A 53,092-nucleotide genomic window follows, 5' to 3' on the forward strand; every position below is an offset into this window, starting at 1 on the left:
GCGCGCCGGTGGCCCAGCCGATCCGTTCGCCGGCAAGGCCGAAGATCTTGGAGAATGTGCGGGTGACCAGCACGTTCTGATGCGCCTCGGCCAGCGCCAGCGCGCCGTCGCTGTCTTCGGGGGCGACATATTCGCCGTAAGCCTGGTCGATCACCAGCACCACATCGGCAGGCAGGGCGGCGTGAAGCCGCGCGATCTCGCCGCCGGGCAGGTAGGAGCCGGTCGGGTTGTTGGGGTTGGCCACGAAGATCACGCGGGTGCGCGGCGTCACCAGCGCCAGCAGCGCGTCGACGTCGGTGCCGTAATCGGCATCGGGCGCCACTACTGGCGTAGCGCCGCAGCGGCGGGCCGCGATGTCGTAGACCGCGAAGCCGTAGCGCACGTAGATCACTTCATCGCCAAGCCCGGCATAGCCCTGCGCAATGAGGTTGAGCAGTTCGTCCGAGCCGGTGCCCATCACCACGCGGGCCGCGTCGATCCCGTGCGCCGCGCCGATCGCGGTGCGCAGCGCGGTGCTGTCGGGGTCGGGATAGAGCGCGGGGGCCTGCGCCTTGGCGGCAAGCGCGGCGGGGCTGGTGCCCAGCGGATTTTCGTTGGCGGACAGCTTGATAAGCGGCCGCCCGTCCTTGCCCTTGGACTTACCGGGGACATAGGCGTGAATCGCCTCGATCCAGGGCTTGGGTTGCGGGGCTTTCGCCAGGGTCGGGGCGGAGGTTTCGGTTTCGCTCATGACGGGCGGCCCCATACCCCAGCGCGGCGGCTAATGACAGGGGGCGATTGACACTCTAAAGCCGGCCCCCCACTTGGCGAACGCATCATGTCCACGGCCTCTTCCCTCAATATCGAACGCAAGGTTCTCGAACTTGGCACCCCGCTGCTGCTCGACGGGGGGCAGAGCCTGCCGGAAATGCGCGTGGCCTATGAAACCTGCGGTACGCTGAATGCGGCGAAGGACAACGCGATCCTGATCTGCCACGCGCTGACGGGCGATCACCACGTCGTCTCGGACCATCCCAAGACGGGCAAGCCCGGCTGGTGGGTGCGCATGGTGGGACCGGGCAAGCCGATCGATACCGACCGCTATTTCATCATCTGCGCGAATGTAATCGGCTCGTGCATGGGCTCCACCGGCCCGGCCAGCCTTGCGCCCGATGGCGAGCCCTGGGCCAAGCGTTTCCCCGTCATCACCATCCGCGACATGGTGAAGGGCCATATCGCCGTACTCGACGCGCTGGGAATCGATGCGCTTCATGCCGTGGTCGGCGGATCTATGGGCGGGATGCAGGCGCTCAGCCTTGCCTCCAACTTCGCGCAGCGCACCCGCGCCGCGCTGGTGATCGCCTCCACCGCGCGCCATTCCGCGCAGAACATCGCGTTCCATGAAGTGGGCCGTCAGGCGATCATGGCCGACCCGGAATGGCGCGAGGGCAATTATTATGCGCACGGCAAAGGCCCGGAAAAGGGCCTGTCGGTGGCGCGCATGGCTGCGCACATCACGTACCTTTCGGAAGCGGGCCTGACCGACAAGTTCGGTCGCCGCCTGCAGAACCGCGAGGAAAAGACCTTCGGGTTCGACGCCGATTTCCAGATCGAATCGTACCTGCGCTATCAGGGCCTGTCCTTCACCGACCGGTTCGACGCCAATTCGTACCTCTATATCACCCGCGCCATGGATTACTTCGATCTGGCCGAGGAGCATGGCGGCATGCTGGCCAATGCCTTTGCAGGCTCGAAGGCGCGGTTCTGCCTCGTCAGCTTCGATACCGACTGGCTTTATCCCACGGCCGAATCGCGCAATGTCACCCACGCGCTGAACGCGGCGGGCCTGCCGGTGAGCTTCGTGGAACTGTCCGCACCTTACGGGCACGACAGCTTCCTGCTCGACGTGCCGGCGCTGGACCGCGTGGTGGAGGGGTTCCTGGGATGATCGAACTTTCGGACGACCCCGCACGCCTCGACGTGGCGCGCATCCACGGTTGGCTGGAGTCGAGCTACTGGACGCCGGGTATCGCCCGCGCGGCTGTCGAGCGGCAGATCGCCGGCTCGCACTGCCTCGGCGCCTATCACCCGGAGCAGGGCCAGGTCGGTTTCGCCCGCGTGATCTCCGACCGCGCCAGCTTTGCTTGGGTGGCGGACGTGTGGGTGGATGAGGCATCGCGCGGGCAGGGCCTTGGCCGCCGCATGGTGAACTGGTTCGTGGAGCATCCCGAGTACACCGCCGTGCGCCGTTTCGCGCTGACGACCGCCGATGCGCACGGCGTCTATGCCGCGCTGGGCTTCACCCAGCTGCTGCGGCCGGAGCGGCTGATGGAACGCCTTTCGCCGGAATTCACCGCCATGCTGAAGGCTGCGCCATGAACGCTGCGATGAAGGCAGGCCTGCGCCCCGACCTTGCGGTGATCGCGGACAATGTGGCGAACGGCGCCAGCGTGCTCGATGTCGGCTGCGGCGACGGCACCTTGATGGCGGCCCTGCGCGACGGGCAGGGCTGCGCCACGCGCGGGATGGAGATCGACGCCGCCAACGTAGGCCGCTGCGTGGGCCGCGGCCTTTCGGTCATTCAGGGCGATGCCGACAAGGATCTGGCCTTCTATCCCGACAAGTCGGTCGACTACGCGATCCTCAGCCAGACGCTGCAGACCACGATGCGCCCCGACATGGTGCTGGAGGAACTGCTGCGCATCGGCCGCCGCGCCTTCGTCAGCTTTCCCAACTTCGCGCACTGGCGGGTACGGGCCTCGCTGCTGTGGAACGGGCGCATGCCGGTGACGCGGCTCCTGCCGGTCGCCTGGTATGAGACTCCCAACATTCACCACCTCACCGTCAACGATTTCCGTTCGCTCGTGAAGGAGCGCGGCATCACCGTGGAGGGGCAGTGGTTCCTCTCCGGCGACCAGCGCTGCAGCGCGGCGGCGGCGAATTTCCGAGCCGAACATGCGGTGTTCCTGCTCTCACGCGGGGGGTGAGGGCGCGCGGCGCTGCCGTCAGGGCAGCGCGATCCGCTTACTGAGCGCGTGCGCCGGTGCTTCGACCAGACGGTAGGCCGCCCAGGCGACTACGACATTGACAGCAAGCACGGCAACGATCGCGGCGAGGTCCGGCAGCTTCAAGATGCCGGCCACGAAGAAGCCCGCGCCGGTGACGGGGTTGTGGAACAGGTACAGGCTGTAGCTGATCGTGCCCAGGAACAGCAGAGGCGGGCTGCGCAGGCCGTCCTTCACGAATCCGGTGGCAAGGCTGACCGCCAGAACCGCGGCGGTGATGAAGGCTACCCAGCCGAACGGCGACTGGCTGAGCGCAACCGGCACGAAAAGCGCGATCATCTGCGCGGCGGCGCTGCGTGAATGCGGCGCGCGGTAGGCCAACACCCCCAGATAGAAGGCGAACCACAAGTCCACGAACAGACCTTCGAGCGGGCTGGGAAAATACCCCGCCGCCCAGATCGCCGCTATGCCGAAGTGGACCAGCGTTACGGCCGCCCGGCCTTTCGTTCCCAGTCTGTGGGTGATCAGCAGGGAAATCACGAAGAAGATGTAGAACTGCACTTCGTAGCACAGCGTCCAGAACACGATATTGATGTTCTGGAACCCCAGCAGGCTCTGCGCATAGAACAGGTGCGCTGCCAGTTGGGGACCGGTGACATCAGGCGCAGGTGCGTGGCCGATGCGGTATTCGATGAAGCCGAGGCAGAGCACCGTCAGGATAGCCGCCCAGTAAGGCGGGTCCAGCCGGATCGCCCGCCGCAGGACGAAGCGCGAAAGCAGGCCGAGCGAAGGCGTGGCATCGCGCAGGCTATGGGCGATGACGAAGCCGCTGAGCGCGAAGAACACCGCGACGCCGCTTTCGCCGTGCGCGAATATCCAGACGACCGCGCGCGGGGCCTGGGCGAAGAGCCCCGACACGTGGCCGCCGGAATGAAGGTGGAAAAGGACCACCCACAGCGCCGCCAGTCCCCTGAGCACCTGGGGAAGTGCGAAATGGCGCGCAGGGGCGATAGCGCGGGCCGCATCCCACGTGTTCGGGGCTTCGGTAGCGACATTTACATCCGCAGTGCGCGCGATCGCATCCATGCAGTACTCCCCGGTTGCCTCGGCGGGAGTGTAAGGCAGGCGCAGGGATCGGGGCGCTCCCCATAATACCTAGGGCAATCACCGGGCCGGGGGATCGGCTGCGACAGGTCCAGACCGTGCATGGCTGTGCAGCAAGACGCCCGCGATGCGGGCGCTTCCACCTGCCCGCGGCGACAGGCTACCATTGGCGTTAGCATGCGCCGCCACGAAGTGTTCCGCCGCCGGCGGTTTTACCCCATCGAGAGCCCGAAGTAGGCCCCCAGCTTGTTGCCGTCCGGGTCGCGCAAATAGGCACCAAAGGCCCCGCGGGCCTGGGGCCTGGCCTCGGGCGCGCCTTCGTCGGTGCCGCCGTTGGCAAGGCCAGCCGCGTGCCAGGCCTTCACCGAGTCCTCGTCCGGTGCCTCCAGGATGATGGTGCCGCCGTTGGCATGGGTGCACGGATCGCCGTCGCGGGCCGGGCCGAGGAGGAACTTCACGCCGCCCAGGTCCCACATCACGATCGGGTACGCATCGGGCGTAGAGCAGGGCGCGAGGCCGAGCGTGCCGAACGTGGCATCGTAGAAAGCGCGGGTTTTCGCCAGGTCGTTGGAGCCGAGGCGGATGGACTTGAGCAGCATGAAATTCCTCTCCCTTTTTGTTTTTGGTATTCCGTCAGCAGATCCGATCAGGCGGGCACGGCGTGCAGCGCGCAGAGCTTGTTGCCATCGGGGTCGCGCAGGTAGGCGAGGTAGAGCTTGCCGAACGGGAATTCGCGCACGCCCGGCGCGTCCTCGCACGAGGCGCCGCCCGCTTCGCAGCCGGCCTTGTGCCAGGCGTCGACCTGTTCGGTGCTGTCGCACGCGAAGCCCACGGTGCCGCCATTGGCGAAGCAGGCGGCCTCGCCGTTGATCGGCGTGCAGATCATGAAGTTCGCGCCGTTATGGGCATAGGCGATTCGGCCGGCGGCCGGGTCAGCCATGATCGGCGCGGCGCCGAGCACGCCGAACACGGCGTTGTAGAAGGACTGCGATGCGGCAAGATCGTTGCTGCCCACGGCGATATGGCTGAACATGATGGCTCTCCGGGTGAAGTCGTCGGGATTTTGCGTGCGAGGGTGTCGCGCACCTGCCGAAAGGTCAATCGGCGCACGGTGCGTAGCGGCGATATGTGACGAGGGTACGCGGGCTGTCGCAGATGCGGACTTATCCACGCGTTTAGCCACCATGCAAAATCCTCATCGGGTGGACGCTTCCCCCGTGCTTTGGCATCGCCGTAAGCCATGTGGCACATCTATCAGTTTCCGCTCTGCCCCTTCAGCCGCAAGGTCCGGCTGCTCATGGCCGAGAAAAGCATCGCCTACGAACTCCAGACCGCCAAGCCGTGGGAAGGCGAGGACCGGCTGTTCGCGATGAACCCGGCGGGGCGCACCCCGGTGATCCGCGAAACCGAGAAGGGCATCGTCCTGTCCGACAGCCGCGCGATCTGCGAGTATTTCGAGGAAACCGTCGACCGTAACCCGCTGATCAGCGGCACTGCCCAGCAGCGCGCCGAGATTCGCCGCCTGATCGCGATGTTCGACGAGAATTTCTACAACGACGTCTCCGGTCCGCTGCTGCTGGAGCGCATGAAGAAGCGTCTCGTCCTGCGCCAGTCGCCCGATGCCAAGGCGCTGCGCGAATCGATGAAGCTGGCGCACGACTACCTCGATTACATCGACTACCTGATCGACAACCGCCCCTGGCTGGCGGGTGCGACGATGACGCTGGCCGATCTTGCCGCCGCCGCGCAGATATCGGTGGCCGATTACCTCGGCGGGCTGGACTGGTCGACGCATGAGCAGTCGCGCGCATGGTATCTGGTGATGAAGTCGCGGCCCTCGTTCCGTCCGCTGCTTTCCGAGCGGATGGAAGTGATCCAGCCTCCCAGCCACTACGCCGAAGTGGACGGCTGAGCCTGTCGAAGCCCCACGCGATGCAAGCTGCTTCTCATGCACGCTCGCATGGTATCGGGGACACAACCCGTTGTGGTAAAACAATTCACTTGCCCCTACATCTACCTGTGCAAAGATTGATTCGGCGCATGGATTTGGCAGCGATCTTGCCTATCTCTGACGTCTCCGCCTGAGCGCGCCAGTGATGGAGGCTTCAGGTGAATCCCATATCAGCCGACCCACCGGAGCCCGCCCCATGCCTCTTCTAGAAGCCCGCAAGACGTACAAGCCCTTTGAATACCCGTGGGCCTACGACTTCTGGAAGATCCAGCAGCAGGTCCACTGGCTGCCCGAGGAAGTGCCGCTGGGCGAGGACTGCCGCGACTGGGCGCAGAACATTTCCGAGCATGAGCGCAACCTGCTGACGCAGATCTTCCGCTTCTTCACCCAGGCCGACGTCGAGGTGCAGGACTGCTACCACGAGAAATATTCGCGGGTCTTCAAGCCGACCGAGATCAAGATGATGCTGGCCGCCTTCTCCAACATGGAGACGGTGCACATCGCCGCCTACTCGCACCTGCTCGACACCATCGGCATGCCCGAGAGCACCTACGGGGCCTTCCTCGAATACTCCGAGCTGAAGGACAAGCACGACTACCTGCAGAAGTTCGGCGTCGACAACGACGAGGACATCGCGCGCACCCTGGCCATGTTCGGCGGCTTCACTGAGGGCGTGCAGCTGTTCGCCAGCTTCGCGATGCTGATGAACTTCCCGCGCTTCAACAAGATGAAGGGCATGGGCCAGATCGTCTCGTGGTCGGTGCGCGACGAATCGCTGCACTGCGAAGGCATCATCCAGCTGTTCCACACCTTCTGCGCCGAGCGCGGCTGCCTGACCAAGGCGGTGAAGGACGACATCGCCGATCAGTGCCAGACCACCATCCGCCTGGAAGACAACTTCATCGACCTCGCGTTCGAGATGGGTCCGGTGCAGGGCATGACCGCCAAGGACATCAAGCGTTACATCCGCTTCATCGCCGACTGGCGCATGACGCAGCTGGGCCTGAAGCCGATCTACATGATCGAGGATCACCCGCTGCCCTGGCTGCAGCCGCTGCTCAATGGTGTGGAACATGCCAACTTCTTCGAAACCCGCGCGACCGAGTATTCGAAGGGCGCGACTCGCGGCGACTGGAACACCGTGTGGTCGAACTTCGATTCGCGCCGCAAGGCAACGACCAACGACGACATCCTGCTGGTCGACGACGGTTCGGAGCCGGGCCTCTTCGGCGAAGGCGTCGCGGCAGAGTGACGCAATATACCGGGCGTTCCTGCATTGCAGGATGCCCGGGCCGCCATACATGACAGGCGCCCACCGCTCGCGGGGGCGCCTGTTGCGTGTCCGCTCTGTTCAGTAGGGAATGGGCGCGGCGGTGAATGCGGGAACCTGCTGGCCCTGCACCATGACCGCGGAGCGGCCGCTGATCACGATCGAGCCCAGAAGCGCGCCCACGGTGTTGCCGCGTCCTTCCTGGCGGTGCTTGCCGCTCAGCGGCATTTCGTGTCCGTTGACCAGGACGCTCCTGAATTCGACCTCGAACTTGCCCGACTTGCCGCCGATGGCGCGCCCGGTCTTCCATGAGATCACGCCGGTTACCGGCGATCCGCGCGGGATTACGACGAAGCCATTCTCGGTAACGTCGCCCACCGTCGCGAAGCGGAAGGCCTGCCCGACTTCCACATACTTGCTGCTGATTTCCTGAAGCGGGGTGATGTTCATCAGGGTGTTTGCGGGCATCAGTTTGCCCTGCATCACCTGCCCGGCCATGTTGACCCGCTGCGGCGCTTCAATGCCGCCCTGTAGCGGCTGCGCGAAAGCCGGCACTGCGCAAAGACACGCGGCAAGTGCAAGTGTAATGTACTTCATGAAAACCCCCGTTTGATTGACCATGGGCCAATACGGCGGATATCCTTACTTAGCCGTCAACGCCGGGGAGAAAGGCGATGACAAAATTGTAAGGCCAAGGGGCGTGTTTGGTCGAAGGTATCGGGCCTTACGGAATTAAACCTATACCCTAAGGGGCGTAATACTGTTGTGAAGGTACTGCGTCTGCGCTGCCTGATTGTCTGGACCTTGGCAGAAATCGCAATGCGCGTGGTGCCGGCTACAGGAGTCGAACCCGTGACCCCCTGATTACAAATCAGGTGCTCTACCAACTGAGCTAAGCCGGCCCTGCGTTCCGCTTTAAGCGGGGCAAGTCCGGCGCCCTTACCGCGAGCGGGGGGCACCGGTCCAGTCAGAAAACAGCTTTGGTCAGAAAACCGCGTGCGGCGCGTCTTCTTTCATCATTACCTGGCGAACCAGCGGGATGGGCGGGCCGCCGTGGCTGAGGAAATCGTCGTGGAAGGATTTCCACGCGGTGCGGCCGCCGCGCGTCGCGGTCCAGTCCTCGCGCAGCTTTCGGATCATCAGCTTGCCCAGCGTGTAGTTGAGGTAGGCCGGATCATAAGTGCCGCGCGCGGCCTGCTGTTCGGCAGTGCCTTCGTCCTGGTAGCATTCCTTCATGAACAGCGACTTGGACTGCGCCTGCGTCATCCCGCGCGCATGCAGGCCGATGGCGGAGAGGTAGCGGCAGTTGCGCAGCAGGGCGTTGGAGATCTGGCCCACCTGCACGCCGGGGTCGCCATCGCCCAGACCCGCTTCCAGCATCATTTCCTCGGCATAGTGCGCCCAGCCCTCGGCGAAGGCGTAGCCGACGAACAGTTTACCCACCATCGAGGGCGCGGCGTTCGAATGGAGGAACTGCAGGTAGTGGCCGGGCATCACCTCGTGGACGGTGGTGAACAGCAGGTCGGACTTGCCGGGGATATAGTCCATCTGCATCTGCTTCGACCAGGTCGGGTCTGGCGGCGAGATGTAGTAGATCGACGAGCCGCCGTTCTCCAGCGGCCCCGGCGGATCGATATAGGCCGAGTTTGCGCGGTTGTAGGGCGGGCTTTCCTCCACCTGCGCCATCTTGGTGCCGGGGATCGTCAGGATGTCGTGGGTGCGCACGAACTGCGCCAGCTCGGGGATTTCGCGGCGGGCTTCGGCGACGGGGCCATCGGCGGGCTTGTCGGCGCGCATCTTGTCGAAGCACTGGGGGATCGTCTTGCCCGGCGCGAACTTCACGCAGGCCGCCTTCAGGGCCTGCTGGTTGCGCACGAGATCGGCGCGGCCGACCGCTTCCAGCCGGTCCAGCGGCGCATCGACAGACTCGGTGGCCGCGACCATGCGCGAGAACTTCTCCGCACCCATCGCGAAGCCTTGCGTCGGCGTGGCCTTGGCAACCTGCTCGGACACGGCCTTCATGGCGGTGGCGGCCGCTTCGGAAGATGCCTTGAAATCGGCCTGGAGCGCGGGGTCGGCCACGTCCGCGAAAGCGGCGCGGGCATCGCCGCGATAATAGTCAGCAAAGCCGCCGAAGCCGTCCTTGCCGACCTTGATGAAGCTGGCGGGCATCGCGGCGGGCAGGTTGGCGCGGATCTGCGCGGCGGCTGCGGGCACGGCTTTGAAGAAGGCGATCATTGCCTTCATCCGCGTCGGCTTGTCGGCATAGTCGCGGCTGACGTAGACGTTCGGGTCGAGGCCGCCGTTGATGTAGAATGTCGGGTTGGTGTGCGGCAGGTCCGCGTCCTCCAGCCAGAACAGCTGGCCCTTGGCGACCTGCACCATGTAATCGCGCTCGAAGCTGTCTGCTTCGGACAGGTCGGTGAACGTGCCCGCCTTGTCGATCACCGAATGGAGGAATGCGGCGCGGGCCTTCAGGCCGGCATCGCTCCAGTCGGGCAGCTTGCCGTCATACTGGTGTGCGCCTTCGTAGATGGCGAAAGAGGGATCGACGGCGAACCACTGCTCGATGCTCTGGTCGACGAAGGCCTTCCAGCTTGGGGTTGCTGCGGTTTGGGCCAGAGTAGTCTGGGCGGCGGCGCTGTTGTCGGCAGCAAGCGGCGGAGTGGCGGCGCAAGCAGCCAGCGAGAGGCAGGCGATACCTGCCAGCAGAACGGTCTTCATGGGTGGGGGCTCCCTGTTTTATGGAGCAGGTTGTGCGTCAGGCCGCGCCGAAGGTCCAGCCCTCGGTGGCGGCAAGTTCTTCGGTCAGTTCAGAGGGATGCCACAGCTCGCTGCGGTGAGCAGCCGTGCGCAGCCATGCAGCGGTGACGAGGGCGTCGGCGCTGTGGTCGTCGATCGCTCCGCTGCCGCCCAGGGGCTGCGAGCCGAGGGCCGTCAGCGCGCTGTCGAGCGCGGCGTGGTCGGTCATCTTGGCGCGGCCTGCGGTGCGCCCGGCGGCGACGGCGGCGAGGGTGGTGTAGATTTCCACCACCACCGGCCCGCTTTCCGGCAGCGGATCTACCGGCCATACCGGCACGCGTCCGCCCAGCCGGTGGAGCAGGCGCATCCCAGTCAGGCTCGACTTGCCGACTTGCGCCGCGCCGACGAGGTTGAAGTTGGAGTAAGGCCTGCACCCGGCGCGGGCCTGCGCTTCCTCGGTCACGCGCATCCGTCCGCGCCGGTGCAGGGCGCCGGGGAGGTGGAAATGCGCACCCTCGCGCCCGCCGTGGCGGCGGAAATAGGCGCTGAGACCTGGGTGGTCGACGAAGCTGGCGGCGGAAAAGTGCGGGTCCGCTGCACAGAGGTCGTCGATCATCGCCCAGAGCGCGCGGGCACTTGGCGGGCTTTGCACCCAGCCGGGAAAGAACGCACCCGCATCGGCGAAAGGCAGTGATATGCCGAGGTCCATTCCGACCAGCGTATCGGGCGGCAGGTGGCGGAGCAGCAGGTCCAGCACCTCGGGCCGCGACCAGCGAGCATGGCCCGGCGGGTGCAGCAGGCGGGGGGCGGCGTTCCCTTCCGCGCAAAGGGCGACGGCGATGCCCTTGTGCCGCTCACCCAGCGCGCCGGACCAGTCGATCGCCATGAAGTTGCGGAAGTGCATCGTGGCTCCATGCTCGGCGGCCGGCGGGTGGCGGCGGGGGCTTCGACAAGCTCAGCCTGAGCGGACTTTGAATGAATGAGTAAGTGAGATGAACTTGCAAACCCGCTCAGGCTGAGCTTGTCGAAGCCCCCGCCGCATTCGTACGGGCAAGAAGGATCACCCCTCCCGCCGTTCGCTGCGCTTCTTGTCCCACCATTCGAGGCGCTTCTTTACTTCGCGCTCGAATCCGCGTTCGACGGGTTCGTAGTAGACTTGCGGGCCGATCTCGTCGGGCCAGTAGTTGTCGCCGGAGAAACCGTCGGGCGCATCGTGGTCGTAGGCGTAGTCCTTGCCGTAGCCGATGTCCTTCATCAGCTTGGTCGGCGCGTTGAGGATGTTGGCCGGGGGGCTGAGCGATCCCGTCTCGCGCGCGGCCTTGAACGAGGACTTGAACGCCGCATAGGCCGCATTCGATTTGGGCGCGGTGGCGACGTAGAGGCAGGCCTGCACGATCGCCAGCTCCCCCTCGGGAGAGCCGAGGAATTCGTAGGCGTCCTTGGCGGCAAGGCATTGCACCAGCGCCTGCGGATCGGCGAGGCCGATGTCCTCGCTAGCCATGCGGACCAGTCGGCGCAGGACGAACAGCGGCTCCTCCCCTGCCGTCAGCATCCGCGCCATGTAATAGAGCGCGGCCTGCGGATCGGACCCGCGCACCGATTTGTGCAGCGCGCTGATCAGGTTGTAGTGCCCGTCGCGGTCCTTGTCATAAACGGCCACGCGGCGCTGCAGAAACTGGCCGAGACCCGCCGGATCGAGAGGGGCGGCGATTTTCGCGGCGTAGAGCGTTTCGGCTTGGTTGAGCAGGAACCGCCCGTCGCCGTCCGCCGAGGCGACCAGCGCCTCGCGCGCAGCGGCGGTCAGCGGTAGCGGGCCTTCGAGGTCTTCGGCCTTGTCCAGCAGCGCGGACAGCGCGGCGGCATCGAGGCGGTGCAGGATCAGCACCTGCGCGCGGCTGAGCAAAGCGGCGTTGAGCGCGAAGCTGGGATTCTCGGTCGTCGCGCCGACGAGAGTGACGGTGCCGCGCTCGACGAAGGGCAGGAAGCCGTCCTGCTGGGCGCGGTTGAAACGGTGGATCTCGTCCACGAACAGTAGCGTGCGCTGTCCTGCCTTTGCCGCGACATCCGCCTCGGCAAAGGCTTTCTTGAGGTCCGCCACCCCCGAGAACACCGCCGACACCGCATGGAACCGCATCCCTACCGCAGCGGCAAGCAGGCGCGCGGTGCTGGTCTTGCCGGTGCCGGGCGGGCCCCACAGGATCATCGAGGACAGGCGCCCCGCCGCCACCATCCGCCCGATCGCGCCTTCCGGGCCGGTCAGGTGCTCCTGCCCCACCACGTCCTCAAGGACGCGCGGGCGCAGGCGGTCGGCGAGCGGGGCATCCTCGCGCAGGTCATCGGGGGTGCCGGCGGGCGGCAGTTCGTCGGCGAAAAGGTCGGCCATGACGGCTATCTAGCGAGCTTTGCGGGCAATTGCATCGGCCGAGGGGCAGGAGTAGGGGGAGGCGGTGCAAAAAGGGGCGCGAAACTCGTGGCAGATGCTGTCGTAACGAAGCCGCGCTGGCCCTATTGGCTGGTCGCGGTGCTGGCGCTCACATGGAACACCTTCGGGTGCCTGGATTTCACCATGACCGCGATGCGCAGCCCCACCTGGCTTGCGTCACAGCCGCCCGAGGTCATCGACTGGCTCGATTCCGCGCCTACGTGGTCGCTGTTCACGTGGGCGCTGGGCGTGGGCGGCGGGTTCGTCGGATCGCTGGCCCTGCTGGACCGCTCGCGCTGGGCGGTCCCGGCCTTCGCCGGTTCACTATGCGGGCTGGCGGGGAATCAGGTCTGGCAGGCAACCTCGGACGTGCCCGGCGGCATGACCAGCCCCGGCAATCTCGCACTTAATGGCGCCATATGGGCGGTGGCCCTGGCGCTGCTCTGGTACGCCGCGAATAAGCGCCGTCAGGGTGTCCTTAACTGAGCTTTCCTGCAATTGCCCGTGCCCGCTCCGGGACAAGGCTGTATACCCGTGCTCATACGGGAGAGGATTCGATAGATGCCACATCCGCTTGGGATCGAATTGTTGACGGTACTTGGGCTTGGCCCGGTCGAGCATGTCACGCTGGCAGCGGACCTCGGCTGCACCACCATCTCGATGGGGCTGAACCAGTTGCCCGAGCGCTTCAACCCTCACGGCTACGCCGCATGGTCGCTGCGCGATGATGCAGGCCTGCGACGCGACCTGAAGGCCGCACTGCGTGACCGGGGCGTGGCGATCTCCATCGCCGAGGGACTGGGAGTCTCTCCCGACATCGATGCGTCCCAGCGCGCAGCGGACATGGACCTGTTCGCCGACCTCGGCGCCCTGCGGGTCAACGCCGTCGACATGGGCGCCGAGCGCGAACGCGCCTTCGACCAACTCGCCATCCTTGCGGAAATGGCCGCCGAACGCAGTATGGGGTTTTCCATCGAGTTCTGCCCGCTGTTCACCATCCGCTCGCTGCCAGAAGCACTGGATGCCGTGCGCCACATCGGCGAAGGCCGAGCCGGGGTGCTGATCGATGCGATGCACTTCTTCCGCTCCGGCGGGACAGTGCGCCAGATCGCGGAACTGGACCCGGCGCTGATCGGGCACGTCCAGCTCAGCGACGCTCCCCGTAAGGGCGAGGGCGATTATATGGCCGAGGCGATGACAGGGCGCATGGTGCCGGGGCAGGGCGAACTGCCGCTGCGGGAGTTCGTCGATGCCCTGCCGCGCGGGCAGGTGCTGGGGCTTGAGGTGCCGCTGATGGCAGCAGCGCAGAACGGACGGGCCGCGAAGGACTACGTGGGCGAGATCGTCAAGCGCACGCGGGAATTGCTGGTTTAAACGGGAAGGTTTTAAGACCTGGGGCCATCGCCCCCGGCCCCGGGAATGTCGGCGTCGCGCCTCGTTTGGACGGGGGTGGGTTGTTGCGGGGTTATGCGCCCCTGCTTCTTCCCGACTTCAAAACCATCTCCGCCCCTTTCTCCGCGATCATCATGGTCGGAGCATTGGTATTCCCCGAGGTGATCGCCGGCATCACCGAGGCGTCGATCACGCGCAGCCCCCGGACTCCGGTAACCCGCAGTTCCCCATCCACCACAGCTCCCATCGCCGCCGTGCCGACCGGGTGGAAGATGGTCGTCCCGATCTCTCCGGCGGCGGCTTGCAGTTCCTCTTCGGTCTGGAAGGCGATGCCTGGGCGTACTTCCTCCGGGTGGTATCGGGCGAGGGCGGGCTGGGCGACGATGGCGCGGGTGATGCGGATCGCGTCGGCGGCGACGCGGCGGTCTTCTTCGGCCGAGAGGTAGTTCGGCCGGATCGAGGGGGCGGTGGCTGCGTCGGTGCTGGTGATGCGGCTGGTCCCCCGACTTTCGGGGCGCAGGTTGCAAACGCTGGCGGTGAAAGCGGGGAACGGGTCCAGCGCACCGCCGAAAGCTGCGAGGCTCAGGGGCTGGACGTGGTATTCGAGGTTGGCGGTGGCATAGCGTGGATTGCTGCGGGTGAAGACGCCGAGCTGGCTGGGCGCCATGGCCATCGGTCCGGTGCGGCGCAGGGCGTATTCCATGCCGATCAGGGCTTTGCCGAAGATGTTGGCGGCGCGGGCGTTGAGGGTGGCGACGCCCGATACGCGCCAGGCGCAGCGCAGCTGCAGGTGGTCCTGCAGGTTCGCGCCGACTTCAGGGCTGTCGGCCACGGGGGCGATGCCGAGGTCGGCGAGGCGGGCAGCACCGCCGATGCCGCTGCGTTCGAGGATCGCGGGCGAGCCGATCGCACCGGCCGCCAGAATGACTTCGCCGCCGGTGCGGGCCTCGCGCTTTTCGCGGCCGATCGTGTAGGCGACGCCGACGGCGCGGCCTTCCTCGATGATGACGCGGTCCACCAGCGCGCCCGTTTCCACTTTGAGGTTGGCGCGGGTGCGCACGGGTTTGAGGAACGCGTCGGACGCGCTCCAGCGCCACCCACTGCGCTGGGTGACCTGGAAGAAGCCGGCACCTTCGTTGTCGCCGGTGTTGAAATCGCGGCTATGGGGGATGCCCTGCTGCTCGCAGGCATCGCGGAAGGATTCGAGGATTTCCCAGCGCAGGCGCTGCTTTTCGACGCGGATCTCACCGCCGCCGCCGTGAAATTCGCTGGCGCCTTCGTAGTGGTCCTCGGCGCGCTTGAAGTAGGGCAGGACGTCGTCCCACCCCCACCCGGTGTTTCCGGACTGGCGCCAGCCGTCATAGTCGGCAGCCTGTCCGCGCATATAGATCATGCCGTTGATCGAGGAGGAGCCGCCCAGCACGCGGCCTCGCGGATACTTGAGCGCCCGCCCGCCGAGGCCTTGCTCGGCCTCGGTCGACATGCACCAGTCGGTGCGCGGGTTGCCGATGCAATAGAGGTAGCCGACCGGGACGCGAATCCAGATGTAGTCGTCCTTGCCGCCCGCTTCGAGCAGGAGAACCCGCGTTTTCGGGTCGGCGCTGAGGCGGTTGGCGAGGACGCAGCCAGCGCTTCCTCCGCCCACGATGATATAGTCGAACTCTCCCATTTCCATGGGCTAGGCCGGGTGCTGCGGGCGGGCAAGTGGACGCAGTGCTAGGTGCGGCAGGGGGCGGATTTGGTCGCTCGGGCGATGCCGGGCGGGCTGTCGGGCAAATGCCTTGCCGGGCCGGTCGCGCGATCCCACCATCGTCTGCGAAAGAACAAGGATGAGGAAAAGCCATGACCGTACCCAAGATCGGCAAAGTGGGCCTATGGTCGCTGGAGATGCGCTTTGGGGACAAGGCGCTGTCGAACGCGGCGGCTGAGGAACTCGAAGCGCTGGGCTACGGTGCGGTGTGGGTGCCCGGCGGCATCGACGACGGCGCACCGGCGGAGGTGGAGCGGCTGCTGGCGGTGACGTCTCGCATGACGATCGCGACGGGCATCCTCAACATCTGGAAGCATGAGCCGGCGCAGCTGGCCGCGTGGTTCGGTGGCCTGCCCGATGCCGCGAAGGCGCGCACGCTGCTGGGGCTGGGCATCAGCCACGGGCCCCTCATCGGCGAGAAGTGGGGCAAGCCGCTCGAAGTGACTTCGGCTTTCCTCGACGGCCTGTTCGCGGCCGGGATGCCGAGGGATAATCTGTGCCTTGCCGCGCTGGGGCCGAAGATGGTCGCGCTCTCTGGAGAGCGGACGGCGGGCGCGCATCCCTATCTCGTCACGCCGGAGCATACTGCGCAGGCCCGCGCGATCCTGGGCGCGGGGCCGCTGCTGGCGCCGGAGCAGGGCGTGATCCTGGAGTCGGACCCGGCCAAGGCGCGCGAACTGGCCCTGGGTGCATTGGAACACTACGCCCGCCTGCCCAATTATCGGAACAACTGGCTGCGGCTGGGTTTCAGCGAGGTCGAGATCGATTCTCTCGACGAACGGCTGCTCGACGCGCTTTTCGCGATCGGGAATGTCGAGAAAGTAGCCCACCGCGTGCAGGCGCATCTCGACGCGGGTGCGGACCATGTCTGCCTGCAAGTGATCGCCGGACGGCAGGGCGGGTCGTTCGACACACTGCTGCCGCACTGGCGCGACCTTGCCCAGGCTCTGCTGTAAGCGCGGTACGTGAGGGTCTCGATTTTTCGGGCGCGTTAAGGAATTCGTAAGAGGTTACAGTTAGTTCTGTGGGTACAGGAGATGGCGACTTTGTCGTCAGATTTGACGGGAGCCGCCCGCAACCGGATCGAGGTCTTACGACCTAACCCGGTAAAGCAGGCGGTTCCTGTCAATTTCACTGTTCAGCCCAAACCATCTGTAGACGTTAGCCACTGAGGGCATGTTCCTCTGCGGTTACGGCTTGGCCTCTTTCCGGGCTGTCGTACCATGCGCGCGAAATCCAGATCGCGGACATGGCCAGAATGGCAAGGATAAGGCTGGCGATCAGCACATAACGGACGATGTTGGGCGTGCTTCCCCCGCGTGCCTCGTCGTCATCGAGGTGAACCTCGTCTCCGACACGTTGCATTACGGCTCTCCCATCGGGCCGATGGCGGTCTTGGTGGCCGCACTTAATTCGGACCGTGCTGCTTAACGCGGAACGGTGCGCAAAAGTTCCCGGGTTGCGGGCAGGGAAGTTGTCAGGCGGCGGGCCGGGCAGGCAGGCGCTTGAGCATGTCGATCGTGCGTTCATCGCGCCGGCCGTCGCAGAAGGCATCAAGGGCATGGCCGAAGCGGCCGGCCTCGCTGCTGAGCGCCGGCGTGGCGAGTTCGAACAGCGTCATCGAACTGCAGAATTTCACGGCGTCCACTGGGCCCAGGATGGCGACAGCGCTGCGGCGCCCGGCCCAGCTGAGCATAAGCTCCGTCACTTTCGCAAGCCGCGATCCCAGAACCGGATGAGCAAGATAGCGCCGCGCCTCGCCAAGATCTTCCACACCGTAACGCCGGGCCATTGCGCTGGCGCCGAGACCGGCGATCTGGGGGAAGACGAACCACATCCAGTGACTGCGCTTCTCACCGTCAACGAGTTCGGCGCAGACCTGCGCGAACACGTCGCGCTGAGCAGCGATGAAGCGGTCGAGATCCATCAGGGAGATCCCTGTTCGCTCAGGTACTGGTTACGGCATCTTGCCGCCATCTTCTGCAACTGCCTTGGCGGTGTCGGCAGTGCCGCCGGTTTCGGGGGTGGAGAGGGAGCCGGTCAGCCAGATCACCGAAAGCGCGATGATCGCAAGGGCAAGGCTGATCATCAGTACGTAGCGGACAACGCCCGGCGTCTCGGCGCTACGGGCGTCTTCCTCGTCGATATGGACTTCCTGCGTGCGGGTTTCCATGGCCTGTCTCCGATTGTGGAGGGCCTGCGGCGGCCCCTTTGTACAGAACAACAGGCCGGGGCGGGCAGCGTTCCGCCACCCGCCCCGTATAAGTATGCGTTGGTCGCGCACCGGGCATCTTCCAAGTCGATCGCCTGGAAGCGACGACTTGGAAGATGCGGCGGAATTAGTCGCGCAGCAGTTCGTTGATGCCGGTCTTCGAGCGGGTCTGCGCGTCGACGGTCTTCACGATCACGGCGCAGTAGAGCGACGGGCCGGGGGTGCCGTCGGGCAGCGGCTTGCCGGGCATCGCGCCGGGGACGACCACCGAGAACGGCGGCACGCGGCCGATGTGGACTTCGCCGGTGGCGCGGTCGACGATCTTGGTCGAGGCGCCGATGAACACGCCCATCGACAGCACTGCACCTTCACCCACGATCACGCCTTCGGCCACTTCCGAACGCGCGCCGATGAAGCAGTTGTCCTCGATCACGACCGGGCCGGCCTGCAGCGGCTCAAGCACGCCGCCGATGCCGGCGCCGCCCGAGATGTGAACGTTCTTGCCGATCTGCGCGCAGGAGCCGACGGTGGCCCAGGTGTCGATCATCGTGCCTTCGCCGATGTGTGCGCCCAGGTTCACGAAGCTGGGCATCAGCACCACGCCCTTGGCGATGTAGGCGCTGCGGCGCACCACGGCACCGGGCACGACGCGCACGCCGGCGGCCTTGAAGCGGGCTTCGTCCCAGCCGGCGAACTTGAGCGGCACCTTGTCGTAGGCGGGCGCACCGGCGGCGCCGTAATCCACCACGGCGTTGTCGGACAGGCGGAAGCTGAGGAGCACGGCCTTCTTGAGCCACTGGTTGACCTTCCAGCCGCCCTGGCCGTCCGGCTCGGCAACGCGCGCCGCGCCCGAATCGAGCAGCTCCAGTGCCTCTTCGACGATCTTGCGCACATCGTCGCTGGCGGGGGTGACGGTGTCGCGCGCGTCAAACGCGGCTTCGATCTTGGCGGCGAGGTCGGACATGAGAAGGTCTCCGAAAAGGGGCAAGTTTGCTTGGGGTGGCGCCTATCGCGCAAAGATGCGCAGGACAAGGCCGTGAAAAAGGGGGCGGCCTGCCTACAGGCGCCCGTACTCCAACTCAGTCGCCGGGCTGCATCAGTTCGCGCACGAAGCCGATCAGGCCGGTCTGGCGAGCGCGGCGCAGGCGTTCGGCGGCGAGGATCTTCTTCACCTGCTCGAAGCAGCTGCCGATGTCATCATTGACCACCACGTAGTCGTAGCCGTCCCAGTGGCTGATTTCGGAGCGCGCGCGCTCCATCCGGCCATGGATGACTTCGGCGCTGTCGGTGCCGCGCCCGGTCAGGCGGCGGCGCAGTTCCTCGATGCTGGGGGGCAGCAGGAACACACGGACCACGTCGCGCTCCAGCTTCTGGTAGAGCTGCTGGGTGCCCTGCCAGTCGATGTCGAACAGATAGTCCTGCCCGTCCTTGAGGCCGGCCTTCACCTGCGCCTTGGGGGTGGCGTAGCTATGGCCGAACACGGTCGCCCATTCCAGGAAGTCGCCGTCTTCGGCCATGCGGTCGAACTGTTCGCGGGTGACGAAGTGGTAGTCCTTGCCGTCGACCTCGCCGGGGCGCGGCGGGCGGGTGGTGCAGGACACCGAGTTGCAGATGTGCGGATCGTGTTCGAGCAACATGCGCGAGATCGTCGTCTTGCCCGCGCCCGATGGCGAGGACATGATGAACATCAGGCCGCGCCGTGACAGCGTGCCGGTGGAAGCCGGGGAGGGATCGGTCTGGACCATGGTCCCCGATGGCGGGGGAAAGCGCGCAAATCAAGGTGGCTTGCGGCCGGTTCGGGGAAAATTCCGGCTGTAGCGGATGCGGTCCGCCTAGTCCTCGGCGCCGTCCTGCGCCATTTCGCGGAGGTCGGCGGCGCCTTCCCAGCGGGCCTGCCGGGCACGGCTGCGGTCATAGAGCGTCTTGGCGACCAGCGCTCCGCCCACCACGATCGCGCCGGGGATCGAGCTTAGCGCGACGCGGGCAAGGGCGCCGTGCAGCAGGGTTTCGCCCACCGTCCGTCCTCTGAGGATCGACTTGGCCTTGCGCGAGGAATAGCTGCCGCCCAGCACGCCCCGCTCCATCGCGCGGCGAGCCAGCGTGGTGCCGGTGCGCAGAACGATGTCGGCGATTACCAGGTTCGTGGCGGGGTTGGGGCTGGGCCCATGCAGTTCGCCGCCGTTGTCGGCCAGCTTGCGGAGGCTTGCGGGCCGGTTGGCCACCGCCTTGGCGGCTTTCTGTGCCTGCTCTTTGAGTTTGGTAGCCATCGCCCTGGTAATCCTCGGGCGGAAAGCCCGCCTACTTCTTTTTGCCGAAATCGACCGAGACGACGTTGGAGCCGTCTTCGCTGGGAATAATGCGCGAAGCGACGTCGCGTTCCGATTCGTCGTTGCCGGCGGTGGCGGACATGTCATCGTCCTGCTCGTCGTCGTCCATCGCCTGGAACTGAAGGCCGAAATCTACAGCCGGATCGACGAAGGCGGTGATCGCGGAGAACGGAATGTCCAGCTTCGCAGGCATCTGGTTGAAGCTGAGGCTGACCGTGAAACCCCGGTCGGAAACGCCCAAGTCCCAGAACTTGTTCTGCATTACGATCGTCATCTCGTCCGGGAAGCGGGCCCGCAGGTCCGCCGGAATGCTCACACCCGGAGCCCCGGTCTTGAAGGTAATGTAGAAGTGATGGCTGCCCGGAAGGACGCCGCCGGCGGCCTCTACCTGGCCCAGCACACGTCCAACGACGGCGCGAAGGGCCTCCTGCACGATTTCATCGTAAGGGATCATGCTGTCTGGCGGGGTATCGTTCATCGCGCCACTACCTGCGCATCGTTCATCGGGTGGTCAACCCGTTACGTACGCGAAATTACGCCTCCCCGATCGTTTATCCAAGGAAAAACCATCGAGGGGGCAGGTCCGGGCGCGATGGATGACCGGATTGATTCTGGCACGTACGGGTATATAGGCGCAGCCATGCGCACAGCCTCGATCACCCGCAAAACGCACGAAACCGACATCTTCGTCGAAGTGAACCTCGACGGAACCGGCGCCTATCAGGTCTCGACCGGGATCGGTTTTCTCGACCACATGATCGAGCAGTTCAGCCGCCATTCGCTGATCGACATCACCTGCCGCATTAAGGGCGACCTCCACGTCGACCAGCACCACACGACCGAGGACAGCGCCATCGCCATCGGCCAGGCAATCACCCAGGCAATGGGCGACAAGGCCGGCATCGGCCGATACGGCGACGTTCACTCGCCCATGGATGAGGCGCTGGCGCGTGTGTCGCTCGACATTTCGGGCCGCCCCTATCTGGTGTGGAAGGCCGGCTTCACGCAGGACAAGCTGGGCGAGTTCGACACCGAAATGGTCGAGCACTGGTTCCACTCGATCGCGCAGGCAGTGGGCATCACCCTGCATATCGAGCTGCTTTACGGCACCAACAACCACCATATCTGCGAAGGCATCTTCAAGGGTTTCGCGCGCGCCATGCGTGCCGCGGTGGAACTCGATCCGCGCAAGGGCGGGGCGATCCCCTCGACCAAGGGCATTCTGGGACAGGCGACACTCTGATGGCCAGCTTCATTATCTCGCTCACCTACACCGCCTCGATCGACAAGGTGGACGCGCTGCTTGACGACCATGTCGCCTGGCTCAGGGCGAACCACGCAGCGGGGCATCTGCTCGGCTGGGGCCGCAAGGTCCCGCGTGACGGCGGCATTCTGCTGGCGAAGGGCGAGAGCCGCGATGCGGTCGCCGCACTAGCCGCGCAGGACCCGTTCGTCGTGGGCGGCGTCGCCGAGATCGACGTGATCGAATGGGCGCATGGCTTCCTCGACGACAGCATCGCAGGCCTGGCTGGATGACGCTGGCGCTGATCGACTACGGCGCGGGCAACCTCCACTCGGTCGCCAATGCGCTGCGGGCGGCGGGCGCCGAAGACGTGGCAATCACCGCCGATCCATCCGTGGTGCGCGCGGCGGACCGTATCGTCCTGCCGGGCGTGGGCTCGTTCAAGGCCTGCGCGGCGGGCCTCTGGGGCATCTCCGGCATGGTCGAGGCGATGACCGAGCGGGTGCAGGTGGGCGGTGCGCCGTTCCTGGGCATTTGCGTCGGCATGCAGCTTCTCGCCACGCGGGGGCTTGAACACGGCGTTACCGAGGGCCTCGGCTGGATCGACGGGCAGGTCCAGAAGATCGAGCGCACCGATCCCCGGATCAAGATCCCGCACATGGGCTGGAACGACGTGGGGCTGGGCCGCCACGATCCGGCCAGCGGCCTGATCGAGCCGGGCGAAGCCTACTTCCTGCACTCCTACCACTTCGCGCCGGAGGACGGTTCGAACGTGGCGGCGATGACAGACCATGGCGGCGGCCTTGTTGCCGCAGTGGCCAAGGACAACGTCGTAGGCGTGCAGTTCCACCCGGAAAAGAGCCAGGGCTACGGCCTCTCGCTGCTCGCGCGGTTCCTGGAGTGGAAGCCGTGAAGTCCGCTGCCCAGGGCCGCCCTCGGAACCTCAGGAACTTGCCACTATGATCGTATTTCCCGCCATCGACCTCAAGCAGGGTCAGGTCGTGCGTCTGGCCGAAGGTGATATGGCCCGTGCCACCGTCTATGGTGACGATCCGGCAGCCCAGGCGATGCTTTTTGCCGAAGCCGGTTCGCAGTTCCTCCACGTTGTCGATCTAGACGGCTCGTTCGCGGGCCGGGCGGAGAACCGCGAGGCGGTCGAGGCAATTATCGAGGCGTTCCCGGGTCACGTCCAGCTGGGGGGCGGCATCCGCACCGCCGAGGCGGTCGCGGGCTGGTTCGACCTTGGCGTCAGCCGCGTGGTCATGGGCACCGCCGCGCTGAAGGACCCGCAGTTCGTCAAGGACATGGCGAAGGAATTCCCGGGCGGTATCGTCGTCGCCGTGGACGCGCGTGACGGCATGGTCGCGACTGAGGGCTGGGCCGAAGTGTCCGACGTTTCGATCGTCGACATGGCCCGCCGTTTCGAGGATGCCGGCGTCGCCAGCCTGCTGTTCACCGACATCGGCCGCGACGGCCTGCTCAAGGGTGTGAACATCGATGCCACCGTCGATCTTGCCCGTCGTACCGACCTGCCGGTGATCGCCAGCGGCGGTGTGAAGGGCCTCGACGATATCCGCCTGCTTGCGCTTCATGCCAAGGACGGCATCGAGGGCGTCATCACCGGCCGCGCGCTGTACGATGGGCGCCTCGACCTTGCCGCCGCGATCCAGATGGCCGAGCGCGAGGGGTGAACGACAACCGCCTGATCGCCGTACTGGCGCTGGTGATCTTCGTGCCGGGCGTCATCTGGGCATGGCGCGACTACCGCGAGGGCAGGGCGCGCCTGATGCTGTTCAGCCGCCGCCGTTCCACCGTGGAAACGCGCCGCGCCGACGATCCGCGCAAGTTCTGGACCTATACCGCCTTCAACGTCGCGATCTGCGCCGTAGTGGCGGTATTCGCGGTCCTGCTGTTCTTCAAGCCCGTGGAGTGACGCAATGACAGTTCGTATCCGTGTCATCCCCTGCCTCGACGTTCGCGATGGCCGCGTGGTCAAGGGCGTCAACTTCGTTGACCTCAAGGACGCCGGCGATCCGGTGGAACAGGCGCGCGCCTATGACGCTGCCGGAGCGGACGAACTGTGCTTCCTCGACATTTCGGCGAGCCATGAAGGACGCGGCACCCTGCTCGACGTGGTGCAGCGCACCGCCGAGGTCTGCTTCATGCCGCTGACCGTGGGCGGCGGTGTACGCACCGCCGAGGACGCGCGCGCCCTGCTGCTGGCGGGCGCGGACAAGGTGGCGGTGAATTCCGCCGCCGTATCTCGCCCCGAGGTGGTGGCTGATATCGCCGAGAAGTTCGGCTCGCAGTGCATCGTCGCCTCGGTGGACGCGCGCCGCGTGGCTCCGGGGCGCTGGGAGATATTCACCCACGGCGGCCGCAAGGCGACCGGGATCGACGCGCTGGAACATGCGGTGAAGCTGGCCGGATACGGCGCGGGCGAACTGCTGGTCACCTCGATGGACGGCGACGGCACCCAGAACGGCTACGACCTCGCACTGACGCGTGCCATTGCCGATGCAGTGTCGGTGCCGGTGATCGCTTCGGGCGGCGTGGGCAATCTCGACCACCTCGTCGCAGGTGTGACTGAGGGCCATGCAAGCGCGGTGCTGGCCGCCTCGATCTTCCATTTCGGCAAACATTCGATCGGCGAGGCCCATACGGCCCTGCGCGATGCAGGTCTTCCTGCGCGAGGATGACGATAGCCTTAACGGGCCAATTTACCATTGTTGACTGGTTCTAATCGGGACATTCGTTCAACGGCACTTGCTGCCATGCGGTAATGGGCCGATGGGGCGGGCGGTCAAGTTCGACACGCAGGAACCTATCGGTGACAATCTTCAGATACCTGCCAGCGCTCGTCCCGTTTTTAGCGGTGTCGAGTCCTGCCTATGCGGCGGGCGGGATTCCCTTGCCCGAGCCAAGCAGCATGTTCCTGCTGGCGATGGGCGTCGCGGGTGTCGCCATCGGCCGCAAACTGTCGTCCAAGCGCGGCGACGGTGAGGGCGAAGACTGATCCTTCCGCTACGCTGACGGCTTGACCGCGCCCGCGCCGGGCCGCATTGGCAGGCGCATCATGAGCAGTTCCGACACCCTCGCGCGCCTCGAAGCCACGATCGCCCAGCGCCTGAACGCCGATCCTGATTCGAGCTACGTAGCCCGCCTCAACGCCAAAGGCGTGGGCAAGATAGCCCAGAAGCTGGGCGAGGAAGCCACCGAAACGGTGATCGCCGCGCTGACGGAAAGCCGTCAGGCGCTGGTGGGCGAGGCGGCAGACCTGATCTTTCACCTCATGGTCCTGCTGGCCGCAAAAGACGTGCCGCTGGCTGAGGTCATGGCCGAGCTGGACCGGCGCGAAGGTACGTCCGGCATCGCCGAGAAAGCCGCGCGGCCCAAGGACTGAAAGCTGCATCCACCCGGCCCTTAATCCACCGGAGAGACATATGCCCATCGACCCCCGCCTGCCCTACGATGCCAACAACATCTTCGCGAAGATCCTGCGCGACGAACTGCCGTGCTCGAAGGTCTACGAGGATGAGCATGCGCTGGCTTTCAACGACATCCGCCCGCAGGCGCCGGTCCACGTGCTAGTGATTCCCAAAGGCCCTTACGTGTCGTGGGACGATTTCACCGCCAAGGCCGAAGATGCCGAGATCGCCGGGTTCATGCGCGCGGTGGGCAATGTCACGCGCCAGCTGGAACTCGACGGGCCGGGCTACCGCCTGATGGTCAACATGGGCCGCGCCGGGCATCAGGAAGTGCCGCACCTGCACGTCCACATCTTCGGCGGGCGCGACTTCTTCCAGATGATCGTGGACTGAGGGGGCGGCAGAACGGGCCGATGCCCATTCTCAAACGAACTCCCAGTACCGCCGTCCACGAAAAATTTACCTGTCGCTTCAGCCTGCGAGGCCATGTTCTCATGGCTTCGGGGTTGAAGTCGCCCCCGGCCCCGCTACACAACCCGCCGGCATGACGGACAATCCCCCTTCCAGCGGCACGACTTCGCGTGACCCATCCCCGCAGACAGGCGTGATCGACGGCGATATCCATCGCTACGCTCTTCGCGTGTTCTACGAGGACACGGATGCGGGCGGTGTCGTCTACCACGCCAATTACCTTGCCTGGTTCGAGCGCGCCCGTTCGGACCTGCTGGACATGCTCGGCGTCGACCAGAGCGGCGCGATCGAGGCGGGCCTGGGGCTCTACGCCGTGGCCGAGGCCAACCTGCGATACCTTGCCCCCGCGCGGCTGGGCGACGCGGTGGTGATCGATACCTGGGCGGAAAGCATAGGCCGCGTCTCAGCTACCTTGCGGCAGGTCGCAAGGCGCGGCGCCGTGCGGCTTTGCGAGGCCACGGTAAAGGTCGGGTTCATCAGTCTTGAAGGACGACCGCGCAGGCAACCCGAGGCATGGCAGCAAGCCTTCGCCTCGCTGGTTCCGATATCCGCAGACGATGCGCCTGACCTTGGCGCAGTCGTAACAAGTTTGAAATCCGGCATAGCCGGCACAGCATTACAATCCGGCATAGCCGGCCGGGAAGGACAAGAATGACGCTCGACCTGCTCGCCTCCACCATTTCTTTCGCTGGGGAATCCGGCGGACTTAATCCGGTGAAGCTGTTCCTCGATGCCGACATCGTCGTGCAGGCGATCATGGCCGGCCTGGTCCTGGCCAGCATCTGGGTGTGGGCGATCATCATCACCTTCACGCTGCGCATGGGCGCGGCCTCGCGCCGCTGCAACGAGTACGAGGAAGGTTTCTGGGAAGCCCAGAACTTCGAGACCTACCAGAAGGAACGCCGGCGCGGCGACGTGCCGATGGGCAAGGTTGCAGGCGCAGGCCTTGGCGAATGGCGGCGCAACGTAGGCGTCAAGGTCGACGCGGAAGGCGCGCGCCAGCGCATCGCCCTGATCATGAACGCGGCCGTGGGTGAGGAAGCGGACAAGCTGTCCGACCGCCTCAACTTCCTGGCGACTGTGGGTTCCGTGGCGCCGTTCGTGGGCCTTTTCGGCACCGTCTGGGGCATCATGAAGAGCTTCTTCGACATCGGTCAGCAGCAGAATTCCTCGCTCGCCGTCGTCGCACCGGGCATTTCGGAGGCGCTGTTCGCCACCGCCATCGGCCTGTTCGCGGCCATTCCGGCAGTTATCGCCTACAACCGTTTCTCGCACCGGGTTAACGGCTTCGAGAGCCGTCTCCAGCGCTTTGCCGATCATCTCCATGCCGCGCTGACCCGCCAGCTGGAGCAGCGCTGATGGGCATGGGTCTCGCAGGCGGAGGCCGGGGCCGCAGGCGTGGACGTGGTTCGCGCGGGCCCATGGCGGAAATCAACGTCACGCCGCTGGTCGACGTGATGCTGGTGCTGCTGATCATCTTCATGGTTACCGCGCCGCTGCTCAAGGCGGCGGTGCCTATCGAGCTGCCCGAAACCCGCGCCAAGGCGATGAGCGAGGAGCAGGGCCAGATCGAGATCACCCTGCGCCGTGACGGCGCGGTGTTCTACGAAGCCGACGAACTGGCGCCCGGCGAACTGCCCGACCGTCTCGCCGCGACGCCGAAGGATGCCGAGGGCAAGCCCCCGCTGGTCACGCTGCGCGCCGACAAGGCGCTCGATTATGGCCGGGTTATGGAAGTCATGGGCGAATTGAACCGCGCCGGCTTTACCTCGATCTCTCTGGTGACCGATGTCAGCGGCGGTTAAGGCGCGCGCGGTAGGGTCCACCTGATGGCATCGAAAGGACTGCGCAAGGATGAAGGCATTGGCCTGGGCGTCGCGATCGCCTTGCACCTGGCCGTGCTTGGGGCGATTCTGTTCAGCCCGCGCCACAACGACGTGGTCAAGCCGCCCCAGCGCATCGAAGTGACGATCAGCGACGAGATCGCCAAGACCTCGACTTCGCCCAATCCGAACGCACAGGCTGCACCGGACAAGAGCCCGGAACTGGGTGAACCGGCACCCGAAGCCGCGCCCGTGCCCGAGGCACAGCCTGCCCCTGCGCCCCCGCCCGAGCCCAGGCCTGCGCCCGAGCCTGCGCCGCGCGTGGTGGAAAAGCCGCAGCCGCCCAAGCCTGAGCCCAAGCCGAAGCCCGTGCCCAAGCCTGCGCCCAAGGCACCGCCAAAGCCGGTCCCCAAGCCGCAGCCCAAGCCTGAGCCGAAGCCGGCGCCTCCCAAAGCTGCGCCGAAACCCGCTCCCAAGCCGGCCGAGAAGGCTCCGCCCAGGCAGCCGGCTCCGCCGACGACCCGCAAGTCGAGCGCAATCGACAACATCGTCAAGTCGCCGGCCAAGCCTGCACCTCCGGGCCGCACGGCGGGTTCGAGCACGAGCGCGTCGCCGCCCAAGAAGGCCGGCAGCAGCGCGTTCGACGATGCGTTCAAGGCCGGTACGCCGGGCGCCAGCGCGCCCAAGCAGACTGGCGCTCCCGCAGCGCAGATCGGCGCGGCCGCTCGCTCTGCGCTTGGTGCGGCGATCAGCCGACAGCTCAAGCCGCACTGGCAGGCGCCGCAGGGTGCCGATGTCGAACTGCTGGTCACCAAGGTGCGTTTTCGACTGGCCCGCGATGGCAGCCTTTCCGGCGAGCCGGAGGTGATCAGCACCACCGGCCAGAACGCCACGAACCAGGCGCAGGTGACGCGCCACCAGGAACAGGCAATCCGCGCGGTCAAGCTTGCCGCGCCGTTCAATCTGCCCGATGACCTCTACGAGGGCTGGAAGGTCGTGACGACCAACTTTGACAGAAGGCTATCGCAATGAAGATAACCCACATCCTCGCTTTGGGGTTGATGCTTTCGAGTTCGCTGGCGGGCTCCGGCGCCGCTTTTGCCCAGGCAGCTGTGCCGGTTGCGGTGCCGCCGGCCGATGCCGAAGGCCTTGAAGTCACCGTGTCGGACGACAGCGAGTGGCAGGACCTCGGCATCGCCATCACCTCGTTCGCCACCGACGCCGACGTGCCGACGCGCACCAACGCCGGTTCGACCGCGGCGCTGGGCCGCGCGCTGTCGCAGGTGGTCGCCGCCGACCTCAAGAACAACGGGCTGTTCAAGCCCTCGGGCCCGGACGGCCTGCCGCAGCCCGCCTATGCCCAGATCCAGGCGCCCGACTACGGCACCTGGGCCTCGCGCAGTGCCGACATGCTGGTGCAGGGCTTCGTGCGCGCTGGCGGCGACGGTACGATCACCGTGGGCTGCTATCTCTACGACGTGCGCCTCAAGCAGCAGCTCGTGAAGGGCGGCTGGCAGGTCCCGCCGTCCGACTGGCGCCGCGCCGCGCACAAGTGCGCCGACATGGTCTATTCGCGCCTGTCCGGCGAAAGCCCGTTCTTCGATTCAAAGATCGCCTACATCGCCGAGACCGGACCCAAGGACCACCGCATGAAGCGGCTGGCGATCATGGATTCGGACGGCGCCAACCACCGCTACCTGACCAGCGGGCAGGCCATGGCGCTGACCCCGCGCTATTCGCCCGACTATTCGAAGATCCTCTACCTGTCCTATCTCAACGGCCAGCCGAGCATCTATTCCTATGATCTCGCGACAGATCGCCAGACTCTGGTCGCGCGCACCGGTAGTCCCACGCTTGCCCCGCGCTGGTCGCCGGACGGCAAGTGGGTGCTCTATTCGATGGCCAAGAGCGGTACGACGGACATCTACCGCATCTCCTCGGCGGGCGGCGGGACCCCGCAGCGGCTTACCAACGGGCCGGGCATCAACATCGGCGGCAGCTACTCGCCCGATGGCCGTCAGATCGTGTTCGAGAGCGACCGTTCGGGCAGCCAGCAGATCTATGTGATGGCAGCAGATGGCTCGGGTCAGAAGCGCATCAGCTTCTTTGGCGGGCGTGCGGCCACCCCGGAATGGAGCCCGCGCGGCGACCAGATCGCCTTCACGCACATCGCGGGCAACCTGCGTGTGGCGGTGATGAGCCCAAGCGGCGGCGGCATGCGCCATCTCACCGATTCGTGGCAGGACGAGGCGCCCACCTGGTCGCCGAACGGACGTATCGTGCAGTTCTTCCGCACGGCCCGAAGCACCGGCGTCGCCGGGATTTGGCAGGTAGACCTGACGGGCCGTAACGAGCGCAAGCTGCCCACCCCGGTCGGCGCTTCGGATCCGGCCTGGGGCCCCGTGCGTCCCTGATCGCGCAGGGTCCGAACGGGCACCGACGACTCTTTCGGGATTCGTTGGCGTCTGTTCAGGATAAATGTGTTAAATATTGAACGGAACTACAGACCGTGCCGGCCATTTTACGAGGCTGAGCAGCATAGGAGATCGCCTGATGCCTTCCATTCTTACGTTTGCCCGGATGAACCGCGCCGGAACCGTCGCTATCGTCGTCGCCGGGGCGCTGGCGCTTTCGGCCTGCGGCAAGAAAGCTCCCGCACAGCTCCCGCCCGAGCCGGGCCCGGCCACCACGACCTCGGGCCCGAGCCAGTCGATGGGCGCGATGGCAGGCAGCCAGGCCGATTTCGTCGCGAAGATGATGGGTTCGGACACGATCTACTTCTCGCTCGATAAGTCGGACGTCGATGCCGAAAGCCAGCAGGCACTGTCCAAGCAGGCGCAGTGGCTCATGCAGTACCCCGCCAAGCGCGCGACCATCGAAGGCCATGCCGACGAGCGTGGCACCCGTGAGTACAACCTTGCGCTGGGCGAACGCCGTGCCAACTCCGCCAAGAACTACCTCATCAGCCTGGGCGTCGATCCCTCGCGTCTCTCAACCGTCAGCTACGGCAAGGAGCGCCCGATCGCTCTGGGTTCGGATGAGCAGTCCTGGGCACAGAACCGCCGCGCTGTGACCGTCACGATTGACTGATCGGGCGCTACCCATACGATTGATGAATGTCGGGCTCGGAGGGCAGCTACTGCCTTCCGGGCCCGAAACATGTCTGCGCGGCGCTGATTTCGCGTCGAAATGGCGGGCGGGGGTTGCATCGCCGTCGAGTCGCGGCTTATCGCCCCTCGGATGAGCCGCGTACGTCGATCATCTGACTGGGGATTCCCTCGCTGGCGCGGCTATGGCAGCTCGCGCGATGCGGCGCAGGTTCGTCTGTGCGACCGCCACGGGTGCAACGATCCCGGCAACTGCCCCGCGCCCAAGAGCCCGAACAATCCCGACCGCTGGTATTTCTGCCAGAAGCACGCCGCCGAATACAATTCGGGCTGGGACTATTTCGCCGGCCTCGACGCCGAGGAAGCGGCGATGCGCGAGGCGCAGGAGCGTTCGGACTTTTCCGGTTTCAAGGAAACGGCCCACTACGGTTGGACCGGCTCGGGCGATGGCTCTCGCAGCGGCGATGAACTGCGCGCACTCGAAGCGCTGGGGCTGGACCCCGATGCGGATTTCGACGCGGTGAAGAAGGCCTGGCGCAGCCGCGCCAAGGAAGTCCACCCTGACGTGCGTCCTGGCGATGCGGAAGCCGCCAAGGCCTTCCAGATATATCAGGTTGCCTACGAAGTCCTGCGCGCGGCCGAAGACCGCCGTGAGTGGAAGGGCTAAGCGCGCTCCTGCCACGGCGCGCTGTAATACGGCGCGCGAATTCTCCCGCTGGCCTGAATGAATGAGTGGCATTGCACTGCGGCGATCGGCAGTTCGTATCTGCCGATAAGGGGCGGGACACCATCCTCACGCCCCTTTCCCATCTTTCTGGGCCGATCCTACGAGAAAGGGCGCGACCAATGGCCGCGCCCTTCGTATCCCGTCATGATCCGGGGCTTCGCCTTATTTGGGCGAGAGCACCATCAGCATCTGGCGACCTTCCATGCGGGGATAAGCCTCGATCTTGGCTATCTCCTCGCAGTCGGTCTGAACGCGGCGCAGCAGGTCCATGCCGAGCTGCTGATGCGAAAGTTCGCGACCGCGAAAGCGCAGGGTGACCTTCACCTTGTCGCCGTCTTCGATGAAGCGATGAATGTTGCGCATCTTCACGTCATAGTCGTGGTCGTCGATGTTCGGACGCATCTTGATCTCTTTGATCTCCTGCGTCTTCTGGGTCTTGCGCGCGGCATTGGCCTTTTTCTGGGCCTCATACCGGTACTTGCCAACATCGAGGAACTTGCACACCGGCGGGTCGGCGTTGGGCGACACTTCGACCAGGTCGAGGCCTACGCCGTTCGCCTGTTCGATCGCTTCGCGCGTGTACATGACGCCGAGATTCTCGCCGTCCTGGTCGATAACCCGGACCTTGTCCGACTGGATCATGTTATTGAACCGCGGTCCACTCTTGACCGGTGGCGTCATCATACGCCGGGGAGGGGGTGCTATAGACGTTCTCCTGAATCGTTATTGTCGCGTGATCGGATTTGGGCGTCATTAATGCGATTCGCTGCGCTACGCAAAGCGGGAAATCGCACTAACGGATATAGGCCCCGGACCGACGTATCGGCCGCTTGGTGCATATAGGGTTGCGGCGCCTAGTTTTGAATGGGTTGGCAGCTTTTTTCGGCGCTGGGAGCGGGCCTGATCGCCCGCGCAGCACGTTTGCAGCTATGTTTTTTGTCAGCCGCCGACCCGGATATCCGGCTTCGAGCTTCGAATGCTGGCGAAGATGCCCTCGACCCAACTGTCCATTCCGTCGGCATAGGCGTTCTGCAGCGCGTGAAGGGTGCTTGCGGCAGGTCCCTCAAACTCCACTGCGCCGTCGGCACCGTCACAGTCATGAAGAATGAAGCGTCCCGCACCGGTGTACGTGAGGATACAGTTCTCGAACGTGCAGCGTTGAAATTCCGTTCCGTCGATCCTGACGCGCTCGTTCGCAAAAGCCTTATCTGAAACGAGTTTCAGCAAAACAGGTGTTTTCATGGCGAATAACCCCCTTATCGATGGCTAGGACGGCATGATTACAGAATTGCAAGGCTGGGAGTATCCAGCTTTTTGCGAATGTTGCTGCGATGCAACAATGCGCGCGAGCTGACGCCTCGTCCCCGCCCGGAGGCAGTGTATTCCAGAGGTCGGGACTTGGGCTGGTTGCAGTTAAACTGCTGGCGGAGCGGGAGGGATTCGAACCCTCGATACGCTTTTGGCGTATACTCACTTTCCAGGCGAGCGCCTTCGACCACTCGGCCACCGCTCCGCATGCACTGGATAGGCGCTGGCCCCTAGCGCGGGCTGTGGGGTTTCGCAAGCGGTGTGAGGGTGGCATGAAGGGCCAATGCGCATATTTCTTTCCGGGCTGGCCTTTGCGGGCCTTTTTACCTCACCCCTGGCGGCTGCGGACGCTCCCAAGCCGTTGACGCCGAGCGATATCGTCGAAGCGGCCCCGCAGGCCGACTGGTCGCGCATCGCGCCGTCCGACCTGATGGTCATGGATCTCGCGCCGGACGCAAAGGGGCACGCTCGCCGGGTGGTGATCCAGTTGATGCCGGCGCCGTTCTCGCAACGGTGGACCGGAAACATCCGAAAGCTCGTCGCCGCGCGCTGGTTCGACGGAATCGCCGTGGTCCGGGTTCAGGACAATTACGTCGTGCAGTGGGGCGACCCCGATGGAGAGACGCCGGGCAAGGCGAAGGCTTTGCCGAGCGGGCTCGCGGCCAGTCGCGAGCAGGACTATGTAGCGCAGTACGGCGCCGCTTTCGGGCCACATGAGCAGGAGGAAGGCGCAGGCTATATCCTGTCGCCACAGGGCCGCTTGCAGCGTTTTCTCGCGATCGCGCCCGGCAATGATCCCTATGCGGCGGGAACCGGCATCCTCGAAGGCTGGCCTATTGGCCTTCAGTCGCAGGAAAGCGACGGCGATGAGGTTGCCCGAACCGACGTCTGGCCGGTCCATTGCTACGGCATGGTTGGTGTGGGCCGCAATGTTTCACCGGACGCCGGCACTGGCGCAGAACTCTACACTGTGATCGGACAGGCGCCGCGCCAGCTCGACCGCAACATAGCGCTCGTTGGGCGGGTCATCGCGGGGATCGAGAACCTTTCTTCTCTTGGGCGCGGGACGGGAGCGCTGGGCTTTTACGAAAAGGCAGAGGAGCGTACTGCAATCCTCTCTGTGCGAATGGGGGACGAGGTTCCGGGCCTGCCGGTCTATGAGTACCTTTCCACTGGAAGCGCCAGCTTTGCGGCCTATGTCGACAAGCGGGCGAACCGGAAGGACGATTTCTACATCCGGCCTGCAGGCGGCGTCGACGTGTGCAACGTGTCTGTGCCGATTCGCGAGGCGAAGCGATGAGCGCGGTGATGACGGAGCAGCTTACGCATACCGGCCCGCTATGGCGCTGGACGGGCGGTGCGAACAATGGAACCTGGCACTTCCTCACCATCGACGGCGCAGCGGGAGAGGCGCTTTCGGGCACCGCGATCATGCGCAAGCTGGAAGGCGTGTCGCGCGGGTTCGGCTCGCTGAAGGTCAAGGCGCGCATCGGCGGGACTGGCTTTGCGACCTCGGTGTTCCCGAGCAAGTCGGACGGAGGATGGCTGCTGCCGGTCAAGGCTGCGGTGCGGCGGGCGGAAGACCTTGTCGAAGGGGATGAGGTGGAAGTGTTTCTGGAGGTTTGAAGGGAAGACCTGGGGCCATCGCCCCAGACCCCTTTAATGTCGTCCCAGCGCGTGGAGCTACCTCGCGCGCTCCCTGCTGCCGCAGGCCATGATGTCTCCCGGCTCACCGTGGGCGCACTTGGGAAGCTGCATGCGTGGCCTCGACATTTCCGGGGTCTGGGGCGATGGCCCCAGGTCTTCCCCCTTCAAATCCTTTCGGCGTCCGCGACGGCCTCACTGGCCCGCAGCGCCCCGGAAATCCGCGTCAGGTGCGCGAGGTCGGACACTTCGAGATCCACTTCGTATGTGCCGAAGGGTTCGTCGCGCTGGGTCATCTGCAGATTGGTGACGTTCGCGCGGTTGCTCGCGAAAATCTGCGTCACTTCGGCCAGCGTGCCGGGGCGGTTGTAGAGCACCAGCCGCAGGCGGCCGACGGCGCCGGTCGTGCGTTCGCCCCAGGACAGGTCCAGCCAGTCTGCGTCCACGCCGCTGGCGAGTGTCATGCAGTCGATCGTGTGGACTTCCACCTTGTGGTCCGGGCGGCGCAGGCCGACGATGCGGTCACCGGGGACGGGGTGGCAGCATTCGGCCAGTTCGAAGCCCATGCCCGGTGTCAGGCCGCGGATCGAGATCGCGCGTTCGGCGCGGGTCCATTCGGGGTCTTCGGGCATTTCGTCGGTGCTGCCGGGGACCAGAGCTTCCATTACCTGGCGGTCGGTGAAGCGGGCAGAGCCGATGGCGAACATCAGGTCTTCCTCGTCGCGCAGGTCGAGCCGGTCGATCGCGCCGGAGAGGGCCTTCTTGCCGATGCGCTGGGGCAGGCGGCCGGCGATCTCGTCGTAGAGCTTGGAGCCGATCTCGGCGACTTCGGCGCGTTCCTTGGCGCGCACCGCCCGGCGGATGGCGGCGCGGGCCTTGCCGGTGACGACGAAGCCGAGCCAGGGCAACTGCGGTTCTGAGGTGGGGCTCTTGATGATGTCCACGACATCGCCGTTGGCCAACTGGGTGCGCAGGGGCACGTGACGGCCGTTGATCTTGGCGCCGACGGCTGCGTTGCCCAGATTGGTGTGGACGGCGTAGGCGAAGTCGACCGTGGTCGAACCCTTGGGCAGCTGGAACAGCGCGCCCTTGGGGGTGAAGGCGAAGATGCGGTCCTGGTAGATCGCCATCTTCGTGTTTTCGAGCAGTTCTTCGGCATCGTGGCTGGCATCGACGATCTCGATGAGGTCGCGCAGCCAGCCCACCTGACCGTCAGGCCGTACGCCGCCCTGTTTGTAAGCCCAGTGCGCGGCAAGGCCAAACTCGTTCAGGCGGTGCATGTCCTGGGTGCGGATCTGCACTTCCATGCGCATCGAGCGCTGGAAGATCAGCGCTGTGTGCAGCGACTGGTAGCCGTTGGACTTGGGCGTGGAGATATAGTCCTTGAACCGGCCCGGGATCATCTGCCAGGCCTGGTGGAGGACGCCCAGCGCCTTGTAGGTGTCTTCCACGCTATCTGTCAGGACGCGGAACGCCATGATGTCGGTGATCTGTTCGAAGGTGACGTGGCGCTCGGCCATCTTGCGCCAGATCGAGTAGGGGTGCTTCTCACGCCCGGAAACCTCGACGTTGAGTCCGGCTTCGGCCAGCGCCTGCTTGATCGACAGCGCGATGGCATCGACCTGTCCGCCTTCCTGGCTGCGGATCTGGGCCAGGCGCCCGGTGATCGTGGCGTAGCCTTCCGGCTCCAGCTGCTCGAAGGCGAGCAGTTGCATCTCGCGCATGTATTCGTACATGCCCACGCGCTCGGCCAGCGGCGCGTAGATATCCATGGTTTCGCGGGCGATGCGCTGGCGTTTCTCCGGCTTCTTGATGAAGTGGAGGGTGCGCATGTTGTGCAGACGGTCGGCCAGCTTCACCAGCAGGACGCGCAGGTCCTCGCTCATCGCCAGCAGGAACTTGCGCAGGTTTTCGGCCGCGCGCTCGCTCTCGGTCATCGCCTCGATCTTGGAGAGCTTGGTCACGCCGTCGACCAGCCGCGCGACATCGGGGCCGAACAGCTTTTCGATCTCCTCGATCGTGGCCAGCGTGTCTTCCACGGTATCGTGGAGCAGCGCGGTCATGATCGTCTGCTGATCGAGTTTCAGCTCGGTCATCAGGCCGGCCACTTCTACCGGGTGGCTGAAATAAGGGTCACCGCTGGCGCGCTTCTGGCTGCCGTGCTTCTGCACGGTATAGACATAGGCGCGGTTGAGCAGGGCCTCATCGGCCTCCGGTGCGTATTCCTTGACGCGTTCGACGAGTTCATATTGGCGCAGCATGCTACCCTGTCATGTCAGGATTTATTGCAGCGCGACAAGGGGGAAGGGCCCTGTTGCAATCTTTGCAACGGAAAAGCGCAGGGCGGGCTTCTGCGGTTTTGGCCCCGGGCGGGTTCCCATAAGCAGGAAATTCAATCGATTTCATAGTTAAAATACCGAAGCGATTTGTTAACCATCCAAAAAGCGACCGGGAGGCAAAATGATGTCGGACCGGAGCCGCCACGCTTTCCCCCCGCCGATGCGCCTCCGGTCCGAACCGATCGACCACACCTGGTTCAACCCGGGAGGCGAATTCGAAAAGGCGCACGAACGACATGGCAGATCTCGATAAAGCAGGCGCCGATGGGTCATCAACCGGCACGGACGCCGAATGGCTGAAGACTGCCGCACTGCGCACCCCGCGTGTCGTTGCGGCTGAAGGCGATGTGGAAGGACAGGGCGAGCGGCCCCACCGTTCCCCGCGCGTGCGCACCCTGATCCGCGCCGTGATAGGTGGCGAGGGGCGGTCCGGGCAGGATGTGATCGTGCGCAACGTGTCGCCCGGCGGCATGTGCATTGCCTCGCGCACTATGCAGCCGACCTGCGGCGAGACCCTGCGCGTGGCGCTGCCCGGTCAGGTGGACCTCAAGGCGGAAGTACGCTGGGTGGGTGACGGGGAATTCGGTGTCCAACTGCTCGGCGGACTGGATGTCGGCCTCGTGCAGTCTACCAACCGGCGGCGCAACGCCGGTTTCGCAGCCGCGCTGGAGCGCCTGCTGGGTGTGCGCCCACACCGGGAACGCACTTCGTCAGGGCTGCGTCCCTGCTGAAAGTCCAGCGTCTTCAAGGCGGGTTGACCCCCATTCGCGCCTGCACAATAGTGTCCGGGTGAGCGATACCATCGTCGACCCCACCCCCGCCGCCTCCGGCCCCTCTGCGGTTCTTTCCGCACGGCCCGAAGCGATCCGGCTCGATCCCGCCACTACCGCCGTCATCGTCGTCGACATGCAGAACGCCTATGCGACCAAAGGCGGCTACGTGGACGAGGCCGGCTTCGATGTCGGCCCCGCCGCTGCCGTGATCGGCCGCGTCGGCGCCGTGCTCGATACCGCGCGGGCGGCGGGCATGACCGTGGTGTTCCTGCAGAACGGCTGGGACCCGGACTATGTCGAGGCGGGCACGCCGATGTCGCCCAACTGGCACAAGTCCAACGCGCTCAAGACGATGCGCAAACGACCCGAACTGGCTGGCAGGTTCCTTGCCCGCGGCGGGTGGGACTATGAACTTGTCGATGCGCTGACGCCGAAGGAAGGCGACTTGCGCGTTCACAAGCCGCGCTATTCGGCGTTCTTCAACTCGCAGCTCGATGCGGTGCTGCGCGCGCGGGGCATCCGCACGCTGGTGTTCACCGGCATCGCCACCAACGTCTGCGTCGAATCGACCCTGCGTGACGGCTTCCACCTCGAATATTTCGGCGTGCTGCTGGAAGACGCGACCCATCATCTGGGGCCGAACTTCATCATGCAGGCCACTGTCTACAACGTCGAGAAATTCTTCGGCTGGGTCAGCACTGTCGCCGATTTCCAGACCGCCGTGAGCCAGCTTCCGCCAAAGGAGTAACCCGTTGCCCTTCGAAGCCATCAACCCGCCGCAGTTCCCCGCCCCGATCGCGCCGTATTCGGCCGGGGCCAAGGCGGGCGGCACGCTCTACGTCTCGGGCATGCTGGCGCTGGGCGATGGGGGCACGGTGCTCCACATCGGCGATGCGGCTGCGCAAACGCGCCATGTGCTGGAGGCCATTCGCATCACTGTGGAGGCCGCCGGCGGCACCATGGCGGACGTGGCGATGAACCACATCTTCCTCAAGGACATGGCCGACTACGCCGCCTTCAACGCGGTCTATGCCGAATACTTCCCGGGCGACAAACCGGCGCGCTACTGCATCAAATGCGATCTGGTGAAGCCGGACTGCCTGGTCGAGATCGCCTCGGTGGCACACCTTGGCTGAGGCGGCTGCGGCCTGCCGGCGGGGCTTCGACAGGCTCAGCCCGAGCGGGGTTGAGGGCACATCTTTCCAAACCCCGCTCAGGCTGAGCCTGTCGAAGCCCCGGCACAATTCGCAGCCCTTCGCATGACGGACAGCGGAACCGGCCTCCACCATGAATTCCACGGTCCCGGCGACGCGCCCACGCTGATCCTGTCGAGCGGCCTTGGCGGTGCCGGCGGATACTGGGCGCCCAACCTCGCCGCGCTTTCGGAAAAGTACCGCGTCCTCACTTACGACCAGCGCGGCACCGGGCGCAGCGACCGTGCCTTGCCGGAAACCACCTCGATCGAGGCGATGGCGCAGGACGTGACCGCGCTGATGGACGCGCTGGGCATCGAACGCGCGCATTTCGTCGGCCACGCATTGGGCGGCATGATCGGCATCGAGACGGCGCTGCGGTCCGACCGGATCGTCAGGCTGGTGGTGATCAACGGCTGGCGCACCCTCAGCCCGCATACCCGCCGCTGCTTCGAGGCGCGGCTGGCGATCCTGCGCGGGGCAGGGGTGGAAGCCTTTCTGCGCGCCCAGCCGCTGTTCCTGTTTCCGCCCGACTGGATCGTCAGCCACGACGCCGAGCTTGAGGCCGAATTCGCCCACCACCTGACCAGCTTCCCCGGCGCGGAAACGATGGAAAAGCGCATTGCCGCCGTGCGCACCTATGCCCCCTCGGCCGAGCGTCTGGCAAAGCTGCGGGATGTTCTGGTCATCGCCACGCGCGATGATTTCCTGGTGCCGCACGCCGCCTCGCTCGATCTGGCGGAACCGATTCCCGGCGCCGATGTCGCCACTTTCGGATGGGGCGGCCATGCCTGCAACGTCACCGATCCGGCCGGTTTCAATCGCCTCGTTCTCGGTTTCCTCGGGAGTTAATCCATGCAAGTCGGCGTTTTCGTGCCCATCAACAACAACGGCTGGCTGATCAGCACGACCTCGCCGCAGTACATGCCCAGCTTCGATCTCAACAAGGAGATCGCCCTGCGCGCCGAGAAGCACGGCCTCGATTTCCTGCTCTCGATGATCAAGCTGCGCGGCTTCGGCGGCAAGTCCGAGTTCTGGGAGTATGGGCTAGAGAGCTTCACCCTGATGTCCGGCCTTGCCGCCGTGACCGAGAAGATCAAGATCTACGCCACCTGCCCCACGCTGATCATCCCGCCTGCCTTCGCAGCGCGCATGTGCAACACGATCGACAGCATCAGTCACGGCCGTTTCGGGTTGAACCTCATCACCGGCTGGCAGCCACCCGAGTACACCCAGATGGGTCTCTGGCCGGGCGAGGAGCATTTCCGCAATCGCTATCAGGTGCTGGATGAGTATGCCCACATCCTGCGCGAACTATGGGAAACCGGCCGCTCCGACTTCAAGGGCGAGCATTACCAGATGGACGACTGCCTTGTGCGTCCGGTGCCTCAGGGTGACATGAAGATCATCTGCGCGGGGTCTTCCGACGCGGGCCTGGCTTTTTCGGCCAAGTGGGCGGACTATGCCTTCTGCCTGGGCAAGGGCGTCAACACGCCCACCGCCTTCGCCTCGAACAACGTGCGGCTGGCGAAGTTCACCGCCGAAACCGGGCGCGACGTGCAGGTCTTTGTCCTCGTCATGATCATCGCCGCCGAAACCGATGCCGAGGCGCAGGCGAAGTGGCAGCTCTACAACGACGGGGTCGATATCGACGCGATCTCGTGGCTGGCCGATCAGGGCGCTAAGGACACCGTCAACACCGACACCAATGTGCGCCAGCTTGCCGCTCCCGAAGGCGCGGTGAACATCAACATGGGCACGCTTGTGGGCAGCTACGAGACGGTGGCAAAGATGCTCGACGAGATGGCCGAGGTGCCCGGCACCGGCGGGGTGCTGCTGACCTTCGACGATTTCGTGGAAGGGGTGGAGAATTTCGGCACCCGCATCCAGCCACTGATGAAAAGCCGGGCAAGTTAGCGCCCGGTTCCATCACCCGCGCCGGGATCAAGGCTGGCGCACTACCTCTGATCCTTGCCGGGCCGGGTCTCTCGCATGGTCAGCAGTACCGGCAGCACGCCCAGCGCCACCGCGGCGATCATCACCCCCGGCGCTGCGGGCGAGCCGGTGCGTTCGGTCAGCACCTGCGCCAGCCACGGCGTCAAGCCGCCGAACAGCGCGGTTGCAGTAGTGGCGCCCAGTGCGAGGCCGCTGAGGCGGCCCTCGGCGGGCATCTGCTCGGCCGTCGCCACTGCGCCAACCGCGCTGACTCCGCCCGCCAGCATCGCCAGCACCACCGCGCCCAGCAGCGCCTCGCCGGAGGAGGCGCCCGCCAGCAGGCGGAACAGTGTATAGGGCAGGCCCGCGCAAAGGACCGCCAGCAGGATCAGCACCGGGCGACGGCCCCAGAGGTCGGAGGCGACGCCGACGAAGGGCGTCACCACGATCACCGCCAGCGCAGCCACGGTGGCCAGTTGCAGCGCCTGCGCCTCATTCAAACTGCCGGCCGATGTCAGGTAGACCGGCACATAGGTGATGCCGACGTAATAAGTGATCGATCCCAGCGCCGAGATCGCGAAGCCGCGCAATATCCCCGCCCGGTACTTCGACAGGGCGTTGCCCAGCGGACGCTCGGCAAGCGTCCCGGCATCGCGGCTGGCCTCGAATTCCGGCGATTCGTGCATGGCTGCGCGGGCGAAGAGGATGGTCGCGGCCAGCGCCGCGCCGAACAGGAAAGGAATACGCCAGCCCCAGCTGTCCAGCGCAGGAGCGGGCAGCAGCGTGACGGTCAGCGCCGCAATTCCCGCCGCCAGCAGCGCGCCGACCTCGCTGGTCGCTGCCGCCAGCGAAGTCACCAGCCCGCGCCTGCGCACCGGCGCACCTTCGAGCAGGTAAGCGACGACGCCGGTGTATTCTCCCCCCACCGCGAAGCCCATCACGCAGCGCAGGGCCAGCAGTAATATCCCCGCAAGAGGCCCGATCTGCGCGGCGGTGGGCAGCATCGCGGTGAGCAGCATGGCCACCGTCATCAGCGCCATCGAAGCCAGCAGCGTCGCGCGGCGTCCGTGCCGGTCGCCGAAATGACCGAAGACCATCGCGCCCACCGGCCGCATGAGATAGGCGACCGCGAAGCCTGCCAATGTCGCCAGCACGCCGCCGTGCCCTTCGAAGAACACGCGCGAGAGTACGGTGGCGAGGTAGAGGAACAGCGTGAAGTCGTACCACTCCACCACGGTCGAGAGCGCCGCAAGGGCAAGCGAGCGGCGGTCGAGATGGCGCGGGGCTGTCATGGGGCGAGCGTAACGGCGGGTCCGGGCGGGGGCAACCGGGCCGGTGAAGGGGGTATCAGCTCCAGGTGGCCTCGGGCGGCAGGCTCATGAGAATGGCGTCGATGTTGCCGCCGGTCTTCAGCCCGAACAGCGTGCCCCGGTCGTAGACGAGGTTGAATTCCGCATAGCGTCCGCGCCATTCAAGCTGCTGGGCCTTGTCGGCAGGCGTGAATTCCATCCCCATGCGGCGGCGCACCAGCTTGGGGAACACGGCCAGGAACGCCTCGCCCACCGCGCGGGTGAAGGCGAAGTTGGCGTCCCACGCGGCTTCGTCGGCGCATTCGAGGTGGTCGTAGAAGATGCCGCCGACGCCGCGGTGGACCTTGCGGTGGGGGATGTAGAAATACTCGTCCGCCCAGGCCTTGTAGCGATCGTAATAGCCTTCGCCGTGGGCGTCGCAGGCGGCCTTGAAGGCGGCGTGGAAGTCGGCGGTGTCCTCGTCGTAGGGCAGCGGCGGGTTGAGATCGGCGCCGCCGCCGAACCATGCCTTGGTGGTGGTCAGGAACCGGGTGTTCATATGCACGGCGGGCGCGTGCGGGTTGGCCATGTGCGCGACAAGGCTGATGCCGGTTGCGGAAAAGGCGTTCTGTTCGGCCGAAGCGCCGTTGATGGTGGCAGCGAAGTCCTTCGCCAGCCCGCCCGAGACGGCGGAGATGTTGACGCCCACTTTCTCGAACACGCGGCCCTTCATCAGCCCGCGCGTGCCGCCGCCGGTTTCCGAGTCCTCCCCCTCGAGCGCGGCGCGCTGCCACGGGGTATATTCGAATGATGCATCGGAGCCCGCCTCGCGCTCGATCGCCTCGAATTCCGCGCAGATCGCATCGCGCAGGGATTGGAACCAGTCGCTGGCGCGCGCTGTGAAGGGGGTCCAGTCAGTCATCCGAGGTCCTCATGGCAGGGGCTTGCCCTTTGCTTGCGCTGCGCTTGCCAAATCGCGGCGGCTGCGGCAAGGGAAAGCCATGGTTCCCTTTTCGTTCTGCGGTCAGGAAATGCGCCTCGTCGACTGCGGCATTCCCGGCGCTGCCCCCAATGGTGCCGGCCGGGCAAGTGCGCTCTACTGGCCGCGCGAACAAGCGCTGCTGGTCGCCGACCTGCATCTGGAAAAGGCCAGCTTCTTCGCCCGGACGGGACAGATGCTGCCGCCCTACGACAGCCGCGAGACGCTGGAGCGCCTTGCGCTGGCCGTGCGGCTGACGGGGGCACGGCGGGTCTTCGCGCTGGGCGATAATTTTCATGACAGCGCCGGGCCCGAGCGGCTGGAGCCGCACGCGGCAGGGATGCTCGCAGCATTGACCCGCGCGCTCGACTGGGTGTGGATCACCGGCAACCACGATCCGCATCTGGGCGCCGAGGCAGGAGGCACGAGGATGGAGGAACTCATGCTCGGCGGCGTCGCGCTGCGCCATCAGGCGCTGCCGGGGACGTGCGGGGGCGAGATTTCTGGGCACTTCCATCCCCGGCTTGTGGTGCATGCACGCGGACGTCGTATCGCGCGGCCTTGCGCGGTGAACAGCGGCAACCGCCTGATCCTCCCGGCTTTCGGCGCATTGACCGGCGGCATGGACGCGGCCGACCCGGCGATCCTCTCCGCCCTGCAACCGGCGGAAGCGATCGAGGCGCTGGTGCCTGCCCGCGACCGGCTGGTGCGCTATCCTTTGTGGCGAAAAGCGGCCTGACTTGAGCACAACCAATAGGTTGTGCTTTGCGTTAGCTGCTAACCAGAGCCTCAGTTTCACGGGAATTTCTCCTTCATGACCAGCCGCAATGCCGCACAGGACCTGCCGATCGCTATCGTCGGCGGGGGTTTCAGCGGGACTCTCCTAGCCATCAATCTCCTGCGCTACGGCGTGAGGGTGGCGCTTATCGAGCGCAGTTCGGCGCAACTGGCCAAGGGCGTCGCTTTCGGTACACGGCGGCCCGAGCATCTGCTCAACGTGCGCGCCGCCAACATGAGCGCCTTTCCCGATGATGCCGGCCATTTCCTGCGCTGGATGGAGTTTTCCGACAAGGACGAGGCCAATCGCTTCGTTCCGCGCCTGACTTACGGCGTGTATTTGCGAGAACTGCTGGTGCAGGCGCTCGCCAAGGCGGGGCCGAACGCGCAGATCGTCAATGGCGAGGCGCTTTCGGTGGACTTCGAAGCCCAGTCCGCCCGAGTGCATCTTGCCGATGGCGATGTCCTCGAATGCCGGTCCGTGGTGCTGGCGCTGGGCAATTTTCCGCCGGTGCCGCATCCGGTGCTGCAGGGTCTCCCCGCCGGGATCTATTATCCCGATCCGTGGGACGCTCCAGCGGTGACGGGGCTGGACGGCCTCGATCATGTACTTGTCGTAGGGAGCGGGCTGACGGCGGCGGACGTGGTGCTGTCGCTGGAAAGTTCGGGGTTCAGGGGCAAGGTGACGGTGCTGTCCCGGCGCGGCCTCAGCCCGCATAGCCATGCCGAGAGCGGGCCGGTGGTCACCCCGGTGCAGGACCCGGACAAGCGCGGCTCGCAACTGGTGCGTGAGATACGGCGGCGGGCCGGCGAAGTGGGGTGGCGCGCGGCGGTCGATGCCTTGCGGCCGCATACCCAGAACATCTGGCGCCGCCATTCCGTAACCGCGCAGGCAAGCTTCCTGCGGCACTTGCGGCCCTACTGGGACATTCACCGCCACCGCCTCGCCCCTGCCGTGGCGCAGAGGCTGGAGGAACTCGAGGCGGCCGGTCGGCTGCGCTACGTCGCGGGCAAGCTGGGGAGCGCCAGGGAACTGGGCGGCCGGGCGGTGGTGTCTTACCGCCCGCGCGGGGAAGAGGACATCGCCCTGCTGGAGGTGGACCGCATCTATAACTGCGCCGGACCGGACTGCGATCTCAGCCGGGTCGACCTGCCGCTGGTGCGCGATCTGCTGGAGCAGGGCAGGATTGGCGGCGATGCCCATGCGCTGGGGGTGGACGTCGATCATCTGGGGCGGGTGCGGAGCAGTGACGGATCGGTGCAGGATCGCCTGCTGGCGGTCGGCCCGATCACCAAGGGGGAGGCCTGGGAGATCGTTGCCGTGCCGGATATCCGCCGTCAGGTATGGGGCCTTGCCCGGTTCCTCGCCGACGAACACTGGGTCGGCGGCGAGGGGTTGTAGGCCGAGCGGAGCAGCGGGACGCTCAGCCCGCCGCGCTGGCGACGGCGGCGGGCAGGGCGGCAAGGATCGTCTCGCTTTCCGTTCGCTGGAGCCAGTCCGGGCTGACATCGAAGAACGCGATCCGCGCGTCCTCTCCCAAAACGAGGATGGCGGGCTTGTCGATTTCGTAACTGTCCGTGCCCAGGGTCGCGCCGATCCAGCTCTGGCCGGGGGTCACGTCGGGCTGTTCCTCGGGCAGGAAGGTGATGCCCAGCTTACGCGCCAGCGCATAGCCGGGATCGCCCGCGACCGTGAAGCCGAGGCCATGGCGCGCGATGAGCTGCGGGTCGACCGGCACCTGCGCACTTACCGCCACCAGTCTCACCCCGCGTGCGCGCAAGTGCGGAAGCAGCGTTTCGTTGTAGTAGGGCAGCGCGATGTTGCAGGCCGGGCAGCCGCCGAAGCGGAAGAATACCAGCACCGCCGGGCCATCGGCCAGAATCTGGTCGCGCGTCAGTTCATGACCGTCCTGGTCGATCAGGGTGAACGGTGCGATTTCGTCTCCGATGCCGGGCAGGGCGGCGGGATCGTGCCGCTCCACCAGAATGCGGCGCTGCGCGGCATTGCGCTCCAGCAGTTCGGGTTTCCAGGTGCGCTCGCGCTCTGTCTGGAGCGCGGCGAAACGGTCGTTCAGGGATGCAGTCATCGGGTGCCTCGTCCGTGGTTCATGGACGAGAACGCTATGGCAAGGGGGCTGGGGCGACCAACGAGAAGCCGCTGCGGCTGCTTGAGATTATCGAATAAGCCGCCGTCAGGCCGGGAGCCCAGCCACCACCTCGCGCGCCAGTTCGGCCAGCTGGCTGGTCGGGCCGTCGAGGCCGGGCGCGGTGTGCAAAATGCAGGACACCTGCGGCAGGTCCGGCAGGCCCACATTGTCGAGGGGTGCGTCGCGCAGGAACAGGCCGGTGCGGCAGGTCAGCCCCAGTCCCGCGTCGACCGCGGCGCGCAGGGTCGTCAGGTTGGGTGTCTCCACGGTGATGCGATAGGGTATGCCCGCGTCCTCCAACGCGCGGATGGCGGCTTCCCGAAAGCGGCAGGGCGGCTCCAGCACCGCCAGCGGGACGGTTGCAAGGCGAGCGAGATCCTCCTTGCCGAACCAGGCCATCGGCGCGACCGTCACGGCATGGCGGTCATTGGCGGCGGCAAATCCGAGCACGATGTCGAGCTGGCGCCGTTCCAGCAGGTCCATCAGTTCGGCGGTTCCGGCGACGCGCGAATAGAGTTCCGCCTCCGGGTGCAGGTCGGCGAATTGGGCCAGCAGGCCGGTCAGCAGCAGTTCCGCGAAATCCTGCACCATGCCGATCCGCGCCGGTCCTGCGAAATGGCCATTGGTGACGGCGGCCACCGCCTCGTCGTGCAGCGCCAGCACCTTGCGCGCATAGTCGAGCATCAGGTCGCCATGCGCAGTCAGCGCCAGTCGCCGTCCCTCGCGGTTGAACAATGACTGCTGGAGCAGTTCTTCCAGCCGCTTGATTTGCAGGCTCAGTGCCGACTGGCTCACGAAGACCTGCTCCGAGGCATGGAGCATCGAGCCGGTGTCGACGATCGCCACGAAGCTGCGCAGGAGATTGGTCGGGAGGTTGACGGGCATCGGCTGACTTTCAATTGGAGGAAGCATCGACGGGATCGGTTGCGGTGATGCCATGTGGCATTTCATATTCTCAATCAAAATAGTAGAGATTGTGATGCAAGAAGCAATTCTGTTCCCGCTCCGGGCCAGTGTGGAAGGCCCCGGACTCAGCCCGTTTCCCGCACGTTTTGCCGCCCTATGAGCGTTTCCCTCCTTCAGTATGAGCGTTCCCAATAGGCCGTCCAAACCTTCTCAATTGAATTAGTAGAGATTCGGGTGCCAGCTTGCGTCATCGCATAGTGAGGCACGCCGAATGTCTGGGTTGACGCAATTGACGAAATCGCTGGGCCGCACTGTCGGCGGCGCGCGCTGGCTTTCGCCGCTGGTGCTGCTGGCGGTGCTGGAGGCGGGGTCGCGCGCCGGCCTGATTCCGGAGCGCACTCTGGCCGCTCCGTCCAAGGTGCTGGCGACGCTTTGGTCGATGATCGTCTCGGGCGAACTGGCTGACAATCTCTGGGTTTCGTCCCTGCGCATCATCGCGGGCCTCGTGATCGGTGTGAGCGTGGGCGTCGTGCTGGCACTGGTCGCAGGGCTGTCGCGGCAGGGCGAGGTCGCGGTGGATCCGATCATGCAGATCAAGCGCACGATCCCGACGCTGGCGCTGACCCCGCTGTTCATCGTCTGGTTCGGGATCGGCGAGACGCCCAAGATCGCGCTGATCGCCTTCGCCTCGATCTTCCCGGTTTACCTCAACCTTTACAGCGGCATTCGCGGTGTCGATCTGCGCCTGCTGGAAGGCGCGCGCAGCCTGGGACTGAGCCGCGCGGCGCAGGTCTGGCATGTGATCCTGCCGGGCGCGCTGCCGTCGCTGCTGGTGGGACTGCGCTATTCGCTGTCGATCTCGGTGCTGGTGCTGGTCGTGGCAGAGCAGATCAATGCCTCCGCCGGGCTGGGCTACCTCATCAACAATGCCCGCGACTTCATGCGCACGGACATCATCCTGGTGTGCCTGATGATCTACGCCGGGCTTGGCCTCGCCGCCGACGGACTGGTGCGCGCGATCGAACGCCGCGCGCTCGTCTGGCGCCCGGAACTTGTCCCGGCCTGAGCGCCGTACTCCGTAATCTTAGGAAAGGATCCAGCCATGGACGCCCGACTGAACGAGTTTACCGTGCCCCAGTTCACCGCCGTCGCCGCCCCCCCACCCCCGGGCGAAGCCGTCGTCAGCCTGCGCGATTTCACCCGCCGCTTCGGCGAGAACACCATCATTTCCGGCCTCGACCTTGAGATCGGTGCGGGCGAGTTCGTTGTCCTGCTGGGGCGTTCGGGTTCTGGCAAGACGACGCTGCTGCGCACGCTGGCAGGGCTGGATCCGGTCGAGGGGCAGGACGTAACTGTGCCGTCTTCGCGCGCGGTGGTGTTCCAAGATGCGCGGCTGTTGCCGTGGAAGAAGGTCTGGCGCAACGTCGCGCTCGGCCTGAAAGGAGCTGACTCGCGCGACGCGGCGCAGGACGCGCTGCAGGAAGTGGGCCTCGGCCACCGGCTCGAAGCCTGGCCGCTGACGCTTTCTGGCGGCGAGGCGCAGCGCGTGGCCCTGGCCCGCGCTCTGGTGCGCGAGCCGCAGTTGCTGCTCCTCGACGAACCTTTCGCCGCACTGGATGCGCTGACCCGGTTGCGGATGCACGAACTGGTGCTCTCGCTGTGGCGCCGTCACCGCCCGGCGGTGATGATGGTGACCCACGATGTCGACGAGGCCATTGCGCTCGCCGACCGGGTGATCCTGCTCGATGGCGGCCGCATCGTCGCGCAGGAGCGCATCACCGCTGCGCGCGGCGCCGAGCGCGCCGGGATCGCTGCGCCGCTGCGCCAGCGCCTGCTGTCCGCGCTGGGCGGTGTGGTGGAGGAGCGCCCGGCAGACGTGGTCGCACTTCATGCGGGAGCGCGCCCGTGAACGCACCGACGCGCTTCGCTCCGGACCGGGTAACGCCCTCTGCGCCGGACACCGCTCCGCTGCGTCGTTTCGTGCGCGACTTCGCGGACCTGCTGGATGACACCGACGACCTCGATCTGATCCTCGAATACGGGTCCACGTTGCTCGCGCGGCTGGTGTCGCATGGCGGCTGGCTGCCGGAAGAATACGCGCAGCCGCATCCCGAGCGTTACCAGCAGTACCTCTTGCACTGCGACAGCGCCGAGCGCTTCAGCGTCGTCTCCTTCGTCTGGGGGCCAGGGCAGGCGACGCCGATCCACGATCACCGTGTCTGGGGCCTCGTGGGCGTGCTGCGCGGGGCGGAGAAGGTGCAGGGTTTCGGCCGCCGCGATCATGACGGCGCGCTGGTCCAGCAAGGCCCGACGCGCGACCTGCTCGAAACCGAGGTCGAGGCCATCGACCCGCGTGAGGGCGATATCCACCGCGTCGAGAACGCCTTTGCCGACCGGACCTCGATCTCGATCCACGTCTACGGCGGCAATATCGGCGCCGTCGAACGCGCCACCTACCGGGCCAATGGCGAGGAGCGCCCTTTCGTCTCCGGCTACGCCAACCCCGCACTCCCCAACATCTGGGACGTATCGAGGACAGCATGACCATCACCCCCGCACAAGTGCGCAGCGCGCTGCTCAGCCGCCGCGAAATCGCCCTGATCGACGTGCGCAACGAGGCGCCCTTCGCCGCCGGACACCCGCTGTTCGCGGCCCAGATCCCGCTGGCGCGCATCTCCGCCGAGGCCGAGTGGCGCATCCCCCGCAAGGACGTGGCCGTGGTGGTCTACGACGATAGCGAGGGGCTGGCCGCCTTCGCAGTGGAGGAACTGCGCGGCCTCGGCTTCACCAATGTCGATGTGCTGGAAAGCGGCCTGCAGGGCTGGCGCGATGCCGGGTACGAGCTGTTCGAGGACGTCAACAGCTACTCGAAGGCGTTCGGCGAACTGGTCGAGCATCGGCGCGGCACGCCGTCGCTGCCAGCGCCCGACCTGCAGGCGCTGATCGACGAGAAGGCCGACATCGCCATTCTCGACGCGCGCCGCTTCGAGGAATACGCGACAATGAGCATCCCCACCGGCCGCAGCGTACCGGGCGCGGAACTGGTCCTGCGAGCCGCCGTGGCGGCGCCGGACCCGGACACGACGATTATCGTCAACTGCGCCGGGCGCACCCGCTCGATCATCGGCGCGCAGTCGCTCATCAACGCGGGCGTGCCCAACCGCGTCTTCGCGCTTCGTAACGGCACCATCGGCTGGACGCTCGCGGGACAGACGCTGGAGCAGGGCCGGCAGGAAAGCGTGGACCTGCCCGGCGAGGCAGATGACGCCCGCAGTCGCGCCCGCGACGCGGCCTACCGCGCCGGCGTGCGCCGCATCGATGCCGCCGAGCTGGGCGCAATCGAGGCGGAGACCGGGCGCACCCTCTACCGCTTCGACGTGCGCCAGCCGGATGCCTATGCCGCCGGTCACCTGCCGGGCTTCCGCAATGCGCCGGGCGGCCAGCTGGTGCAGGAAACCGACCACTTCGCCCCCGTGCGCGGCGCCCGCATCGTGCTCGCCGACGACCTCGGCCCGCGCGCCGACATGACCGCATCCTGGCTGGCCCAGCTGGGCTGGGAAGTGCTGGTTTTTGAAGGCGACTTCGCGGGCGAACTCGAAACCGGCCCCGACGGCGCCCCGTCGCCGCGCGGTCCCGAGGGGCGCTACAAACGCCCTTACGAGGGCACCGACAACCCGGCCGCCGCCATGCAGGCCTATCTCGACTGGGAATACGGCCTCGTCGCCCAACTCGTGCGCGACGGCACTCACGGCTTCTTCGTCATCTGATCCATCCTCAAGAGGAGTACCCCGGCAATGACCGTCAAGTTCATCGGCTACATCGGCTTCAACGATACCTCCGAAATCCACAACGCCACCCGCTCGCGCGCGCTTGACCGCGATTATGTCGACGCAGCGGCGATTGCGCAGGAGAAGGGCGGCTTTGACCGGGTGCTGATCCCGTTCGGTTCCGCCTCGCCCGAAAGCCAGATCGTCGCGGCCCATGCGGCGGCGATCACCTCGCGGCTCGGGTTCCTCGTCGCGCATCGGCCTGGCTTCACCCAGCCCACGCTGGCAGCGCGCCAGCTTGCCACGCTCGACCAGCTTTCGGGCGGGCGCGTGGCGGTGCACATCATCACCGGCGGCGCGGATGAGGAAATGGCACGCGACGGCGACGTTCACACCCTCAAGGCCGAACGCTACCTGCGCAGCGACGAATATATCGAGATCCTGCGCCGCGAATGGTCGGAAAAGCAGCCCTTCGACCACACCGGCCGCTTTTATGAAGCGCGCGGCGCCTTCAGCGCGATCAAGCCGGACAACCTGCCGGTGTTCTTCGGCGGTTCCTCACCCGAGGCGATCGAAGTCGCGGGCCGCCATGCCGATGTCTACGCGCTGTGGGGCGAGACGCTGGAGCAGGTCGGCGAAGCGGTGCGCACCGTGCGCCATGCCGCTGCACAACATGGCCGCGATCCGGGTTTCTCGCTCTCGCTGCGCCCGGTCATCGCCGATACCGAGGAGGCGGCCTGGAAGAAGGCGGACGCGATCGTCGAGCAGGTCCGCGCCAACCGGGAGGCTGCCGGGTTGCCCATTTCCGGGCACCGCCCGCCGAATGCCGGATCGCTGCGCCTGCTCGAAACCGCAAGCTCGCAGCGCCGCGACAGCCGTTTGTGGACCGGCGTGGCCCAGCTTACCGGCGCGGCGGGCAACTCTACCGGCCTTGTGGGAACGCCGGAGCAGGTCGCGGAATCGATGCTCGAATATTATGATCTGGGTATCGACCACTTCCTGATCCGCGGCTTCGAACCGCTGGCGGATGCGATCGACTACGGCCGAGAACTGATCCCGCTGGTGCGCGAAAAGGTGGTGCAGCGTGAAGAACGCAAGATCGCACTGGCCAGCTGAGCGATGGGCAGGGGCAATGGCTATAACCCATCACGAAAACTCACGTTTTCATAAGTCCTTCGCGTTGGTCGGCCGACTGCCACCGCCATAGACTGACCCCAGCGACACCGCAGGAATGACATACTGGGGGTCGGCTCGAGCCAGCCCCCCTTCTGCCTGCCGCCTCATCCAAAAGAGAGGAACAAGACAATGGCCACTTCCGCCGCAACCTTCGACTTCGCCAATGCCGGCCTAGTGATCCGGCCCGTCCAGCCATCCCACGGCGCCGAGATCGAGGGCATCGACCTGTCGCAGCCGCTGACCGATGAACTGCGCACCGCGATCCGGGCTGCCGTGCTCAAATACAAGGTCGTGTTCTTCCGCGACCAGTCGCTGGACGACGCTGCACAGGCCGCGTTCGCCGGCAATTTCGGTCCGCTCTACACCCACCCCACCACCCGGCACGATGCGGCGAGCAAGGAAGTTCACGCCATCGCCGCCAAGTACGACCGCGAGTACGAGAAGAAGCTGGGCCGCAAACTCAGGGCAGGCGACGCCTACCACACCGACACCAGCTGGCGTCTGGTCCCGACATGGGGCGCGGTGCTGCGGGATGTGAACCTGCCGGAAGTCGGCGGCGACACCATCTGGGTAGACGGCAACCTTGCCTATGAAACGCTGTCCGATGATCTGAAGCAGCGCCTTGAAGGTAAGTACGTGACGCATAACTTCACGGATTCGCTGGAGCTTTCGGGCCATGAATACCCGATCGTCAGCCATAAGATCGTGCGCACCCACCGCGAGACGGGGCAGAAAATCCTCTGGGTCAACTTCCAGCAGCAGCCGCAGATTCTGGGGCTGGAGCTTTCCGAAAGCGCCGAGCTGCTCGACGAAGTGCTGCGCCAGTACAAGCGGCCCGACGCGCAGGCGCGGTTCTCGTGGCGCCCGGGCACCGTGGCGTTCTGGGATAACCGTGCGGCGGTGCATTACGCAGTGCGCAACTATGGCGATTTCCCGCGCGAACTGCACCGCATCCTCATCGCCGACGAACCACTCTGGACGGACCTCTGAAATATGATCGACAGGCGTAACCTGGTTGCAGGAATTGCGACGACGTTTGCCCTGGCCGCTTGCGGCCGGGGCGGCGGCGGTGAAGGCGTGCTACGCGTGGGCAGCCAGAAGGGCGGCACCAAGGCGTTGATGCAGGCCTCCGGCGCGCTGGACGGAGCGCCGTACAAGGTCGAGTGGTCCGAATTCCCGGCCGCGCAGAACCTGCTGGAGGCGATCGGCAGCGGGGCGGTGGACACTGGACTGGTCGGCGATGCGCCGTTCCAGTTCGCCTATCAGGCCGGCAGCCCGATCAAGGCCATTGGTGCGCAGACGACGCAAGCGCGGGTGCCCGGCGCCATCGCGCTGGTCGTCCCCGGTGTCTCGCCGATCCGCGATGCCAAGGGCCTGAAGGGCAAGCGCATCGCCACCACGCGCGGCAGTGTGGGCCACTACCTGCTGCTGCGCGCGATACTTTCGGCAGGGCTATCCGCCAGGGACGTGACCACCGTGTTCCTGGCCCCCAGCGATTCCCGCGCGGCGATGCAGACCGGCGCGGTGGATGGCTGGTCGACCTGGCAGCCTTATGTCGCCACCGCGTTGGCCGAGGGCGACCGTATTGCCGTCGACGGGCGCGGCCTGACGCAGGGCTATGGCTTCGACATCGCCTACGAAGGCGCGATCCGCGACAAGCGAACATTGCTCGCCGATTTCCTCAAGCGTGAAGCGAAAGCCCTGCAATGGGCGAACGGGCATGTCGACGACTTCGCCCGCGTGCTCTCGCAGGAAACCGGCCTGCCGCCCGCGATCGCGCGCGAGATGGCCAGTACAGGCGGCCGGCTTCCCGTGCCCATCGACCTGCAGGTCATCGAGCGCCAACAGGTCGTCCTCGATACCTTCCGCAAGTTCGGCGAAGTGAAGGCTGACCGCCCGGTAAAGG

Annotated in this window: 63 protein-coding genes and 2 tRNA genes (2 of these 65 running past the window's edge); 40 read left to right on the forward strand and 25 right to left on the reverse strand. The window is 65.8% G+C overall.

All coding sequences use genetic code 11. The annotated features are described in order from the left end of the window. A protein-coding gene (locus GVL61_RS03510; RefSeq protein WP_159977035.1) for a histidinol-phosphate transaminase crosses the window boundary here: on the reverse strand, positions 1 to 730 show its 5' portion. Its footprint begins 395 nt before the window's first position; 730 of the gene's 1,125 nt are visible here — the first part of the coding sequence; the start codon lies at positions 728 to 730; the stop codon falls past the left edge of the window. An 87-nt stretch (positions 731 to 817) separates the two neighbouring features. Between GVL61_RS03510 and GVL61_RS03515 the strand changes: the two genes are divergently transcribed. The 3 genes from GVL61_RS03515 to metW are packed head-to-tail and all read left to right on the forward strand — an operon-like array spanning position 818 to position 2,966. Beyond that, positions 818 to 1,927: a homoserine O-acetyltransferase gene (locus GVL61_RS03515; RefSeq protein WP_159977037.1), complete on the forward strand. Its 1,110-nt coding sequence runs from the start codon at positions 818 to 820 to the stop codon at positions 1,925 to 1,927. Continuing rightward, a complete protein-coding gene (locus tag GVL61_RS03520; protein ID WP_159977039.1) occupies positions 1,924 to 2,358 on the forward strand; it encodes a GNAT family N-acetyltransferase in 435 nt (144 codons plus the stop codon). Before GVL61_RS03515 ends, GVL61_RS03520 begins: the two co-directional genes overlap by 4 nt. Next, positions 2,355 to 2,966, forward strand: coding sequence for a methionine biosynthesis protein MetW (metW, locus tag GVL61_RS03525; RefSeq protein WP_159977041.1), 612 nt, complete (start codon positions 2,355 to 2,357; stop codon positions 2,964 to 2,966). The genes GVL61_RS03520 and metW overlap by 4 nt, the downstream gene beginning before the upstream one ends. Before the next feature lie 18 nt (positions 2,967 to 2,984). Here the strand turns inward: metW and GVL61_RS03530 are convergent, their stop codons facing one another. The 3 genes from GVL61_RS03530 to GVL61_RS03540 form a co-directional block, all read right to left on the reverse strand. Further along, positions 2,985 to 4,070 carry an acyltransferase gene (locus tag GVL61_RS03530; RefSeq protein ID WP_159977043.1) on the reverse strand — a complete coding sequence of 362 codons (1,086 nt, stop codon included), beginning with the start codon at positions 4,068 to 4,070 and terminating at the stop codon, positions 2,985 to 2,987. Between the two features lie 230 nt (positions 4,071 to 4,300). Then, a complete protein-coding gene (locus tag GVL61_RS03535) occupies positions 4,301 to 4,687 on the reverse strand; it encodes a VOC family protein (protein ID WP_159977045.1) in 387 nt (128 codons plus the stop codon). A 47-nt stretch (positions 4,688 to 4,734) separates the two neighbouring features. Further along, on the reverse strand, positions 4,735 to 5,121 hold the full coding sequence (locus tag GVL61_RS03540; RefSeq protein WP_159977047.1) for a VOC family protein: 387 nt from the start codon (positions 5,119 to 5,121) through the stop codon (positions 4,735 to 4,737). A gap of 207 nt (positions 5,122 to 5,328) precedes the next feature. On the opposite strand from GVL61_RS03540, the gene GVL61_RS03545 reads away from it, so the two are divergent. Continuing rightward, complete coding sequence (locus GVL61_RS03545; RefSeq protein ID WP_159977049.1) at positions 5,329 to 6,000, forward strand: glutathione S-transferase family protein; 672 nt, start codon at positions 5,329 to 5,331, stop codon at positions 5,998 to 6,000. A gap of 235 nt (positions 6,001 to 6,235) precedes the next feature. Further along, positions 6,236 to 7,291: a ribonucleotide-diphosphate reductase subunit beta gene (locus GVL61_RS03550; RefSeq protein ID WP_159977051.1), complete on the forward strand. Its 1,056-nt coding sequence runs from the start codon at positions 6,236 to 6,238 to the stop codon at positions 7,289 to 7,291. Positions 7,292 to 7,390: 99 nt separating this feature from the next. Here the strand turns inward: GVL61_RS03550 and GVL61_RS03555 are convergent, their stop codons facing one another. The 5 genes from GVL61_RS03555 to GVL61_RS03575 form a co-directional block, all read right to left on the reverse strand. Continuing rightward, the gene (locus GVL61_RS03555; RefSeq protein WP_159977053.1) at positions 7,391 to 7,906 is read right to left on the reverse strand and encodes a hypothetical protein; all 516 of its coding nucleotides are present in this window, start codon (positions 7,904 to 7,906) and stop codon (positions 7,391 to 7,393) included. Between the two features lie 229 nt (positions 7,907 to 8,135). Further along, a tRNA-Thr gene (locus GVL61_RS03560) sits at positions 8,136 to 8,211 on the reverse strand. Positions 8,212 to 8,293: 82 nt separating this feature from the next. Continuing rightward, a complete protein-coding gene (locus GVL61_RS03565; RefSeq protein WP_159977055.1) occupies positions 8,294 to 10,033 on the reverse strand; it encodes a DUF885 domain-containing protein in 1,740 nt (579 codons plus the stop codon). Between the two features lie 37 nt (positions 10,034 to 10,070). Then, positions 10,071 to 10,955, reverse strand: a complete 885-nt coding sequence (locus GVL61_RS03570) for a hypothetical protein (protein WP_159977057.1) — start codon at positions 10,953 to 10,955, stop codon at positions 10,071 to 10,073. Between the two features lie 156 nt (positions 10,956 to 11,111). After that, positions 11,112 to 12,434, reverse strand: a complete 1,323-nt coding sequence (locus GVL61_RS03575) for a replication-associated recombination protein A (protein ID WP_159977059.1) — start codon at positions 12,432 to 12,434, stop codon at positions 11,112 to 11,114. A gap of 87 nt (positions 12,435 to 12,521) precedes the next feature. On the opposite strand from GVL61_RS03575, the gene GVL61_RS03580 reads away from it, so the two are divergent. Both GVL61_RS03580 and GVL61_RS03585 read left to right on the forward strand, forming a co-directional pair. Further along, entirely contained in the window at positions 12,522 to 12,959 is a 438-nt protein-coding gene (locus tag GVL61_RS03580; RefSeq protein ID WP_159977061.1) for a hypothetical protein, read from the forward strand. A 75-nt stretch (positions 12,960 to 13,034) separates the two neighbouring features. After that, positions 13,035 to 13,847 carry a sugar phosphate isomerase/epimerase gene (locus tag GVL61_RS03585; RefSeq protein WP_159977063.1) on the forward strand — a complete coding sequence of 271 codons (813 nt, stop codon included), beginning with the start codon at positions 13,035 to 13,037 and terminating at the stop codon, positions 13,845 to 13,847. A gap of 91 nt (positions 13,848 to 13,938) precedes the next feature. On the opposite strand, the gene GVL61_RS03590 is transcribed toward GVL61_RS03585, so the two are convergent. After that, positions 13,939 to 15,534 (reverse strand): GMC family oxidoreductase, encoded by a 1,596-nt coding sequence (locus tag GVL61_RS03590; protein ID WP_159977321.1) that lies wholly within the window; start codon positions 15,532 to 15,534, stop codon positions 13,939 to 13,941. A 173-nt stretch (positions 15,535 to 15,707) separates the two neighbouring features. Between GVL61_RS03590 and GVL61_RS03595 the strand changes: the two genes are divergently transcribed. Continuing rightward, positions 15,708 to 16,571 carry a TIGR03620 family F420-dependent LLM class oxidoreductase gene (locus GVL61_RS03595; RefSeq protein ID WP_159977065.1) on the forward strand — a complete coding sequence of 288 codons (864 nt, stop codon included), beginning with the start codon at positions 15,708 to 15,710 and terminating at the stop codon, positions 16,569 to 16,571. A gap of 205 nt (positions 16,572 to 16,776) precedes the next feature. Here GVL61_RS03595 and GVL61_RS03600 read toward each other — a convergent pair whose 3' ends face one another. The 7 genes from GVL61_RS03600 to GVL61_RS03630 all read right to left on the reverse strand — a co-directional run bounded on the left by GVL61_RS03600 (position 16,777) and on the right by GVL61_RS03630 (position 20,632). Further along, positions 16,777 to 16,980, reverse strand: coding sequence for a hypothetical protein (locus GVL61_RS03600; protein ID WP_159977067.1), 204 nt, complete (start codon positions 16,978 to 16,980; stop codon positions 16,777 to 16,779). A 112-nt stretch (positions 16,981 to 17,092) separates the two neighbouring features. Beyond that, positions 17,093 to 17,545 (reverse strand): DUF1810 domain-containing protein, encoded by a 453-nt coding sequence (locus GVL61_RS03605; RefSeq protein ID WP_159977323.1) that lies wholly within the window; start codon positions 17,543 to 17,545, stop codon positions 17,093 to 17,095. 27 nt (positions 17,546 to 17,572) lie between these two features. Continuing rightward, positions 17,573 to 17,788, reverse strand: a complete 216-nt coding sequence (locus GVL61_RS03610) for a hypothetical protein (RefSeq protein WP_159977069.1) — start codon at positions 17,786 to 17,788, stop codon at positions 17,573 to 17,575. A gap of 166 nt (positions 17,789 to 17,954) precedes the next feature. Beyond that, positions 17,955 to 18,791: a 2,3,4,5-tetrahydropyridine-2,6-dicarboxylate N-succinyltransferase gene (gene dapD, locus GVL61_RS03615; RefSeq protein WP_159977071.1), complete on the reverse strand. Its 837-nt coding sequence runs from the start codon at positions 18,789 to 18,791 to the stop codon at positions 17,955 to 17,957. Positions 18,792 to 18,906: 115 nt separating this feature from the next. After that, entirely contained in the window at positions 18,907 to 19,572 is a 666-nt protein-coding gene (gene gmk, locus GVL61_RS03620) for a guanylate kinase (RefSeq protein ID WP_159977073.1), read from the reverse strand. Positions 19,573 to 19,659: 87 nt separating this feature from the next. Then, a complete protein-coding gene (locus GVL61_RS03625; protein WP_159977075.1) occupies positions 19,660 to 20,094 on the reverse strand; it encodes a hypothetical protein in 435 nt (144 codons plus the stop codon). A 31-nt stretch (positions 20,095 to 20,125) separates the two neighbouring features. After that, a complete protein-coding gene (locus GVL61_RS03630; protein ID WP_159977077.1) occupies positions 20,126 to 20,632 on the reverse strand; it encodes an SspB family protein in 507 nt (168 codons plus the stop codon). Between the two features lie 162 nt (positions 20,633 to 20,794). On the opposite strand from GVL61_RS03630, the gene hisB reads away from it, so the two are divergent. The 16 genes from hisB to GVL61_RS03710 all read left to right on the forward strand — a co-directional run bounded on the left by hisB (position 20,795) and on the right by GVL61_RS03710 (position 30,893). Then, positions 20,795 to 21,397 carry an imidazoleglycerol-phosphate dehydratase HisB gene (gene hisB, locus GVL61_RS03635; protein ID WP_159977079.1) on the forward strand — a complete coding sequence of 201 codons (603 nt, stop codon included), beginning with the start codon at positions 20,795 to 20,797 and terminating at the stop codon, positions 21,395 to 21,397. After that, positions 21,397 to 21,690 (forward strand): YciI family protein, encoded by a 294-nt coding sequence (locus tag GVL61_RS03640; protein ID WP_159977081.1) that lies wholly within the window; start codon positions 21,397 to 21,399, stop codon positions 21,688 to 21,690. Before hisB ends, GVL61_RS03640 begins: the two co-directional genes overlap by 1 nt. Further along, the gene (gene hisH / locus GVL61_RS03645) at positions 21,687 to 22,310 is read left to right on the forward strand and encodes an imidazole glycerol phosphate synthase subunit HisH (RefSeq protein WP_159977083.1); all 624 of its coding nucleotides are present in this window, start codon (positions 21,687 to 21,689) and stop codon (positions 22,308 to 22,310) included. The genes GVL61_RS03640 and hisH overlap by 4 nt, the downstream gene beginning before the upstream one ends. A gap of 46 nt (positions 22,311 to 22,356) precedes the next feature. Continuing rightward, positions 22,357 to 23,088: a 1-(5-phosphoribosyl)-5-[(5-phosphoribosylamino)methylideneamino]imidazole-4-carboxamide isomerase gene (hisA, locus tag GVL61_RS03650; RefSeq protein ID WP_159977085.1), complete on the forward strand. Its 732-nt coding sequence runs from the start codon at positions 22,357 to 22,359 to the stop codon at positions 23,086 to 23,088. Further along, positions 23,085 to 23,330: a hypothetical protein gene (locus GVL61_RS03655; RefSeq protein ID WP_159977087.1), complete on the forward strand. Its 246-nt coding sequence runs from the start codon at positions 23,085 to 23,087 to the stop codon at positions 23,328 to 23,330. Before hisA ends, GVL61_RS03655 begins: the two co-directional genes overlap by 4 nt. Positions 23,331 to 23,334: 4 nt before the next feature. Continuing rightward, complete coding sequence (hisF, locus tag GVL61_RS03660; protein ID WP_159977089.1) at positions 23,335 to 24,096, forward strand: imidazole glycerol phosphate synthase subunit HisF; 762 nt, start codon at positions 23,335 to 23,337, stop codon at positions 24,094 to 24,096. 131 nt (positions 24,097 to 24,227) lie between these two features. Next, positions 24,228 to 24,413 (forward strand): PEP-CTERM sorting domain-containing protein, encoded by a 186-nt coding sequence (locus tag GVL61_RS03665; protein WP_159977091.1) that lies wholly within the window; start codon positions 24,228 to 24,230, stop codon positions 24,411 to 24,413. Positions 24,414 to 24,473: 60 nt separating this feature from the next. After that, complete coding sequence (locus tag GVL61_RS03670) at positions 24,474 to 24,800, forward strand: phosphoribosyl-ATP diphosphatase (RefSeq protein ID WP_159977093.1); 327 nt, start codon at positions 24,474 to 24,476, stop codon at positions 24,798 to 24,800. Between the two features lie 40 nt (positions 24,801 to 24,840). Next, positions 24,841 to 25,218 carry a histidine triad nucleotide-binding protein gene (locus tag GVL61_RS03675; RefSeq protein WP_159977095.1) on the forward strand — a complete coding sequence of 126 codons (378 nt, stop codon included), beginning with the start codon at positions 24,841 to 24,843 and terminating at the stop codon, positions 25,216 to 25,218. 151 nt (positions 25,219 to 25,369) lie between these two features. Beyond that, positions 25,370 to 25,951, forward strand: coding sequence for a YbgC/FadM family acyl-CoA thioesterase (locus GVL61_RS03680; protein ID WP_159977096.1), 582 nt, complete (start codon positions 25,370 to 25,372; stop codon positions 25,949 to 25,951). Next, entirely contained in the window at positions 25,948 to 26,655 is a 708-nt protein-coding gene (gene tolQ / locus GVL61_RS03685) for a protein TolQ (protein ID WP_159977098.1), read from the forward strand. Before GVL61_RS03680 ends, tolQ begins: the two co-directional genes overlap by 4 nt. Next, entirely contained in the window at positions 26,655 to 27,101 is a 447-nt protein-coding gene (locus tag GVL61_RS03690) for a biopolymer transporter ExbD (protein ID WP_159977100.1), read from the forward strand. The genes tolQ and GVL61_RS03690 overlap by 1 nt, the downstream gene beginning before the upstream one ends. A gap of 24 nt (positions 27,102 to 27,125) precedes the next feature. Beyond that, positions 27,126 to 28,151, forward strand: coding sequence for a hypothetical protein (locus tag GVL61_RS03695; protein WP_159977102.1), 1,026 nt, complete (start codon positions 27,126 to 27,128; stop codon positions 28,149 to 28,151). After that, positions 28,148 to 29,533 (forward strand): Tol-Pal system beta propeller repeat protein TolB, encoded by a 1,386-nt coding sequence (gene tolB, locus GVL61_RS03700; protein WP_159977104.1) that lies wholly within the window; start codon positions 28,148 to 28,150, stop codon positions 29,531 to 29,533. The genes GVL61_RS03695 and tolB overlap by 4 nt, the downstream gene beginning before the upstream one ends. A 139-nt stretch (positions 29,534 to 29,672) precedes the next feature. Then, positions 29,673 to 30,209, forward strand: a complete 537-nt coding sequence (gene pal / locus GVL61_RS03705) for a peptidoglycan-associated lipoprotein Pal (RefSeq protein ID WP_304621348.1) — start codon at positions 29,673 to 29,675, stop codon at positions 30,207 to 30,209. Between the two features lie 150 nt (positions 30,210 to 30,359). Beyond that, positions 30,360 to 30,893, forward strand: coding sequence for a J domain-containing protein (locus GVL61_RS03710; protein WP_043971782.1), 534 nt, complete (start codon positions 30,360 to 30,362; stop codon positions 30,891 to 30,893). A 222-nt stretch (positions 30,894 to 31,115) separates the two neighbouring features. Here the strand turns inward: GVL61_RS03710 and infC are convergent, their stop codons facing one another. From infC to GVL61_RS03725, 3 genes are all read right to left on the reverse strand, one after another. Beyond that, entirely contained in the window at positions 31,116 to 31,637 is a 522-nt protein-coding gene (gene infC / locus GVL61_RS03715; protein WP_159977106.1) for a translation initiation factor IF-3, read from the reverse strand. 255 nt (positions 31,638 to 31,892) lie between these two features. Continuing rightward, the gene (locus tag GVL61_RS03720; RefSeq protein ID WP_159977108.1) at positions 31,893 to 32,195 is read right to left on the reverse strand and encodes a hypothetical protein; all 303 of its coding nucleotides are present in this window, start codon (positions 32,193 to 32,195) and stop codon (positions 31,893 to 31,895) included. 180 nt (positions 32,196 to 32,375) lie between these two features. After that, a tRNA-Ser gene (locus GVL61_RS03725) sits at positions 32,376 to 32,466 on the reverse strand. 78 nt (positions 32,467 to 32,544) lie between these two features. Between GVL61_RS03725 and GVL61_RS03730 the strand changes: the two genes are divergently transcribed. Then, positions 32,545 to 33,561, forward strand: a complete 1,017-nt coding sequence (locus tag GVL61_RS03730; RefSeq protein WP_159977110.1) for a peptidylprolyl isomerase — start codon at positions 32,545 to 32,547, stop codon at positions 33,559 to 33,561. Continuing rightward, a complete protein-coding gene (locus tag GVL61_RS03735) occupies positions 33,558 to 33,887 on the forward strand; it encodes a DUF1905 domain-containing protein (RefSeq protein WP_159977112.1) in 330 nt (109 codons plus the stop codon). Before GVL61_RS03730 ends, GVL61_RS03735 begins: the two co-directional genes overlap by 4 nt. Positions 33,888 to 34,072: 185 nt before the next feature. Here the strand turns inward: GVL61_RS03735 and GVL61_RS03740 are convergent, their stop codons facing one another. Beyond that, positions 34,073 to 36,166, reverse strand: coding sequence for a bifunctional (p)ppGpp synthetase/guanosine-3',5'-bis(diphosphate) 3'-pyrophosphohydrolase (locus tag GVL61_RS03740; protein ID WP_159977114.1), 2,094 nt, complete (start codon positions 36,164 to 36,166; stop codon positions 34,073 to 34,075). A 314-nt stretch (positions 36,167 to 36,480) separates the two neighbouring features. Here GVL61_RS03740 and GVL61_RS03745 point away from each other — a divergent pair, with 314 nt between their 5' ends. The 5 genes from GVL61_RS03745 (at position 36,481) to rutA (ending at position 40,127) form a co-directional block, all read left to right on the forward strand. Next, positions 36,481 to 36,975 carry a PilZ domain-containing protein gene (locus tag GVL61_RS03745; RefSeq protein WP_159977116.1) on the forward strand — a complete coding sequence of 165 codons (495 nt, stop codon included), beginning with the start codon at positions 36,481 to 36,483 and terminating at the stop codon, positions 36,973 to 36,975. Positions 36,976 to 37,033: 58 nt separating this feature from the next. Beyond that, a complete protein-coding gene (rutB, locus tag GVL61_RS03750; RefSeq protein ID WP_159977118.1) occupies positions 37,034 to 37,765 on the forward strand; it encodes a pyrimidine utilization protein B in 732 nt (243 codons plus the stop codon). A 4-nt stretch (positions 37,766 to 37,769) separates the two neighbouring features. Further along, positions 37,770 to 38,153 carry a pyrimidine utilization protein C gene (rutC, locus tag GVL61_RS03755; protein ID WP_159977120.1) on the forward strand — a complete coding sequence of 128 codons (384 nt, stop codon included), beginning with the start codon at positions 37,770 to 37,772 and terminating at the stop codon, positions 38,151 to 38,153. Between the two features lie 123 nt (positions 38,154 to 38,276). Beyond that, positions 38,277 to 39,062, forward strand: a complete 786-nt coding sequence (gene rutD, locus GVL61_RS03760) for a pyrimidine utilization protein D (protein ID WP_159977122.1) — start codon at positions 38,277 to 38,279, stop codon at positions 39,060 to 39,062. Positions 39,063 to 39,065: 3 nt separating this feature from the next. Continuing rightward, entirely contained in the window at positions 39,066 to 40,127 is a 1,062-nt protein-coding gene (gene rutA / locus GVL61_RS03765; RefSeq protein ID WP_159977124.1) for a pyrimidine utilization protein A, read from the forward strand. 41 nt (positions 40,128 to 40,168) lie between these two features. Here rutA and GVL61_RS03770 read toward each other — a convergent pair whose 3' ends face one another. Beyond that, positions 40,169 to 41,437 (reverse strand): MFS transporter, encoded by a 1,269-nt coding sequence (locus GVL61_RS03770; protein ID WP_159977126.1) that lies wholly within the window; start codon positions 41,435 to 41,437, stop codon positions 40,169 to 40,171. A gap of 55 nt (positions 41,438 to 41,492) precedes the next feature. Beyond that, positions 41,493 to 42,356, reverse strand: coding sequence for an oxygen-dependent coproporphyrinogen oxidase (hemF, locus tag GVL61_RS03775; protein ID WP_159977128.1), 864 nt, complete (start codon positions 42,354 to 42,356; stop codon positions 41,493 to 41,495). Between the two features lie 79 nt (positions 42,357 to 42,435). Here hemF and pdeM point away from each other — a divergent pair, with 79 nt between their 5' ends. Both pdeM and GVL61_RS03785 read left to right on the forward strand, forming a co-directional pair. Then, on the forward strand, positions 42,436 to 43,152 hold the full coding sequence (gene pdeM / locus GVL61_RS03780; protein WP_159977130.1) for a ligase-associated DNA damage response endonuclease PdeM: 717 nt from the start codon (positions 42,436 to 42,438) through the stop codon (positions 43,150 to 43,152). A 75-nt stretch (positions 43,153 to 43,227) separates the two neighbouring features. Further along, positions 43,228 to 44,592, forward strand: a complete 1,365-nt coding sequence (locus GVL61_RS03785; protein WP_159977132.1) for an FAD/NAD(P)-binding protein — start codon at positions 43,228 to 43,230, stop codon at positions 44,590 to 44,592. Between the two features lie 22 nt (positions 44,593 to 44,614). Here GVL61_RS03785 and GVL61_RS03790 read toward each other — a convergent pair whose 3' ends face one another. Further along, the gene (locus GVL61_RS03790) at positions 44,615 to 45,277 is read right to left on the reverse strand and encodes a peroxiredoxin-like family protein (RefSeq protein ID WP_159977134.1); all 663 of its coding nucleotides are present in this window, start codon (positions 45,275 to 45,277) and stop codon (positions 44,615 to 44,617) included. Between the two features lie 105 nt (positions 45,278 to 45,382). Next, positions 45,383 to 46,222, reverse strand: a complete 840-nt coding sequence (locus tag GVL61_RS03795; protein ID WP_159977136.1) for a LysR substrate-binding domain-containing protein — start codon at positions 46,220 to 46,222, stop codon at positions 45,383 to 45,385. Between the two features lie 292 nt (positions 46,223 to 46,514). On the opposite strand from GVL61_RS03795, the gene GVL61_RS03800 reads away from it, so the two are divergent. The 7 genes from GVL61_RS03800 to GVL61_RS03830 form a co-directional block, all read left to right on the forward strand. Then, the gene (locus GVL61_RS03800) at positions 46,515 to 47,309 is read left to right on the forward strand and encodes an ABC transporter permease (protein WP_159977138.1); all 795 of its coding nucleotides are present in this window, start codon (positions 46,515 to 46,517) and stop codon (positions 47,307 to 47,309) included. Between the two features lie 36 nt (positions 47,310 to 47,345). Then, entirely contained in the window at positions 47,346 to 48,152 is an 807-nt protein-coding gene (locus GVL61_RS03805; protein WP_159977140.1) for an ABC transporter ATP-binding protein, read from the forward strand. Then, entirely contained in the window at positions 48,149 to 48,787 is a 639-nt protein-coding gene (locus GVL61_RS03810; RefSeq protein WP_235037519.1) for a cysteine dioxygenase, read from the forward strand. The genes GVL61_RS03805 and GVL61_RS03810 overlap by 4 nt, the downstream gene beginning before the upstream one ends. Next, positions 48,784 to 50,010, forward strand: a complete 1,227-nt coding sequence (locus GVL61_RS03815; protein WP_159977142.1) for a rhodanese-like domain-containing protein — start codon at positions 48,784 to 48,786, stop codon at positions 50,008 to 50,010. Before GVL61_RS03810 ends, GVL61_RS03815 begins: the two co-directional genes overlap by 4 nt. 27 nt (positions 50,011 to 50,037) lie before the next feature. Next, positions 50,038 to 51,126, forward strand: a complete 1,089-nt coding sequence (locus GVL61_RS03820; protein ID WP_159977144.1) for an LLM class flavin-dependent oxidoreductase — start codon at positions 50,038 to 50,040, stop codon at positions 51,124 to 51,126. A 189-nt stretch (positions 51,127 to 51,315) separates the two neighbouring features. Continuing rightward, positions 51,316 to 52,176, forward strand: coding sequence for a TauD/TfdA family dioxygenase (locus GVL61_RS03825; RefSeq protein ID WP_159977146.1), 861 nt, complete (start codon positions 51,316 to 51,318; stop codon positions 52,174 to 52,176). A gap of 3 nt (positions 52,177 to 52,179) precedes the next feature. Then, positions 52,180 to 53,092, forward strand: partial view of an ABC transporter substrate-binding protein gene (locus GVL61_RS03830; RefSeq protein WP_159977148.1) — the 5' portion only. The gene runs 23 nt beyond the window's last position; the window shows 913 of its 936 coding nt (coding positions 1-913); the start codon lies at positions 52,180 to 52,182; its stop codon lies beyond the right edge, outside the window.

Origin of the sequence: Novosphingobium sp. 18050 (assembly GCF_902706195.1) — a bacterium.
GTDB lineage: Bacteria > Pseudomonadota > Alphaproteobacteria > Sphingomonadales > Sphingomonadaceae > Novosphingobium.

What these genes read in the sequence shown, in the direction of transcription:
- GVL61_RS03675 (WP_159977095.1), top strand. Translation starts at nt 24,841, where the DNA reads ATGCCCATCGACCCCCGCCTGCCCTACGATGCCAACAACATCTTCGCG.
- GVL61_RS03800 (WP_159977138.1), top strand. Translation starts at nt 46,515, where the DNA reads ATGTCTGGGTTGACGCAATTGACGAAATCGCTGGGCCGCACTGTCGGC.
- GVL61_RS03515 (WP_159977037.1), top strand. Translation starts at nt 818, where the DNA reads ATGTCCACGGCCTCTTCCCTCAATATCGAACGCAAGGTTCTCGAACTT.
- GVL61_RS03595 (WP_159977065.1), top strand. Translation starts at nt 15,708, where the DNA reads ATGACCGTACCCAAGATCGGCAAAGTGGGCCTATGGTCGCTGGAGATG.
- GVL61_RS03575 (WP_159977059.1), bottom strand. Translation starts at nt 12,434, where the DNA reads ATGGCCGACCTTTTCGCCGACGAACTGCCGCCCGCCGGCACCCCCGAT.
- GVL61_RS03710 (WP_043971782.1), top strand. Translation starts at nt 30,360, where the DNA reads ATGAGCCGCGTACGTCGATCATCTGACTGGGGATTCCCTCGCTGGCGC.
- GVL61_RS03735 (WP_159977112.1), top strand. Translation starts at nt 33,558, where the DNA reads ATGAGCGCGGTGATGACGGAGCAGCTTACGCATACCGGCCCGCTATGG.
- GVL61_RS03795 (WP_159977136.1), bottom strand. Translation starts at nt 46,222, where the DNA reads ATGCCCGTCAACCTCCCGACCAATCTCCTGCGCAGCTTCGTGGCGATC.
- GVL61_RS03790 (WP_159977134.1), bottom strand. Translation starts at nt 45,277, where the DNA reads ATGACTGCATCCCTGAACGACCGTTTCGCCGCGCTCCAGACAGAGCGC.
- GVL61_RS03570 (WP_159977057.1), bottom strand. Translation starts at nt 10,955, where the DNA reads ATGCACTTCCGCAACTTCATGGCGATCGACTGGTCCGGCGCGCTGGGT.
- tolB (WP_159977104.1), top strand. Translation starts at nt 28,148, where the DNA reads ATGAAGATAACCCACATCCTCGCTTTGGGGTTGATGCTTTCGAGTTCG.
- pal (WP_304621348.1), top strand. Translation starts at nt 29,673, where the DNA reads ATGCCTTCCATTCTTACGTTTGCCCGGATGAACCGCGCCGGAACCGTC.
- GVL61_RS03690 (WP_159977100.1), top strand. Translation starts at nt 26,655, where the DNA reads ATGGGCATGGGTCTCGCAGGCGGAGGCCGGGGCCGCAGGCGTGGACGT.
- GVL61_RS03625 (WP_159977075.1), bottom strand. Translation starts at nt 20,094, where the DNA reads ATGGCTACCAAACTCAAAGAGCAGGCACAGAAAGCCGCCAAGGCGGTG.
- pdeM (WP_159977130.1), top strand. Translation starts at nt 42,436, where the DNA reads ATGGTTCCCTTTTCGTTCTGCGGTCAGGAAATGCGCCTCGTCGACTGC.
- GVL61_RS03630 (WP_159977077.1), bottom strand. Translation starts at nt 20,632, where the DNA reads ATGAACGATACCCCGCCAGACAGCATGATCCCTTACGATGAAATCGTG.
- GVL61_RS03545 (WP_159977049.1), top strand. Translation starts at nt 5,329, where the DNA reads ATGTGGCACATCTATCAGTTTCCGCTCTGCCCCTTCAGCCGCAAGGTC.
- GVL61_RS03770 (WP_159977126.1), bottom strand. Translation starts at nt 41,437, where the DNA reads ATGACAGCCCCGCGCCATCTCGACCGCCGCTCGCTTGCCCTTGCGGCG.
- GVL61_RS03550 (WP_159977051.1), top strand. Translation starts at nt 6,236, where the DNA reads ATGCCTCTTCTAGAAGCCCGCAAGACGTACAAGCCCTTTGAATACCCG.
- GVL61_RS03730 (WP_159977110.1), top strand. Translation starts at nt 32,545, where the DNA reads ATGCGCATATTTCTTTCCGGGCTGGCCTTTGCGGGCCTTTTTACCTCA.
- GVL61_RS03600 (WP_159977067.1), bottom strand. Translation starts at nt 16,980, where the DNA reads ATGCAACGTGTCGGAGACGAGGTTCACCTCGATGACGACGAGGCACGC.
- dapD (WP_159977071.1), bottom strand. Translation starts at nt 18,791, where the DNA reads ATGTCCGACCTCGCCGCCAAGATCGAAGCCGCGTTTGACGCGCGCGAC.
- infC (WP_159977106.1), bottom strand. Translation starts at nt 31,637, where the DNA reads ATGATGACGCCACCGGTCAAGAGTGGACCGCGGTTCAATAACATGATC.
- metW (WP_159977041.1), top strand. Translation starts at nt 2,355, where the DNA reads ATGAACGCTGCGATGAAGGCAGGCCTGCGCCCCGACCTTGCGGTGATC.
- GVL61_RS03720 (WP_159977108.1), bottom strand. Translation starts at nt 32,195, where the DNA reads ATGAAAACACCTGTTTTGCTGAAACTCGTTTCAGATAAGGCTTTTGCG.
- GVL61_RS03565 (WP_159977055.1), bottom strand. Translation starts at nt 10,033, where the DNA reads ATGAAGACCGTTCTGCTGGCAGGTATCGCCTGCCTCTCGCTGGCTGCT.
- GVL61_RS03640 (WP_159977081.1), top strand. Translation starts at nt 21,397, where the DNA reads ATGGCCAGCTTCATTATCTCGCTCACCTACACCGCCTCGATCGACAAG.
- GVL61_RS03520 (WP_159977039.1), top strand. Translation starts at nt 1,924, where the DNA reads ATGATCGAACTTTCGGACGACCCCGCACGCCTCGACGTGGCGCGCATC.
- GVL61_RS03785 (WP_159977132.1), top strand. Translation starts at nt 43,228, where the DNA reads ATGACCAGCCGCAATGCCGCACAGGACCTGCCGATCGCTATCGTCGGC.
- GVL61_RS03585 (WP_159977063.1), top strand. Translation starts at nt 13,035, where the DNA reads ATGCCACATCCGCTTGGGATCGAATTGTTGACGGTACTTGGGCTTGGC.
- hisH (WP_159977083.1), top strand. Translation starts at nt 21,687, where the DNA reads ATGACGCTGGCGCTGATCGACTACGGCGCGGGCAACCTCCACTCGGTC.
- GVL61_RS03670 (WP_159977093.1), top strand. Translation starts at nt 24,474, where the DNA reads ATGAGCAGTTCCGACACCCTCGCGCGCCTCGAAGCCACGATCGCCCAG.
- GVL61_RS03805 (WP_159977140.1), top strand. Translation starts at nt 47,346, where the DNA reads ATGGACGCCCGACTGAACGAGTTTACCGTGCCCCAGTTCACCGCCGTC.
- hisB (WP_159977079.1), top strand. Translation starts at nt 20,795, where the DNA reads ATGCGCACAGCCTCGATCACCCGCAAAACGCACGAAACCGACATCTTC.
- GVL61_RS03820 (WP_159977144.1), top strand. Translation starts at nt 50,038, where the DNA reads ATGACCGTCAAGTTCATCGGCTACATCGGCTTCAACGATACCTCCGAA.
- GVL61_RS03680 (WP_159977096.1), top strand. Translation starts at nt 25,370, where the DNA reads ATGACGGACAATCCCCCTTCCAGCGGCACGACTTCGCGTGACCCATCC.
- GVL61_RS03535 (WP_159977045.1), bottom strand. Translation starts at nt 4,687, where the DNA reads ATGCTGCTCAAGTCCATCCGCCTCGGCTCCAACGACCTGGCGAAAACC.
- tolQ (WP_159977098.1), top strand. Translation starts at nt 25,948, where the DNA reads ATGACGCTCGACCTGCTCGCCTCCACCATTTCTTTCGCTGGGGAATCC.
- GVL61_RS03745 (WP_159977116.1), top strand. Translation starts at nt 36,481, where the DNA reads ATGGCAGATCTCGATAAAGCAGGCGCCGATGGGTCATCAACCGGCACG.
- hisA (WP_159977085.1), top strand. Translation starts at nt 22,357, where the DNA reads ATGATCGTATTTCCCGCCATCGACCTCAAGCAGGGTCAGGTCGTGCGT.
- GVL61_RS03555 (WP_159977053.1), bottom strand. Translation starts at nt 7,906, where the DNA reads ATGAAGTACATTACACTTGCACTTGCCGCGTGTCTTTGCGCAGTGCCG.
- GVL61_RS03740 (WP_159977114.1), bottom strand. Translation starts at nt 36,166, where the DNA reads ATGCTGCGCCAATATGAACTCGTCGAACGCGTCAAGGAATACGCACCG.
- hisF (WP_159977089.1), top strand. Translation starts at nt 23,335, where the DNA reads ATGACAGTTCGTATCCGTGTCATCCCCTGCCTCGACGTTCGCGATGGC.
- GVL61_RS03530 (WP_159977043.1), bottom strand. Translation starts at nt 4,070, where the DNA reads ATGGATGCGATCGCGCGCACTGCGGATGTAAATGTCGCTACCGAAGCC.
- hemF (WP_159977128.1), bottom strand. Translation starts at nt 42,356, where the DNA reads ATGACTGACTGGACCCCCTTCACAGCGCGCGCCAGCGACTGGTTCCAA.
- rutD (WP_159977122.1), top strand. Translation starts at nt 38,277, where the DNA reads ATGACGGACAGCGGAACCGGCCTCCACCATGAATTCCACGGTCCCGGC.
- gmk (WP_159977073.1), bottom strand. Translation starts at nt 19,572, where the DNA reads ATGGTCCAGACCGATCCCTCCCCGGCTTCCACCGGCACGCTGTCACGG.
- GVL61_RS03610 (WP_159977069.1), bottom strand. Translation starts at nt 17,788, where the DNA reads ATGGAAACCCGCACGCAGGAAGTCCATATCGACGAGGAAGACGCCCGT.
- GVL61_RS03815 (WP_159977142.1), top strand. Translation starts at nt 48,784, where the DNA reads ATGACCATCACCCCCGCACAAGTGCGCAGCGCGCTGCTCAGCCGCCGC.
- GVL61_RS03590 (WP_159977321.1), bottom strand. Translation starts at nt 15,534, where the DNA reads ATGGGAGAGTTCGACTATATCATCGTGGGCGGAGGAAGCGCTGGCTGC.
- rutA (WP_159977124.1), top strand. Translation starts at nt 39,066, where the DNA reads ATGCAAGTCGGCGTTTTCGTGCCCATCAACAACAACGGCTGGCTGATC.
- GVL61_RS03540 (WP_159977047.1), bottom strand. Translation starts at nt 5,121, where the DNA reads ATGTTCAGCCATATCGCCGTGGGCAGCAACGATCTTGCCGCATCGCAG.
- GVL61_RS03825 (WP_159977146.1), top strand. Translation starts at nt 51,316, where the DNA reads ATGGCCACTTCCGCCGCAACCTTCGACTTCGCCAATGCCGGCCTAGTG.
- GVL61_RS03695 (WP_159977102.1), top strand. Translation starts at nt 27,126, where the DNA reads ATGGCATCGAAAGGACTGCGCAAGGATGAAGGCATTGGCCTGGGCGTC.